The 54,150-nt window shown below is 72.1% G+C and carries 52 protein-coding genes, 1 tRNA gene, 1 other RNA gene and 2 pseudogenes; 33 read left to right on the top strand and 23 right to left on the bottom strand.

What is annotated here, in order from left to right:
- The first annotated feature begins 69 nt into the window (after nt 1-69).
- Nucleotides 70-807, top strand: a complete 738-nt coding sequence (locus ASG32_RS08200; protein WP_056524431.1) for a tRNA (guanine(46)-N(7))-methyltransferase TrmB — start codon at nt 70-72, stop codon at nt 805-807.
- Between the two features lie 172 nt (nt 808-979).
- Entirely contained in the window at nt 980-2,695 is a 1,716-nt protein-coding gene (locus ASG32_RS08195) for an HWE histidine kinase domain-containing protein (protein ID WP_056524428.1), read from the top strand.
- Nucleotides 2,696-2,720: 25 nt separating this feature from the next.
- Here ASG32_RS08195 and ASG32_RS08190 read toward each other — a convergent pair whose 3' ends face one another.
- Nucleotides 2,721-3,569 carry a hypothetical protein gene (locus tag ASG32_RS08190; RefSeq protein WP_056524425.1) on the bottom strand — a complete coding sequence of 283 codons (849 nt, stop codon included), beginning with the start codon at nt 3,567-3,569 and terminating at the stop codon, nt 2,721-2,723.
- 299 nt (nt 3,570-3,868) lie between these two features.
- Between ASG32_RS08190 and ASG32_RS08185 the strand changes: the two genes are divergently transcribed.
- The 4 genes from ASG32_RS08185 to ASG32_RS08170 all read left to right on the top strand — a co-directional run bounded on the left by ASG32_RS08185 (nt 3,869) and on the right by ASG32_RS08170 (nt 7,560).
- Nucleotides 3,869-4,468, top strand: coding sequence for a superoxide dismutase (locus tag ASG32_RS08185; RefSeq protein ID WP_020091320.1), 600 nt, complete (start codon nt 3,869-3,871; stop codon nt 4,466-4,468).
- Nucleotides 4,469-4,668: 200 nt separating this feature from the next.
- The gene (gene murJ / locus ASG32_RS08180; RefSeq protein ID WP_056524422.1) at nt 4,669-6,195 is read left to right on the top strand and encodes a murein biosynthesis integral membrane protein MurJ; all 1,527 of its coding nucleotides are present in this window, start codon (nt 4,669-4,671) and stop codon (nt 6,193-6,195) included.
- Between the two features lie 71 nt (nt 6,196-6,266).
- Nucleotides 6,267-6,944, top strand: a complete 678-nt coding sequence (locus ASG32_RS08175; protein WP_020091318.1) for a haloacid dehalogenase type II — start codon at nt 6,267-6,269, stop codon at nt 6,942-6,944.
- Between the two features lie 268 nt (nt 6,945-7,212).
- Nucleotides 7,213-7,560, top strand: coding sequence for a hypothetical protein (locus ASG32_RS08170; protein ID WP_085986790.1), 348 nt, complete (start codon nt 7,213-7,215; stop codon nt 7,558-7,560).
- 54 nt (nt 7,561-7,614) lie between these two features.
- Here ASG32_RS08170 and ASG32_RS08165 read toward each other — a convergent pair whose 3' ends face one another.
- The 3 genes from ASG32_RS08165 to ASG32_RS08155 form a co-directional block, all read right to left on the bottom strand.
- The gene (locus ASG32_RS08165) at nt 7,615-9,372 is read right to left on the bottom strand and encodes a carbamoyltransferase C-terminal domain-containing protein (protein ID WP_056524419.1); all 1,758 of its coding nucleotides are present in this window, start codon (nt 9,370-9,372) and stop codon (nt 7,615-7,617) included.
- A gap of 177 nt (nt 9,373-9,549) precedes the next feature.
- Nucleotides 9,550-10,752: a Na+/H+ antiporter NhaA gene (gene nhaA, locus ASG32_RS08160; RefSeq protein ID WP_056524415.1), complete on the bottom strand. Its 1,203-nt coding sequence runs from the start codon at nt 10,750-10,752 to the stop codon at nt 9,550-9,552.
- Between the two features lie 54 nt (nt 10,753-10,806).
- Nucleotides 10,807-11,448, bottom strand: a complete 642-nt coding sequence (locus ASG32_RS08155) for a TlpA disulfide reductase family protein (RefSeq protein WP_056524413.1) — start codon at nt 11,446-11,448, stop codon at nt 10,807-10,809.
- A 42-nt stretch (nt 11,449-11,490) separates the two neighbouring features.
- On the opposite strand from ASG32_RS08155, the gene argH reads away from it, so the two are divergent.
- From argH to ASG32_RS08140, 3 genes are all read left to right on the top strand, one after another.
- Nucleotides 11,491-12,870 carry an argininosuccinate lyase gene (gene argH, locus ASG32_RS08150; RefSeq protein ID WP_056524410.1) on the top strand — a complete coding sequence of 460 codons (1,380 nt, stop codon included), beginning with the start codon at nt 11,491-11,493 and terminating at the stop codon, nt 12,868-12,870.
- A 253-nt stretch (nt 12,871-13,123) separates the two neighbouring features.
- Nucleotides 13,124-13,405 (top strand): hypothetical protein, encoded by a 282-nt coding sequence (locus ASG32_RS08145; RefSeq protein ID WP_056524407.1) that lies wholly within the window; start codon nt 13,124-13,126, stop codon nt 13,403-13,405.
- 108 nt (nt 13,406-13,513) lie between these two features.
- Nucleotides 13,514-14,242, top strand: coding sequence for a hypothetical protein (locus ASG32_RS08140; protein ID WP_056524404.1), 729 nt, complete (start codon nt 13,514-13,516; stop codon nt 14,240-14,242).
- Nucleotides 14,243-14,250: 8 nt separating this feature from the next.
- On the opposite strand, the gene ASG32_RS08135 is transcribed toward ASG32_RS08140, so the two are convergent.
- A complete protein-coding gene (locus ASG32_RS08135) occupies nt 14,251-14,532 on the bottom strand; it encodes a hypothetical protein (RefSeq protein ID WP_056524401.1) in 282 nt (93 codons plus the stop codon).
- Between the two features lie 407 nt (nt 14,533-14,939).
- Nucleotides 14,940-15,617 carry an HAD family hydrolase gene (locus tag ASG32_RS08130; RefSeq protein ID WP_056524398.1) on the bottom strand — a complete coding sequence of 226 codons (678 nt, stop codon included), beginning with the start codon at nt 15,615-15,617 and terminating at the stop codon, nt 14,940-14,942.
- A gap of 198 nt (nt 15,618-15,815) precedes the next feature.
- Between ASG32_RS08130 and ASG32_RS08125 the strand changes: the two genes are divergently transcribed.
- Complete coding sequence (locus tag ASG32_RS08125) at nt 15,816-16,136, top strand: hypothetical protein (RefSeq protein WP_056524395.1); 321 nt, start codon at nt 15,816-15,818, stop codon at nt 16,134-16,136.
- Between the two features lie 53 nt (nt 16,137-16,189).
- Here the strand turns inward: ASG32_RS08125 and ASG32_RS08120 are convergent.
- From ASG32_RS08120 to ASG32_RS08115, 3 genes and pseudogenes are all read right to left on the bottom strand, one after another.
- Nucleotides 16,190-16,642, bottom strand: a pseudogene (locus ASG32_RS08120) (PAS domain-containing protein); the annotation flags it as partial.
- 353 nt (nt 16,643-16,995) lie between these two features.
- Complete coding sequence (locus ASG32_RS34400; protein WP_175556360.1) at nt 16,996-17,163, bottom strand: hypothetical protein; 168 nt, start codon at nt 17,161-17,163, stop codon at nt 16,996-16,998.
- A 9-nt stretch (nt 17,164-17,172) separates the two neighbouring features.
- Nucleotides 17,173-18,699: an FAD-dependent monooxygenase gene (locus ASG32_RS08115; RefSeq protein ID WP_056524392.1), complete on the bottom strand. Its 1,527-nt coding sequence runs from the start codon at nt 18,697-18,699 to the stop codon at nt 17,173-17,175.
- Nucleotides 18,700-18,754: 55 nt separating this feature from the next.
- Here ASG32_RS08115 and ASG32_RS08110 point away from each other — a divergent pair, with 55 nt between their 5' ends.
- Complete coding sequence (locus ASG32_RS08110; protein ID WP_056524582.1) at nt 18,755-19,408, top strand: TetR/AcrR family transcriptional regulator; 654 nt, start codon at nt 18,755-18,757, stop codon at nt 19,406-19,408.
- Between the two features lie 25 nt (nt 19,409-19,433).
- Here ASG32_RS08110 and mepA read toward each other — a convergent pair whose 3' ends face one another.
- A complete protein-coding gene (gene mepA, locus ASG32_RS08105; protein ID WP_020091303.1) occupies nt 19,434-20,354 on the bottom strand; it encodes a penicillin-insensitive murein endopeptidase in 921 nt (306 codons plus the stop codon).
- 120 nt (nt 20,355-20,474) lie between these two features.
- On the opposite strand from mepA, the gene ASG32_RS08100 reads away from it, so the two are divergent.
- The gene (locus ASG32_RS08100) at nt 20,475-20,891 is read left to right on the top strand and encodes a PRC-barrel domain-containing protein (protein WP_020091302.1); all 417 of its coding nucleotides are present in this window, start codon (nt 20,475-20,477) and stop codon (nt 20,889-20,891) included.
- 25 nt (nt 20,892-20,916) lie between these two features.
- On the opposite strand, the gene ASG32_RS08095 is transcribed toward ASG32_RS08100, so the two are convergent.
- From ASG32_RS08095 to fumC, 4 genes are all read right to left on the bottom strand, one after another.
- A complete protein-coding gene (locus ASG32_RS08095; RefSeq protein ID WP_056524389.1) occupies nt 20,917-21,543 on the bottom strand; it encodes a ParB-like protein in 627 nt (208 codons plus the stop codon).
- Between the two features lie 82 nt (nt 21,544-21,625).
- On the bottom strand, nt 21,626-21,850 hold the full coding sequence (locus ASG32_RS08090; protein WP_056524386.1) for a ribbon-helix-helix domain-containing protein: 225 nt from the start codon (nt 21,848-21,850) through the stop codon (nt 21,626-21,628).
- Nucleotides 21,851-21,987: 137 nt separating this feature from the next.
- Nucleotides 21,988-22,185 carry a DUF4169 family protein gene (locus tag ASG32_RS08085; RefSeq protein ID WP_056524383.1) on the bottom strand — a complete coding sequence of 66 codons (198 nt, stop codon included), beginning with the start codon at nt 22,183-22,185 and terminating at the stop codon, nt 21,988-21,990.
- A 62-nt stretch (nt 22,186-22,247) separates the two neighbouring features.
- Entirely contained in the window at nt 22,248-23,657 is a 1,410-nt protein-coding gene (gene fumC / locus ASG32_RS08080; protein WP_056524379.1) for a class II fumarate hydratase, read from the bottom strand.
- Between the two features lie 122 nt (nt 23,658-23,779).
- Here fumC and ASG32_RS08075 point away from each other — a divergent pair, with 122 nt between their 5' ends.
- Both ASG32_RS08075 and ASG32_RS08070 read left to right on the top strand, forming a co-directional pair.
- Nucleotides 23,780-25,174, top strand: coding sequence for a cytochrome P450 (locus ASG32_RS08075; protein WP_056524579.1), 1,395 nt, complete (start codon nt 23,780-23,782; stop codon nt 25,172-25,174).
- Nucleotides 25,175-25,259: 85 nt separating this feature from the next.
- Nucleotides 25,260-25,538 (top strand): hypothetical protein, encoded by a 279-nt coding sequence (locus ASG32_RS08070; RefSeq protein WP_056524376.1) that lies wholly within the window; start codon nt 25,260-25,262, stop codon nt 25,536-25,538.
- Nucleotides 25,539-25,760: 222 nt separating this feature from the next.
- Here ASG32_RS08070 and ASG32_RS08065 read toward each other — a convergent pair whose 3' ends face one another.
- Together ASG32_RS08065 and ssrA are read right to left on the bottom strand one after the other, a co-directional pair.
- Nucleotides 25,761-26,387: an SspB family protein gene (locus tag ASG32_RS08065; protein ID WP_056524371.1), complete on the bottom strand. Its 627-nt coding sequence runs from the start codon at nt 26,385-26,387 to the stop codon at nt 25,761-25,763.
- A gap of 64 nt (nt 26,388-26,451) precedes the next feature.
- Nucleotides 26,452-26,833, bottom strand: a transfer-messenger RNA (tmRNA) gene (gene ssrA, locus ASG32_RS32255).
- Between ssrA and ASG32_RS08060 the strand changes: the two genes are divergently transcribed.
- The 7 genes from ASG32_RS08060 to ASG32_RS08030 all read left to right on the top strand — a co-directional run bounded on the left by ASG32_RS08060 (nt 26,825) and on the right by ASG32_RS08030 (nt 33,944).
- Nucleotides 26,825-27,682: a type II CAAX endopeptidase family protein gene (locus ASG32_RS08060; RefSeq protein WP_056524368.1), complete on the top strand. Its 858-nt coding sequence runs from the start codon at nt 26,825-26,827 to the stop codon at nt 27,680-27,682. The two genes, ssrA and ASG32_RS08060, sit on opposite strands and share 9 nt — an antisense overlap.
- Nucleotides 27,683-27,839: 157 nt before the next feature.
- Entirely contained in the window at nt 27,840-28,634 is a 795-nt protein-coding gene (locus ASG32_RS08055) for a thymidylate synthase (RefSeq protein ID WP_056524364.1), read from the top strand.
- The gene (locus ASG32_RS08050) at nt 28,631-29,119 is read left to right on the top strand and encodes a dihydrofolate reductase (RefSeq protein ID WP_020091291.1); all 489 of its coding nucleotides are present in this window, start codon (nt 28,631-28,633) and stop codon (nt 29,117-29,119) included. The genes ASG32_RS08055 and ASG32_RS08050 overlap by 4 nt, the downstream gene beginning before the upstream one ends.
- A 282-nt stretch (nt 29,120-29,401) precedes the next feature.
- Complete coding sequence (gene hflK / locus ASG32_RS08045; protein WP_056524361.1) at nt 29,402-30,595, top strand: FtsH protease activity modulator HflK; 1,194 nt, start codon at nt 29,402-29,404, stop codon at nt 30,593-30,595.
- Nucleotides 30,592-31,569: a protease modulator HflC gene (locus ASG32_RS08040; RefSeq protein ID WP_056524357.1), complete on the top strand. Its 978-nt coding sequence runs from the start codon at nt 30,592-30,594 to the stop codon at nt 31,567-31,569. Before hflK ends, ASG32_RS08040 begins: the two co-directional genes overlap by 4 nt.
- Before the next feature lie 113 nt (nt 31,570-31,682).
- Nucleotides 31,683-33,233: a DegQ family serine endoprotease gene (locus ASG32_RS08035; RefSeq protein WP_056524354.1), complete on the top strand. Its 1,551-nt coding sequence runs from the start codon at nt 31,683-31,685 to the stop codon at nt 33,231-33,233.
- 141 nt (nt 33,234-33,374) lie between these two features.
- On the top strand, nt 33,375-33,944 hold the full coding sequence (locus ASG32_RS08030; RefSeq protein ID WP_056524351.1) for a coiled-coil domain-containing protein: 570 nt from the start codon (nt 33,375-33,377) through the stop codon (nt 33,942-33,944).
- Here ASG32_RS08030 and serB read toward each other — a convergent pair.
- The gene (gene serB / locus ASG32_RS08025; protein ID WP_056524348.1) at nt 33,917-34,810 is read right to left on the bottom strand and encodes a phosphoserine phosphatase SerB; all 894 of its coding nucleotides are present in this window, start codon (nt 34,808-34,810) and stop codon (nt 33,917-33,919) included. The genes ASG32_RS08030 and serB overlap by 28 nt on opposite strands.
- Nucleotides 34,811-34,824: 14 nt before the next feature.
- Here serB and miaA point away from each other — a divergent pair, with 14 nt between their 5' ends.
- On the top strand, nt 34,825-35,751 hold the full coding sequence (gene miaA, locus ASG32_RS08020) for a tRNA (adenosine(37)-N6)-dimethylallyltransferase MiaA (protein ID WP_056524343.1): 927 nt from the start codon (nt 34,825-34,827) through the stop codon (nt 35,749-35,751).
- A gap of 129 nt (nt 35,752-35,880) precedes the next feature.
- Here the strand turns inward: miaA and ASG32_RS08015 are convergent, their stop codons facing one another.
- Nucleotides 35,881-36,750, bottom strand: a complete 870-nt coding sequence (locus ASG32_RS08015) for an NAD(P)-dependent oxidoreductase (protein WP_056524339.1) — start codon at nt 36,748-36,750, stop codon at nt 35,881-35,883.
- Nucleotides 36,751-37,039: 289 nt separating this feature from the next.
- Between ASG32_RS08015 and ASG32_RS08010 the strand changes: the two genes are divergently transcribed.
- The 5 genes from ASG32_RS08010 to ASG32_RS07990 all read left to right on the top strand — a co-directional run bounded on the left by ASG32_RS08010 (nt 37,040) and on the right by ASG32_RS07990 (nt 43,805).
- Nucleotides 37,040-39,100, top strand: coding sequence for a carbon starvation CstA family protein (locus tag ASG32_RS08010; RefSeq protein ID WP_056524336.1), 2,061 nt, complete (start codon nt 37,040-37,042; stop codon nt 39,098-39,100).
- Nucleotides 39,101-39,108: 8 nt separating this feature from the next.
- Complete coding sequence (locus ASG32_RS08005) at nt 39,109-39,330, top strand: YbdD/YjiX family protein (RefSeq protein ID WP_020091282.1); 222 nt, start codon at nt 39,109-39,111, stop codon at nt 39,328-39,330.
- Between the two features lie 164 nt (nt 39,331-39,494).
- Nucleotides 39,495-39,695 carry a DUF3606 domain-containing protein gene (locus ASG32_RS08000; protein WP_020091281.1) on the top strand — a complete coding sequence of 67 codons (201 nt, stop codon included), beginning with the start codon at nt 39,495-39,497 and terminating at the stop codon, nt 39,693-39,695.
- A 106-nt stretch (nt 39,696-39,801) separates the two neighbouring features.
- Entirely contained in the window at nt 39,802-40,236 is a 435-nt protein-coding gene (locus ASG32_RS07995) for a tellurite resistance TerB family protein (RefSeq protein WP_020091280.1), read from the top strand.
- A gap of 272 nt (nt 40,237-40,508) precedes the next feature.
- Nucleotides 40,509-43,805 carry an efflux RND transporter permease subunit gene (locus tag ASG32_RS07990; RefSeq protein ID WP_056524334.1) on the top strand — a complete coding sequence of 1,099 codons (3,297 nt, stop codon included), beginning with the start codon at nt 40,509-40,511 and terminating at the stop codon, nt 43,803-43,805.
- A 97-nt stretch (nt 43,806-43,902) separates the two neighbouring features.
- Here ASG32_RS07990 and cynS read toward each other — a convergent pair whose 3' ends face one another.
- Nucleotides 43,903-44,391 carry a cyanase gene (gene cynS / locus ASG32_RS07985; RefSeq protein WP_056524576.1) on the bottom strand — a complete coding sequence of 163 codons (489 nt, stop codon included), beginning with the start codon at nt 44,389-44,391 and terminating at the stop codon, nt 43,903-43,905.
- 306 nt (nt 44,392-44,697) lie between these two features.
- Here cynS and ASG32_RS07980 point away from each other — a divergent pair, with 306 nt between their 5' ends.
- From ASG32_RS07980 to ASG32_RS07960, 5 genes are all read left to right on the top strand, one after another.
- Entirely contained in the window at nt 44,698-46,590 is a 1,893-nt protein-coding gene (locus ASG32_RS07980; RefSeq protein ID WP_056524331.1) for a sigma 54-interacting transcriptional regulator, read from the top strand.
- Between the two features lie 86 nt (nt 46,591-46,676).
- Nucleotides 46,677-47,957, top strand: a complete 1,281-nt coding sequence (locus ASG32_RS07975) for an EAL domain-containing protein (protein WP_056524327.1) — start codon at nt 46,677-46,679, stop codon at nt 47,955-47,957.
- A gap of 177 nt (nt 47,958-48,134) precedes the next feature.
- Nucleotides 48,135-49,697 (top strand): tRNA (adenosine(37)-N6)-threonylcarbamoyltransferase complex ATPase subunit type 1 TsaE, encoded by a 1,563-nt coding sequence (tsaE, locus tag ASG32_RS07970; RefSeq protein ID WP_056524324.1) that lies wholly within the window; start codon nt 48,135-48,137, stop codon nt 49,695-49,697.
- A 19-nt stretch (nt 49,698-49,716) separates the two neighbouring features.
- Nucleotides 49,717-50,469, top strand: a complete 753-nt coding sequence (locus ASG32_RS07965) for a nucleotidyltransferase family protein (RefSeq protein WP_020091274.1) — start codon at nt 49,717-49,719, stop codon at nt 50,467-50,469.
- A gap of 124 nt (nt 50,470-50,593) precedes the next feature.
- Nucleotides 50,594-50,670: transfer RNA gene (locus ASG32_RS07960), tRNA-Arg, on the top strand.
- Between the two features lie 325 nt (nt 50,671-50,995).
- On the opposite strand, the gene ASG32_RS07955 is transcribed toward ASG32_RS07960, so the two are convergent.
- From ASG32_RS07955 to ASG32_RS07945, 3 genes are read right to left on the bottom strand one after another with little or no spacing between them, the layout of a single operon-like run.
- A complete protein-coding gene (locus ASG32_RS07955) occupies nt 50,996-51,247 on the bottom strand; it encodes a hypothetical protein (RefSeq protein WP_056524321.1) in 252 nt (83 codons plus the stop codon).
- Nucleotides 51,248-51,249: 2 nt separating this feature from the next.
- Complete coding sequence (locus ASG32_RS07950) at nt 51,250-52,224, bottom strand: hypothetical protein (protein WP_056524318.1); 975 nt, start codon at nt 52,222-52,224, stop codon at nt 51,250-51,252.
- An 11-nt stretch (nt 52,225-52,235) separates the two neighbouring features.
- Entirely contained in the window at nt 52,236-52,451 is a 216-nt protein-coding gene (locus ASG32_RS07945; RefSeq protein WP_244491851.1) for a hypothetical protein, read from the bottom strand.
- 805 nt (nt 52,452-53,256) lie between these two features.
- On the opposite strand from ASG32_RS07945, the gene ASG32_RS07940 reads away from it, so the two are divergent.
- Nucleotides 53,257-53,457 (top strand): hypothetical protein, encoded by a 201-nt coding sequence (locus tag ASG32_RS07940; protein ID WP_056524313.1) that lies wholly within the window; start codon nt 53,257-53,259, stop codon nt 53,455-53,457.
- A gap of 223 nt (nt 53,458-53,680) precedes the next feature.
- On the opposite strand, the pseudogene ASG32_RS32250 reads toward ASG32_RS07940, so the two are convergent.
- Nucleotides 53,681-53,998: pseudogene (locus tag ASG32_RS32250) on the bottom strand (IS701 family transposase); the annotation flags it as partial.
- Between the last annotated feature and the right edge of the window lie 152 nt (nt 53,999-54,150).

Genomic DNA, 54,150 nt, shown 5'->3' with positions numbered 1-54,150 from the left:
CTCCCACCGACGCGCCCCGTCTCCGGTCGTGACCCGGGACGCGTCCCATCTCCGAGGTAGACTGAGCCGGTGGACACCGACGCCCCTGGACGCTCCGACCACCCGGTCGAGGAGCCGGAGCGCGCCTTCTTCGGGCGCCGCAAGGGCAAGCGCCTGCGCGGGCAGCAGGAGCGCCGGCTCGCCGAGCTGCTGCCGAGCCTGCGGGTCGACCTGCCGCCGGGCGACGCGATCCTCGATCCGCGCGCGCTGTTCCCGGCCATGCCGGCGCCGCCGGAGGCGCTGTGGCTGGAGATCGGCTTCGGCGGCGGCGAGCACCTCGCCGCCCAGGCGGCCGCGCATCCAGCCGTCGGCATCATCGGCGCCGAGCCCTTCGTCAACGGCGTGGTCAAGCTGCTGGCGGCGATCGAGGCCCGGGCGCTGCGCAACGTCCGCATCCGCGACGAGGACGTGACCGCCCTGCTGGCGCGCCTGCCGGATGCCTGCCTCGACCGGGTCTACCTGCTCTATCCCGATCCCTGGCCCAAGCGGCGGCAGCGCAAGCGCCGGTTCGTCTCCGACGCGTCGCTCGCCGAGATCGGCCGGGTCCTGAAGGACGGCGGCCTGTTCCGCTTCGCCAGCGACATCGACGACTATGCCGGCTGGACGCTCGTCCGGGCCGCGCGGTGCCCGGTCCTCGCCTGGACGGCGCGGGACGCGCGGGACTGGACGCGGCCGTTCCCGGGCTGGCCCGGCACGCGCTACGAGGCCAAGGCGCTGGAAGCGGGCCGCCGGCCCACCTATCTGGAATTCGCCCGCCGCCCCCGCTGAGAGCCCCCGTGGTCGGGTCGCGCGGGTGCCCGGTCGCCGCAGGCGGAGCGGAACGCCTTGCCACAGTCACGCTCGGGCGCCATCCTCAGGGCCCGCCGCGGTCCGGGATCGTGGCGGGAGGGGGCTCATCTCCGGCGGGAGCGCGCCACGGCGCGTTCGAGGATTCTTCCGAGTGAATGAGAGGGTGGGTCAGGACCCGGCGGCGGAGGACCCGTTGCGCGCCGGCTTCGACGAGGCCGCGATCGGCCTCGCCGTGCTGTCGGCGGACGAGGCGGGGATCGTCGCCGCCAACCGGGCCCTGCACGATCTCGCCGGCTGGCCGCCCGGCACCCTGCCCGGGCGCGCGGCCGCCGAACTCCTGGGCGAGGGGCCGGAGGGGCTCCGGGACGGTCTCCAGGTCTGGCGCCGGGCGGACGGCACGCCCCTCGACGTGCGGGTCCGGCGCGCGGGCCGGACCCTGGCGGTCGAGACGGTCGACGTGGACGCGGCGGCCCATTCCGAGGCGAACCGCGAGGCCCTCGCGGCCGCCGGACTCGGGGAATGGCGCTGGGACCGCGCGACCGGCCTCCTCACCCTGTCGCGCCGCGCCGCCCGCATCCTCGAGCGGCCGCCGGGCCGCTCCGTCTCGTGGGAGGAGCTGAAGGCCGGCCTGTCGCCGGCGGAGCTCGCGCGCCTGAGCGCGCTGATCGCCGAGGCCGACGGGACCGACGAGCCCTACCAGTTCGACACGGCCACGACGGTGGCCGGGCGGACCGTGATCCTGCGGGTGCGGGGGCAGGCCGTGCCGGGCCCCGACGGCGCGCCGATCGGCATGGTCGGCGTCCTCCAGGACATCACCACGCGGGTCGAGGCCCGGGACGAGATCCTGTCCCGCGACCAGCGCCTGCGGGTCGCCACCACGGTCGCCCGGCTCGGCATCTTCGAGTGGCACATGCTCGAGGACCAGGCGATCTGGGAGAACGAGCACATGTACGAGATCTTCGGGCACGCGCCCGAGGACGGGACGATCGGCAAGACCGAGTTTCTCAACGACATCCTCCACCCGGACGACCGCCCCGCGGTCCGGCGGGCGATCTCCCAGGCGCTGCGCGAGGACGGGGACCTGCACATCAGCGGCCGGATCCGGCGCAAGTCCGACGGCGTGTGGCGCACGATCGACATGGCCGGCCGGTTCGAGCGCGACGCCCCCGGCCGCCTGCCGCGCCGCCTGATCGGCGTCGTCGCGGACGTGACCGACCGCCGGGTCGCGGAGGAGCGCCAGAGCCTGCTGATCCGCGAGCTGCACCACCGGGTCAAGAACACGCTGGCGACCGTCCAGGCCATCGTGGGCTCCACCGCGCGGACGGCGTCCAGCATCGAGAGCTTCTACGAGGCCTTCGTCGGGCGGATCAAATCCCTGGCGCACACACACTCGGTGCTCACCGAGGACACGTGGCAGACGGCGTCGATCGCCAATCTCCTGCGCAACGAGCTGAAGCCCTACGCGGAGGTGGCCCCGGACGGCGCCGCCGAGGGGCGCATCAGCCTCGACGGGCCGGCGATCGACCTGCCCTCCGAGATCGCGGTGCCGATCGGCATGGCGATCCACGAGCTGACCACCAACGCGGCGAAGTACGGGGCCCTGTCGAACCGCACCGGCCGGGTGGCGGTGGAATGGTCCCTGGAGCCCGGCGGCCCGGCCGGGATCCTGCAGTTCTCCTGGCGCGAGACCGGCGGGCCGCCGGTCTCGCCGCCGAGCCGCCAGGGCTTCGGCTCGCGCCTGCTGCAGAGGGTCCTGATCACCCAGGTCCAGGCCGAGGTGACCACCGACTACGCCCCCGGAGGCTTCTCCCTGACCATGCGGGCCCCGATCCCGCCGCGCAACGACAGCCTCAACCCGCTGGTGTGACGCCGCGGCCGTCCCCGGGGCGGGTTCACGCCGCGCCGCGGGTTCCGGACTCGCCGCCGCCGTCCACGAAGGCCTTCAGCTCGTCGAGGGACGCGAAGGTGAAGCGGCCCTGCGGCGTCTCCGCCTCGATCGAGCCGTCCTCGAACATCACGTAGGTGTTGCCGCCGGAGGCGTAGCGCCCCACGACGGTGCGCGGGGCGGCCGGTGGGGCCGGCTCGGGCTCGGGGGGCGTGTCGAGGCTCGGGCGCAGGGCCGGCGGCTCCTCCGCGGCTGCCTTCTCGGGCTCTTCCCGCGGCGGCGGCTCGGGGGCGGCGAACAGGTCGTCCTCGGGCGCGATCGCGCGCTCGGTCGGCGCGTCCGGCTCGGGGCGGCGGTCCGCCTCCGGGACGCGGACGGGCGGGACCACGGGCGCCGGTTCGGCCGGAACCGACTTCGGGGTCTCGACCGCGCCGGGTTCTGGGAAGCGGGCGCGGGCCTCGTCGGCCCGGAGCTCCAGGCTCGGCTCGATCCGGGGCCGCTCGGGATCGAAGGCCGGCTCGACCACCGACGGCACGATGAAGGCGGGCGCCGCCGGCAGGACCGGCGGCAGCCGGGTCCGGGCCTCGTCGACGGGGGCCAGTGCCGATGCCGGTGCCGCCGCGGGGGCCGGCCGCGCGCCGGTCACCGGGGCGCGCCCGAGCGCGCGCTCCACCCGCCGGAAGCCGAGCGCCACGACGCCGAGGCCGAGCAGCACCGCGCCCGACGAGGCCGCGACCGATCCCGCGATCACCATCGCGAGCCCGCTCTCCAGACGCACGTACGGGAAGCCCTGGATCACGGCGGCGCAGCCCCCGATGATCATGGCGGCGGCGAGCGCGAACAGCGCAGCGATCATGGTACTCTCTGACACGGGCCGGCTGACGGCCGGCGCTCAAGGCGTGCCGCACAGTAAGGCCTAGCCGTCATATTGCAAAACTCGGGGCCGAGATGTCTGGGAAACCGGAATAGTCCGGATCTGCGCCGGCTATCTCCGGGCCGGCCGAGCCGCCGCGTGCCGGCGATCTGCGGAACTTCCCGCGCCGCCGTGGCGGAACGGCGTTGCCGTCCCGCGGCCACCGACTTACCTAGCGGGCTCTCGACTCGGGAGCCCCCGCCGGGGACGAGGCCGCCCCCTGCTAAGCGGAGATAGACGCGATGACCTTCACCCTGCCGGAACTGCCCTACGCCTACGACGCGCTGGGGCCGTACATGTCGAAGGAGACCCTCGAGTTCCACCACGACAAGCACCACAAGGCCTACGTCGACACGGGCAACAAGCTGCTTGAGGGCACGGATCTCCAGGGCAAGAGCGTCGAGGAGATCGTCAAGGCCGCCTACAACACGAATCAGCCGCTCTTCAACAACGCCGGCCAGCACTACAACCACATCCACTTCTGGCAGTGGATGAAGCCGAACGGCGGCGGCGCGATCCCGGGCGCGCTGGCCAAGAAGATCGACGAGGATCTCGGCGGCGCCGAGAAGTTCAAGGCGGACTTCATCCAGGCGGGCGTCGGCCAGTTCGGCTCGGGCTGGGCGTGGCTCGCCGTCAAGGACGGCAAGCTCGCGATCATGAAGACCCCGAACGGCGAGAACCCGCTGGTCCACGGCGCCAAGCCGATCCTCGGCGTCGACGTGTGGGAGCACTCCTACTACATCGACTACCGCAACCGCCGGCCCGACTACCTGAAGGCGTTCATCGAGAACCTCGTGAACTGGGAGCACGTGGAGAAGATGTACGCCGAGGCGACCCGCTGAGGCGTATCGCCGGTGCCGCGGATCCTGTGTCCGCGGCACCCTTGAGGTGGCGCACGAAACCGGCTCTTGATGCGCGCGACGCCGGCTGACCCGGTGCAGATGGGGCCGGCCATTTCCTCTCGATCGACACGCGCGACGCTTCGACCGTGCTCCCGCCCGCCCCCGTTGCGGGGGGAGGTGGTGGGCGAGCGCCCCAACCCATGATCCGCTCGATCCTGTCGGTCGGCGGCTGGACCCTGGTCTCCCGCGTCACCGGCTTCGCCCGCGACGTGGTCATGGCCGCCGTGATGGGCGCCGGGCCGCTGGCGGACGCCTTCGTGGTCGCCTTCCGGCTCCCGAACCATTTCCGCGCGATCTTCGGCGAGGGCGCGTTCAACACCGCCTTCGTGCCGGCCTATGCCGGGCTCGCGGAGGCCGGCGAGCCCGGGGCGGCGCACCGCTTCGCCGACCGCGTCTTCACCCTGATGCTGATCGTGCAGCTCGTGCTGCTCAATCTCGCCCTGCCGGCCATGCCCTGGGTGGTCCACGCCCTGGCGCCGGGCTTCGCCGAGGACGGCGAGCGCTTCCAGCTCGCCGTGGCGCTGACCCGCATCACCTTCCCGTACCTGCTGTTCATGACGCTGGTGACGCTGCTGTCGGGCATCCTGAACGCCCACCGGCACTTCGCCGTGGCGGCGGGCGCCCCGGTCCTGCTCAACCTCGCCATGCTGGCGGCCCTGGGGTTGAGCTTCCTGTTCCCGAACGCGGCCTACGCCGCCGCCTGGGGCGTCGCGGTCTCGGGCGTGCTCCAGTTCGGGCTGCTGTGGTGGGGCTGCCGCCGCGTCCGCGTGATGCCGGACCTCGCGGTGCCGCGCCTCGATCCCGCGCTCAAGCGCTTCTTCGTCGTGCTCGGGCCCGCGGTGATCGGCTCGGCCGGCTTCCAGATCGCGGCCTTCGCCGACACGATCATCGCGAGCTGGCTGCCCACCGGGGCGGTCTCGGCGCTCTACTACGCCGACCGGCTCTACCAGCTGCCCTTCGGCGTCATCGCCATCGCGGCCGGCACCGTGCTGCTGCCCGAGATGAGCCGCCGGATCGCGGCCGGCGACGTCGCCGGCGCCCACGCGGCCCAGAACCGGGCCGCGGGCTTCTCCCTGGCCCTCTCGGCGCCGTTCACCGTGGCGTTCCTGACCATCCCGAGCCTGATCATGGCGGCCCTGTTCCAGCGCGGCGCCTTCAGCGCCGAGGACGCGGCGCGGGCGGCCTCGGTGCTGGCGGCCTACGGCCTCGCGCTGCCGGCCGTCGTGCTGGTGCGCAGCGCCGTGGCGAGCTTCTACGCCCGCCAGGACACGAAGACGCCGCTCTGGGCCTCCCTGACCGCGATCGGCGTCAACGTCATCCTGAAGCTGTGGCTCACCGGCCCCTACGGCGTCACCGGCCTCGCGCTCGCCACCGCGGTCGCCCAGTGGGTGAACCTGCTGCTGCTGCTCGTCCTGGCCAAGCGCCGGGACTGGACGGCGCCGGGGCGCACGCTCGGCCTCACCGTCGCGGGGGTGGCGCTGGCCTGCCTCGGGCTCGCGGCGGTCGCCGTCTACGGCCAGGGGCTCGTCCAGGCGCTGGTGCCGGCGCTGCCGCACGGGCGCGACCTCGTCGTCCTGGCGGTGCTGGGGCTCGCCGGAGCCCTGGTCTACGGCGGCCTGCTGGCGGGCCTGCTGCACCTGTTCGGCCTGCGCCTGCGCCGGGCCTGAGTGACCCGGCCGGGCTCGCCGCCGCGCGGGTCCGGCCCCAGATCGGGCGAGAGCACCCAGTGAGGACCGCCATGACCGACGCACCGAATCCCCTCGCGGGCGTGAAGGCCGCGGTGTTCGACGCCTACGGCACGCTGTTCGACGTGAACGCCGCGGTCCAGCGCTACGCCGAGGCGGTGGGGCCGGACGCCGCCCACCTCTCCGAGGTCTGGCGCAACAAGCAGCTCGAGTACAGCTGGACCCTGTCGCTGATGGGCCAGTACGCCGCCTTCTGGGACCTCACCGTGCGGGCCCTCGACTACGCCCTGGCGGTCCACCCGAACGTCGATCCCGGTCTGCGCGAGCGGCTCCTCGACGCCTACCGGGACCTCGAGGCCTACCCGGAGGTCCCGGGCGTGCTGGCGGCCCTGCGCAAGCGTGGCATCCGCACCGCCGTCCTCACCAACGGCAACGCCGCCATGGTCGACCGGGCGGTCGCCTCCGCGGGGCTGGCCGACCACCTCGACGCGGTCCTCTCGGTGGACGACGCGCAGGTGTTCAAGACCCATCCCGACGCCTACCGGATCGCCCTGACCCGGCTGGCGGTGGGGCAGGGCGACGTGCTGTTCTGCTCGTCGAACCGCTGGGACGTGGCGGGGGCGGGGGCCTTCGGGTTCCGGACCGCCTGGGTCAACCGCAGGGGCCTGCCCGACGAGTACGCGGATCTGGCGCCCACGACGGTGGTGGGATCTCTCGACGGGCTGCTCTGAAGGGGGATCTGCGGCAGCCGCGTCCGGCGCGGGAAGTGCCCATTCCGTCCTTGCGAGCGCAGCGAAGCAATCCAGGGACACGGCTGCATCCGGGCAAAGCGCGCTGCCCTGGGTTGCTTCGCTGCGCTCGCAAGGACGGCAGCGCCTCGCCTCGGGCCGGAGCGACCGCGGGCCGCCTTATCCGGCACACAATTCAATTGGCCCACTTCGCGGATTCTTAATCCTCCCGGTGTTGGATCATCCTCAACACGAACGGGAGATGTTTCGCGTGTCCTTGAACGGTTCCTTCACGACGATCCGCGCTGGGGCCGCAGCCCTCGCGGTCACCCTGGTGCTCGGGGCGGTCGCCCCGGCCACCGCCCGCGACCAGACCGGCGCCATCGTCGGCGGCCTCGCGGCCGGCGTCGTCGGCGGCATGGTCGGCAGCGCCCTCGTCAACGGCGCGAACCCGCCGCCGCCGCCGCCGCCGGAGTACCGCCCGCGCCGGGTCGTGGTCGAGGAGCCCGAGACCATCGTGGTGCGCGAGCGCCGCGGCCCGATCTGCCACTACGAGCGCCGCAAGGAGTGGCTCGGCGACGGCGAGTTCACCTACCGCCGCGTCGAGGTCTGCGAGTAAATTGCGTCCGCGGTTATCGGACCGGCGCCGCGTCCCCCGGGGGCGCGGCGCGTCTCATTTCACGACCAGCCAGTCCTCGACCACGAGGGCGTCGAGGCCGGTGGTGTAGAACATCAGGATCGCGTCCTCCGCGCCGTGGAGGATCGGCTTGCCCATCACGTTGAAGCTCGTGTTGAGCAGGATCGGCACGCCGGTGATCTCCGCGAAGGCGCCGATCAGGGCCGCGTAGGCCGGGTTGCGCGCCGCCGTGACGCTCTGGAGCCGGCCGGTGCCGTCCGCGTGGACCACCGCAGGGACGCGGGCGCGGACCGCCTCGCGCCAGACCAGGGTGCGCTCCATGTAGGGGCTGTCGGCGTAATCCTCGAACCAGTCCGGCCCGGCCTCCGCCAGGATCGACGGCGCGAACGGCCTGAACGCCTCCCGGTACTTCACCTTGGCGTTGAGGGCGTCCTTGGCGCCCTCCGGCCGCGGATCGGCCAGGATCGACCGGTTGCCGAGCGCCCGGGGCCCGAACTCCGCCCGGCCCTGCACCCAGCCGACGAGGCCGCCCTCGGCCAGGATCCGCGCCGCCCCGCGGGTCGCCTCCGCGTGGCCGACGCGCCGAGCGCGGGGCTCCTGCTCGGCGAGCCGCTCCATCGCGCCGGTCGGGACCCGCGAGCCCAGATAGGGCGAGAGCGGGCGCTGCGCCGGCGGCGGCCCGGCCCAGTCCGGATGGTCCTCCGCGTAGGCGAGCCACGCCGCGCCGACCGCGTTGCCGTCGTCCGCCGGGGCCGAGGGCACGTGCAGCCGGGTGAAGCCGGACCGGCCGAGCACCCGGCCGTTGTAGGAGGAGTTCAGCCCGCAGCCGCCCGCGATCACGAGGTTCTCGGACGGCGCCAGCGCGTGGGCCTCCGCCACCAGCGCGTCCATCAGCGTCGCGAACAGGTCCTGGCCGCAGCGGGCGAGGTCGGGCCAGCCGTTCTCCAGGGCATCGGCCGGACGGCGGGCGCGGATCTCCGCGGCGACCGCCCGGATCGTCTCCGCGTCGGCGTAGCGCAGGCGGTGGCCCTCGACCGTGCAGAGCCGGCCGAGCAGGGCGGCGAGGTCCGGGTCGGGCCGGCCGTAGGGGGCGAGCCCCATGATCTTCCACTCCTCGCCCTTCACCTGATCGAAGCCGGCGAGGTCGGTGATCAGCCCGTACAGGAAGCCCAGCGAGCCGCGCCCGCGGTGGCGGCGCAGCTCCGTGATCCGGCCGCCCTCCAGGCGGTAGATCGCCGCCGCACCGGTCTCGCCCATGCCGTCGACCACCAGGGCGGTGGCCGTCTCGAAGGGGCTGCCCCAGAGGCCGTAGGCGGCGTGGCACAGGTGGTGCGGGTAGCGCCGCTGCCCGGCGATCGTCGCCCGGGGCGCCGCGCCGCTGATCCGCGCCTCCTGGTTCAGGGCCAGCAGGGTGCCGTGGCCGGCCCGCTCCTGCGCGCCGTGGAGGTCGGCGATGAACACCCGCTCGGCCTGCTCGGGCACGAAGGAGCGGTTGAGCGCCGTGGTGTGGGCGGCGAGCGCCATCAGGTCGAAGGCCCCGGCGCCGGCCTGACCCCGCAGGAAGTCGGTGAATTGCGGGCCCCAGGTCGAGGCGACGACGAGTTCCGAGCCCGGCGGGACGTGCGCCTTCAGCAGTGCGGCCATCTGCGACGGGGCGTCCGGCTCGCAGTTCGGCGCGCGCTTGTACTGCAGGGCGCGCTCCGCCGCCTCGGCGAAGAGCAGGGTGCCGTCGGGCCCGACCAGGGCGAGGGCCGGGTCGTGGAAGGTGGTGGCGAGGCCGAGATAGAAGCGCATGCCCACGGGGGGTAGCGCATTTTCGCGCCGGACGGAGCCCGGCACGTGCGCGAGGTGCCGTCCTTGCGCCGCCGTCATTGCGAGCGGAGCGAAGCAATCTAGACGGCGCCACGCTTCCCGATGTTCCGCTGCACTGGGTTGCTTCGCTGCGCTTGCAATGACGAAGCGCGCCGCCCCCTAGTGTGGGGCGACGCGGCGCTTCGCGACGAGGAGGATCGCCGCGCCGGCGACTCCCGACAGGGCCGAGCCCGCGAGCACGCCGAGCTTCACGGCGGTCTCGTGCTGCGGGTCCGGGAAGGCGAGGCCGCCGATGAACAGGCTCATGGTGAAGCCGATGCCGCACAGGACCGCGACCCCGTAGACCTGCCCCCAGCCGGCCCCGGCCGGGCGCTTGGCCCATCCCAGCGCCACGGCCAGCCGCAGGCTCGCGAACACGCCGGCCTGCTTGCCGAGGAACAAGCCCGCCGCGATGCCGAGCGTCACCGGCTGGAGCAGGGCCTCGGGGGTGAGGCCGGAGAGGTCCACGCCGGCATTGGCGAAGCCGAAGACCGGGACCACCCCGTAGGTGATCCAGGGGGCGAGGGCGTGCTCCAGCCGGTGCAGGGGCGAGTGCGCGTCCTCCGGCCGGCCCGGGCTGACCCGGATCGGGATCGTGAGCGCGAGCAACACCCCCGCGATCGTCGCGTGGATCCCGGAGCGCAGCACGAGGACCCACAGCACGAGGCCGAGGAGCCCGTAGGCCGGGAGCCACCCGATCCCCGCCCGGTTGAGGCCGTAGAGGGCGGCCAGCACCGCGGCGGCGAGCGCCAGCATGGTGAGGTCGAGGCCGGAGCTGTAGAACAGCGCGATCACCACCACGGCGCCGAGGTCGTCGACGATGGCGACCGCGCTGAGGAAGATCTTGAGGGAGACCGGCACCCGCGACCCGAGGAGCGCGAGGACGCCCAGCGCGAAGGCGATGTCGGTGGCGGCCGGGATCGCCCAGCCCCGCAGGGTGCCGGCCCCGAGATTGGCGAGCGCGTAGAATGCGGCCGGGACCGCCATGCCGCCGAGCGCGGCGAAGCCCGGCAGGACCCGGTCGGGCCAGGTCCGCAGCCGCCCGTCGAGGGCCTCGCGCTTGATCTCCAGCCCGACCAGCAGGAAGAACCCGGCCATCAGGCCGTCGTTGATCCAGTGCTGGACGCTCATCGGGCCGAGTTCGGCGTGGAGGGCGTGCGCGTAGGTGTCCGCGAGCGGCCCGTTGGCGACGACCAGCGCCAGGGCCGCCGCCGCCATCAGGATCAGCCCGCCCGCCGCCTCGCCGGCGAGCAGCGTGCGGATGATCGAGAGGGGGCGGGGCCTCCGCCTCGGAGGGGCGCGGTCAGGGGCGGGCGAGGTCATCGCGACACGCCTTGCCGCGCATCGGAGACGCGCGCAACCGCGCGGCCGCGACCGTTACGACGTCCGCCCCAGCGCCGCGCGGATCAGCGCCAGCCCGTCCGGGCTCGACCACGCGGCCGGCCCCTTCATCACCCCGATCGTGCAGCCCTGCGCGTCGACCAGCATCGTGGTCGGGAGGCCGGGCGACTGCGTGTCGCGCTGGAGGATCGGCAGCACGCGGCCGCCGGGATCGGCGTAGAAGGCGAGGTCGTGGATGCCCGCCTGCTTCAGCCATTCCGACGGCTTCTCGAGGTTGCGCGTGTCGACGTTGATCGCGACGACCTGGAAGTCGGGCCCGCCGAGCTGCGCCTGGAGCCGGTCGAGGGCCGGCATCTCGGCCTTGCAGGGCGCGCACCACGTCGCCCAGAGATTCACGAGGAGCAGCCGGCCCCTGAGGTCGGCGAGGCCGGTCTCGGCGCCGTCCGGCCCCTTGAACCGGATGTCCGGCGCGGGCCGGGCCTGCGGCGGGGCCTGCATGGCGGCGACCTCGCCCTTCGCGGCCGCATCGACCCGGGCGAGCGCCGGCTTGGCGGCGGCGCAGGGCTGAAGGGCGCCGCCCGTGTTGCCGGGCAGGAGACCGCTCCCGTATAGGGCGAGGCCGAGGACGGCGAGCGCGGCGACGCCCGCGCCGGCCAGGATGGGCGTGCGGCCGGGCATCAGGCTCGGGCCTCGGGACGGTCAGGGCGCGGAAGGATCGACATGAGCAACCGGATGTGGGGCGGCCGCTTCGCGAGCGGCCCGGCGGAGATCATGGAGGAGATCAACGCCTCCATCGGATTCGACAAGCGCCTCGCGCCCCAGGATATCCGCGGCTCGCTGGCGCATGTGGCGATGCTGGGCCAAGCCGGCATCCTGCCGGCGGAGGATGTGGCCGCGATCGAGGCCGGGCTCAAGTCCGTGCGCGACGAGATCGAGGGCGGAAGCTTCGTGTACAAGCGCGAGCTCGAGGACATCCACATGTCGGTGGAGAGCCGGCTGACCGAGATCGTCGGCCCGGCCGCCGGGCGCCTGCACACGGCGCGCTCGCGCAATGACCAGGTCGCCACCGACATGAAGCTGTGGGTGCGCGACACCCTCGATTCCCTCGACCAGCAGGCCGCCGACCTGCAGCGCGCCTTCAGCCAGGCGGCGCTGAAGCACGCCGGCACCGTGATGCCGGGCTTCACCCATCTCCAGTCGGCCCAGCCGGTGACCTTCGGCCATCACTGCCTCGCCTATGTCGAGATGCTGGCCCGCGACCGGGGCCGGTTCCGCGACGCCCGGGCGCGGCTCAACGAGTGCCCGCTCGGCGCCGCGGCGCTCGCCGGCACCTCCTTCCCGATCGACCGGCACGCCACCGCGGCGGCCCTCGGCTTCGACCGGCCGACCGCCAACTCCCTCGACTCGGTCGCCGACCGCGACTTCGCCCTGGAGGCGCTGGCGGCGGCCTCGATCTGCGCCGTGCACCTGTCGCGCTTCGCCGAGGAGCTGGTGGTCTGGACCTCGGCCCAGTTCAACTTCGTGCGGCTGTCGGACGGGTTCACCACCGGCTCGTCGATCATGCCGCAGAAGCGCAACCCCGACGCCGCCGAGCTGGTGCGCGCGAAGAGCGGCCGGATCATCGGCGCGCTGACCGGCCTGCTCATCGTCATGAAGGGCCTGCCGCTCGCCTACTCGAAGGACATGCAGGAGGACAAGGAGGGCACCTTCGACGCCCTCCAGGCCCTGTCCCTGTGCCTCGCCGCCATGACCGGCATGGTGAAGGACCTGGAGCCCAACGCCGAAGTGCTCGGCCGCGCCGCCGGCTCCGGCTACGCCACCGCCACCGACCTCGCCGACTGGCTGGTGCGCGAGCTCGGCCTGCCGTTCCGGCAGGCGCACCACGTCACCGGCCGCCTCGTCGGCGCGGCCTCCGCCAAGGGCGTCGGCCTCGAGGCGCTGTCGCTGCCCGAGATGCAGGAGGCGGAGCCGCGGATCACCGAGGCGGTCTACGCGGTGCTGGGCGTCGAGAACTCGGTGGCGAGCCGCACCAGCTACGGCGGCACCGCGCCCGACAACGTCCGGCGCCAGGCGCAGGCCTGGATCGAGCGGCTGGGCTGAGCCGCCGCGGCCGACGGCGACCGGCGCCGGCTGGTGCCTCGCGCCGCTAGCCCCTGAGGGTTGCCGGGGGGCTGCGGCCCGCCGCTCCGCCCGCGGGGCGGCCCCCCGGTCGCCTCGGATCGGGGAACGGGCCCCCGCTCATCCACAGGACCGTTCAAAATTGTGCATTGCAACCCTCGGCCCACCCGCGCGTTCACCGTCTGGCTAAGTCCGCTCAGCTACAAGCTTCGCCGTCTGGATCGGAGTTCGCAGGATGCCTGTCGAGAGTTGGCTGAACACGGAGGAGGTGCCGGATTTCGCGGCGCACGCCACGGCGATGATCGACGCCGCCCTGACCGGTTCGGGCCTGACACGCGAGTCCTACTGGGCCGCCGTCCGCAAGGGCTACAACACCCCCTACAACGATCCGCCCCGCAAGGCCGCTCCGCCGGTCCGGCCGAACGCGATCGCGGTGCCCGCCGGCCCGGCGGTCGAGGCGCTGCCGGTCCCGGCCGTCGTCATCGCGGCCCGGGCGACGGAAGCCCGCGCCGTCTGATTGTCGACGGATCCCGCCTCGCCATCTTGCAGACGTTTTACGCAAGCTTCACTAATCCCGAACCCCGGTCCGGCTCCTGACGGAGCCGCCCGTCGTCAGGAAGTGAAGATGGTCCGCGTCCCCCGCTCGCTCCCGGTCGGAGCTCTCGCCCTGCTCGCCTCCGGGCTGGTTACCGGCCTCGTCGGAGGTGTGCTCGGCGGGACCTGCCTGGTCGCGACGGCGGCCCACGCCCAGGACGCGGCGGCGGCCCCGGACGCCGGCGGTGGCGACGCGGCCCCGTCGCGGCGCGGGCGGCGGCACGGCCGCGAGCGGAGCAAGCGCGCCGAGAAGAAGACCGCGACCCCGCCGGGGATGCAGCAGGCCACCCCGGTGGCGATCTTCGGCGACTGGAACGTGTTCGTGAACGGCGACGGCCGCAACAAGCTCTGCTACGCGATCGCGCAGCCGCAGACGCGCTCGCCCAAGACCCTGAAGCGCGACACCGCCTACCTGTTCGTGAGCGTGCGCAAGGGCGAGAACATCCAGAACGAGGTGGCAGTGATGCTGGGCTTCCCGTCGAAGCCCGCGGCCTCCCAGGTCAAGCCCGGCTCCGCGGCCGCGCCGACCGACCCGAGCCTCAACCTCGGCGCCAGCCGCTACGGCCTCGTGGTCAAGGACGGCAATGCCTGGCTGCAGAACCCCGCCGAGGAGGCGCGGGTCGTCTCCGAGATGAGCGCCCGCAACCCTAAGATCATCATCAAGGCCACGTCGATGCGCGGGAACCCGACGAGCGACGAGTACGCGCTCGGCGGATTCGCGGAGGCCATGAAGCGCACCCGGGACGAGTGCAGCAAGTAGCGGGCGGGTCAGGCCCGCCGCAGCGCGGGCCGGTGCGACCGGTCGGGGGACCGGGCGCTCATGCTCGCGCGGGCCGCGCGGGCGGCCTGCTCGGCCGTGCGGAACACGGCGCCGTCGAGCCCGTCGAAATCGCGCGCGGACGAGAAGAACCGGACGCCGCGCCCCTCGGGGACGGCGATCCCGGCGGTGACCTCACCGATCTCGATCACCCGGGCGGGTTCGCTCGGGCCGAGGGCTGGGTCCGCGAGGTCGGGACGGTCTTCGGGTTTGTACTCTGCGAGGCTGTGCATCGGATCGGGAACTCCCTGGGCCGGCCGGTCGCCGTGCCGGATCGCGTTGGCTGCTGCGGAGGATCGACGGGGCTCAGCGTCGACAGCGCTGGCGGGCGGCGGGGCAGCAGGGGGCGATCGGGAGCGGGTATCGAAGGGACGATGTGCGAGTGACCATCGGACGTCCTCCAGACTGAAGGACCGCGCGGCGCGAGGCCGGCGCAGTGCTTTAGCGTTTGATCACGCGGCGCAAGCTACGCTTCTCAAAGGACCGCGGCCGGTCCTGTCGCGCACCCGAAGTGCGCGGCCGGGCCGGCATCCCTGAAGATGGGCGCGGCACGGCGCACCGTCAACGGAACGGACTTCCGATTTCGAGGGCCGGCCTGGCAGGAAGCCGGTCCCGGGCACGCGTCCGGGAGGCGGATCGTTCAGGCCGCGGCGATCACCGCGGCGAGGTCGGAGAAGTCCGAGAAGATCCGGGCCGCGCCGGCCTCCGCGAGCCCGGCGCCCGCCGGGTCGTGACCCCAGTGGCCGCCGCCGGTGAAGCCCGCGACCCGCATGCCGGCGCTCCGGGCCGCCGTGACCCCGGGAACGCTGTCCTCGATCACGAGGCAGGCCGCCGGAGCGACGCCCATCCGCTCGGCGGCCAACAGGAACAGGTCGGGGAAGGGCTTGCCCCGCGCCACCTGCGCCGAGGAGAAGACGCGGTCGCCGAACAGGGGGAGCAGCCCGGTCAGCGTCAGGGAGTGGCGCAGCCGCACCGGATCGCTGCTCGACGCGACGCAGACCGGCAGGCCCACGGCGGCGACCGCCTCGGCGACGCCGCGCATCGCCCGCAGCTCCGCGTCGAACAGCGCCAGGGTCTCGGCCTTCACCGCCTCGACGAAGCCGTCCGGGGCGGTGACGCCGTAGTCGCGGGCGATATGCGCCATGATCGAGGGCATCGCGGTGCCGGTGAAGCGCGCCCGCACGGTGGCGAAGTCGATGTCCACGCCGATCCGGTTGAGCCCGGCCGTCAGGCAGGCGAGGCTCAGGGGCTCGCTGTCCACCAGGACGCCGTCGCAATCGAAGATCACGAGGCCGAGATTCGTCGCGCGCGCGTCCAAGGTCGACCGTTCCCGCACGGCCCGCCGCCGCCGGGCGACCCTGTGGCACGGGCCCGAGGGCCCCGCAACCGCGCGGATCGACGCTCGCCCCGGGCACTGACCGGGTGCTTGCACCTTGCGGCGCGGCCCCATACTCCCGGGGCGGGCGCGCCGATCCGGCACCCACGGCCCGTAAGGCAAGGCTCAGAAGGCCCCGCGATGTTCCGCTTCCTGGCCCGCGTCCTGGGCTTCCTGCTGATGGCCGGCGGCTTCGTCGCGCTGGTCTACGACGGTGCCCGCTCCATCGCCAACAACGGGCTGCGGGTGACGCCGCTCTCCGACGTGATCGCCACCCTGTTCAAGGACAAGGCCAGCGCCCTGCAGGGCAGCGTGGAGGGGGCGGTGCCCTGGCTCTGGCACATCCTGGGCCTGCCGCTCACCCTGGCGCCGGCCTCCCTGATCGGCCTCGGCCTCGGCGCGGTCCTGCTCTGGCTCGGCCAGCCGGGCCGCGAGCCGATCGGGTTCCTGACGAAGCCCTGATCCGACGAAGCCCTGATCCTCCGGGCGGCCTAGCGGGCGGCCTAGCGAGCGGCGAGCTTGGCCTCGGCCTCGGCCAGGGCGGCCTTCAGCCGCTCGATCTCGGCGGTCAGCGCGTAGTGCTCGCTGACGTCGAGCTGCGAGGCGAAGAAGTAGACCACCCGTCCCGCCTCGTCCCGCACCGGGCCGACGTAGAGGGCGTTCTGGAAGGTCGAGCCGTCCCTGCGGTAGTTGAGGAGGTCGACCCGGATGTCTTCCTCCCGCCGGACGGCCGCGCGGAGGCGGTCGACGGCCGCCGCCTCGGTGTCGGGCCCCTGCAGGAAGCGGCAATTGCGGCCGACCACCTCCATCCGGGTGTAGCCGGTCAGCTTCAGGAAGGCGTCGTTCACGAAGACGATCGGGTTATCGTGCTGGGCCGGATCGGTGATGATCATCGGCATCCGGGTCGCCCGCACGGCGGCCGCGAAGGGATCGCCCCGGTGCGCCTCCGCCTTGAGGTCGTCCGGCACGTGGCTCGTGGCGGGGTCCCGCCCGTCTCCATCCGGATCAGCCCCTCACAGCGCCGCGCAGGGCGGCCGTCCGACCCGCGTCGTCGGGGCACCAAGCCGGAATTTGCCCGCGCGGTCCAGTCTCTCGCGGCGCGGTTCGCGGAGGGCGGGCGCCGAACGTCGTCCGGCGGTCCCCGCCTTCCCGTATCGGGCGGCGCCCGAGACCGGGAGGCGGGCCGCTGGCGCACCGCTTCGCGGGGGCCTGCCACCAGCAGGCCCCTGCCAAGAAGCTGGCCAAGAACCGGGCCAAGAAGCTGGCCAAGAACTCGGCCGGCTGTTGCGGCCCGGTGGGAACCGGCGGCGGCACCCGAGCCTCACGGGCTCCGGCCGTCGGGCCGCGTCTGCGGGCCCGGCGCCGGGGCGCCGGCGGCGCCGCCCCGCAGGGGCGGCGTGCTGTTCGGGCTGCGCAGCACGATCAGGACGCTGCCGAGGACCGAGAGGGCGAGGGCGGTCGCGAGGAGGATGAAGAGCCAGCGGGGCATCCGGGGCGGTTAGCACATCGGAGCCGGCGCGCCGAGCGGCCCGGCCGGTGACGGGCCGAACCAGCGGCCCACCGCCTCCCGCAGGCCGTCGAGGGCGGTTGCCGCGCCCGTCCAGGCGACGCAGCCGTCGGGGCGGACCAGCGTCGAGGGCCCGTCCGGGACCGCCACGCAGGTCACCCGGCCCGTCGCCGCGGCGACCATCCGGGAGGCGGCGCCGTCGGCGCTGCCGTCGACGAGGAGGCCCCGGCCGTCCTGCATCGCGCCGTAGAGCGTCGCGCCGCCGGCGCCGAGCGGCCCGTCGCCGGCCATCCGGCCGACCGCGTCCTCCGGCGAGCCGAGATCGTACCGGGCGCTCAGGCCGCGCATCAGGCCGCCGAGGATCCGGCTGACCTCGTCGCTCTCCAGGAGCCGCGCCATCAGGTCGCGCAGCGCGCCCGATTGCGGATCGGGCCGCAGGATCGCCGCCTGGGCGCGGGTGTTGGCCGTGACGGCCTCGGCCACCGGGCGCCGCTCGGCCGTGTAGGTGTCGAGCAGGGTCTCGGGCATCTCCCCGCGCAGCACGGCGGCGAGCTTCCAGCCGAGATTGGCGGCGTCGCCCAGGCCGAGGCTCAGGCCCTGGCCGCCGAAGGGCGCGTGGACGTGCGCCGCGTCGCCGGCGAGCAGCACGCGGCCCCGGCGGTAGGTGTCGACGAGGCGCGTGTTGTCGGCCCACCGGTTCGCGACCGCGACCCGGGCGACGCGGACGTCCGTGCCGCTGACCCGGCGCAGCGCGGTCTCGATCTCGTCGCGCGTGACGGGCGCCTGCCGGTCGGCCGGCGGGCCGCTGAAATCCAGCATGAACAGGCGGCGCGGGAACGGCCCGTGGCCGTAGACGCCCCCCGGCCCGCGGTGCCAGCCGACCGGCAGCGCGCCGGCGGGATCAACGAGATCGGCGATCGCCTGGTACATGGTGAGCGTCGGCGGCGTGCCGGGGAAGGCGAAGCCGGCCATCTTGCGGACCGCGCTGCGGCCGCCGTCGCAGCCGACGAGATAGGCGCAGCGGACGCGCGCGTCGCCCGTCGGCGCGGTCCAGGCCACCTCGACCCCGTCGGCCGCCTCCGTGAAGCCCGTGAGCGTGCAGCCGCGGCGCAGGTCGATCCCGAGCGCCACGGCGCGGTCGAGCAGCATGGCTTCAAGGCTCTGCTGATCGACCGCGCGCATGCGCCGGTCCGGCTCCGCCTGCGGGCCGCGGCGGATGAACAGGAAGCCGAAATGGCCGCTGAACTGCGCCCCGCGCGGGCCGCCGCCGACCTGACCCGGCAGGCGGTCCATCGCCGCGAGGCTCCGCGCCTCGGCGGCCTCGATCGCCGCGCCCATCCCCCGCCGCTGCAGCGCCTCGACGCCCAGGGGGCCGAGCCCCAGCGCCTTGATGGTGGTGCTCGGCTCGGTGAGGCGCTCCAGCACCCGGACGCGCGCGCCCCCGAGGGTCAGCTCGATGGCGGTGAAGAGCCCCACCGGCCCGGCTCCAACCACGACGACGTCGACAGACCTGTGCATGGACTTAATCCATTTCTATACTAAGTCTACAAATGGATGTGGTATGGAGCGGCGCATGTCAACGCCTCCCGACCGCCGGTCCCGCAAGCGCCTCGCCACCCGGCAGGCCATCTCCGACGCCGCCACGCGGCTGTTCCTGGAGCGCGGCTTCGACGCCGTGACGGTGGATGAGATCGCGGCGGCTGCGGATGTCGGCCGGATGACCGTGTTCAACCATTTCCCCCGCAAGGAGGACATGTTCTACGACCGCGATGAGGAGGGGCGCGCACTCCTGCGCGAGACCCTGCGGCAGCGCGATCCCCGGGTCGCGCCGGTCGAGACGCTCCGCCAGCTGGCGCACCGGCTGGTGACGGGCCGGAACCCGGTCGTGGAATTCTCGGCGCGCAGCGGCGCCTTCGTCGCGACGGCGGCCGGGAGCGAGACGCTCAAGGCCCGGGCCCGGGCGATCCGGGACGAACTCGCGGGCGTGGTGCGGGTCGCGCTCGCCGAATCCGTCGGGCGCGGGCCGGAGGATCCCGACGCCGACCTGGCGGCCGGCCTGCTGCTGGCGACCTGGAGCGTGGCCTTCCTCCGGGCGCACCGGACCTTCCGGGCGACGCGGCGGACGGAGGCGGCGAATGCCGCCTTCCTGGCGGTCATCGACCGGGGGACGGCCGGCCTCGCGGCGGCGCTGGCCGGCACGCCCTACACGGAGGCGGCCGCGCCCTGAGCGGCGACCACCCCGGGGGCCCGGCCTACGGTGCCTTCAGCACCGCCCGGCAGGCGGCGGGCAGCGCCGCCATGGTCATGGCGGGCTTGGCCTTCGGCGGCGTCTTCGGGGGCTTCGGGTGGAGCACCGCGTCCGAGAACCAGTAGCTGAGGTCGTCGCAGCCGTCGCCCGGCGGCGGCGCGCCCTGGGGCTGGCAATCCTCCTGGCCGGCCGGGCAGGAAAGCCGGATATGGTAGTGGTAATTGTGCCCGTACATCGGGCGGACCTTGGACATCCAGCGGCTGCCCGCGGCGTCGCGGCAGAGGGCCTTCTTGATCGCCGCGTTGACGAAGATGCGCTCCACCTCCGGCTGCTCGGCGGTGATCTTGATCAGCTGCAGGTGCGTGGGCGTCCAGACCTGGGGATCGATGTCGAGGCGGTCGCGGCGGACCATGTCGGTGGCCGAGGTCTCCTCGCGCTCCGCCCGGCTCATGCGGTGGTCGGGCATCGGCGTCAGCCAGACGTCGGCGTCGATGCCGATCTGGTGCGAGGCGTGGCCGGTGATCATCGGGCCGCCGCGGGGCTGGGCCATGTCGCCCACGAGGAGGCCGGGCCAGCCGACCCGGGCGGCCTTCTGCGACAGCCGCTCGATGAAGTCGACGAGGTAGGGCGTGCCCCACATCCGGTTGCGGGACGGGCGCATGACCTGCCAGTTCGGCCCGTCGAGCGGCAGCGCCTCGCCGCCGGCGAAGCAGCCCTTGGCGTAGAAGCCGTAGATGTGGGCCGGACCGGAGGACGCCTTGGTGACCCGCCCGAACAGCGCCTTGGCGGGCGTCGAGGGCGCGTCCGGATGCTCCAGGGGCGGCAGCGGCTTCGGATTGACGCTGCCGCGATCCTGGGCCTGCGCGGCGGCGGGCAGGAGCAGGGCGGCGAGCGCGAGGCTCTGGGCGAAACGCGGCATCGGCATGCGGGGGCTGTTCGTCCGGCTGGAGAGGGCGGGCGCGGGCGCCCGCCGGAACGTGGCCCAGGGGCGGGGCGTTTTTCGGGCAGACGGCGCGCGTCGCGCGGAAACGGTCGGGAGGCGGCGATGACGGCCACGGGAACGGGAACGGACACCGGTCAGCCCGGCACGGCGAACCCGGCCGGCCGGGAGCCCCGCCGCCTGATCGCCAGCGATCGGGTCATCGGGACGGATGTCCGCCGGCCCGACGGGACACGGGTCGGACGGATCGAGCGGCTGATGCTCGACAAGGTCTCGGGCCGGGTCGCCTACGCGGTGATGAGCTTCGGCGGGTTCCTGGGCCTCGGCGAGGACTTCTACACGCTGCCCTGGTCGGTGCTGCGGTTCGAGCCGCAGCAGGACGCCTACGTGGTCGACATCACCGAGGCGCAGCTGCGCGCCGCCCCGGCCCGCACCCCCGAGGGCACCGATCCGGCCGCGGACGGCGCCTGGGAGGAGCAGATCCACCGCTACTACGACGCGGCGCCCTACTGGGGCATCTAGGCGGCGCCGCGACCGTCTGCGGGTCTCAGCGGACGTGGCGCGTGACCGGCCCGCACCAGCCGGGCAGGTAGTCGGCGTCCTTGGACTTGGCCAGCGACATCGCCCGCTCCAGGGCCGAGGAGAAGTCGTTCTCGATCCGCTTCTCCTTGATGTTCCGCCGCAGGAAGTCGGCCCAGAGAAACTCGCTGAACGGCGTCGTGTCCTTCGCGAAGCCGCCGGCCCGGCGCAACTCGCCGGCGAGGCTGCGATAGGGGTCGTCCACCAGGCCGTCGACGGATTTCGGGATGTCGTCGAAGTGCTGGCGCACGCCGTCGGCGTCGTAGGGGTGGGTCCAGGACTTGTGGTCGCAGACCGTCCAGAACGCGTCCTTGTCGAGGTAGTGCAGGTCGGCCACCACGGTGACGAGCACGTTCTCGACGCCCTCCTCGTGCAGGGCGCGGGAGAGGTGGTGGTGATCGATGATGTAGTGGCGCTTCTTCGGCCCGAGCAGCGTCGGGATCATGTGGGCGCCGAGGAATTCCTTCTTCTTCTCGCCGTCGTACTCCCGCCAGCGCCGCCGCTTCTCCGCCACTTCCCGGTAGCCCACGGTCATCTGCGTCGGGCGCAGCTCCGCGATCGGGATGGTCTTGAGCAGCGGCTCTCTACTGGCCATGGGGTCTCCTTCGTGCGTGGATTTGTCACGCGATCGTCAGACACCTATTCAGGATCGGGAGAGCGGCCAGGGCGCGCGGCGCTCACGTTTCCGGCATCGCGCGGACGGCCTCCAGCACGTACACGCGGATCGCCGAGGACAGGTTCTGGCCGTCGCGGCCGGCGTCGATGTGCCCGATGAGGGCCTGGACCGACTGGCCCCGCGCCTCCGCGATCGCCCGCAGGGCCGCCCAGAACGGGTCCTCCAGGGACACGCTGGTCCGGTGGCCGGCGATCATCACGGAGCGCTTGGTGATGCCCGGGCTCATGGCGAGGCGGCTGCGCGTCCCGTGCTCGCGAGCGGAGCGAAGCGATCCAGGGCAGCGCGACCCTGGTCGGCGTGGCGCGACTGGATCGCTTCGCTCCGCTCGCAAGGACGGTGGGGCTGCTGCATCCGGATTTGCTCTCAGTCTGCCGGATCGGGCTCGCCCCGCTCCAGGCGGTGGCCCTCGTGCCGCTCGGTCTCCAGGGCCTTGCGGCGCTGCTGGAGGGTCCTGGCCTTCTTCGGCTGCCCGAAGGCGATGCGGTTGGACTCGGCCTTCGTGTCGGCCTCGGCGCGGGCCTTCGCCTTGCGGACCTGCCGCAGGTTGATGATCTCGGCCATGGATCGCCTCCCGGCAATGGCGGCCGGCGCAGGACATCCGCGCCGGCCAAATACCCAAGAAACTAATCGGCGCTGGGGGCCAGCATGGTCTCCGGCCGGACCACGCGCTCGAACTCCGCCTCGGTCACGTAGCCGAGGCGCAGGGCCTCCTCCTTGAGGGTCGTGCCGTTCTTGTGCGCGGTCTTGGCGATCTCGGCGGCCTTGTCGTAGCCGATCGAGGGGGCGAGCGCGGTGACCAGCATGAGCGACCGGCTCATCAGGTCGGCGATCTTGTCCTCGTTGGCCTTGATGCCGACGACGCAATTGTCGGTGAAGCTCACCGCCGCGTCGGCGAGCAGGCGGATCGACTGCAGCACCGCGTTGGCGATCACCGGCTTGAACACGTTGAGCTCGAAATTGCCCTGGGAGCCGGCGAAGCTCACCGTGGTGCCGTTGCCGATCACCTGGGCGCAGACCATCGTCAGGGCCTCGCACTGGGTCGGGTTGACCTTGCCGGGCATGATCGAGGAGCCGGGCTCGTTCTCGGGGAGCGACAGCTCGCCGAGGCCGGAGCGCGGGCCCGAGCCGAGGAAGCGGATATCCTGGGCGATCTTGAACAGGCCGGCGGCGAGCGCCGAGAGGGCACCCTGCGTGAACACCAGGGCGTCGTGGGTCGCGAGCGCCTCGAACTTGTTCTCGGCCGACGTGAAGGGCAGGCCGGTCAGCTCGGCGACCTTGGCGGCGAAGCGCTCGGCGAATTCCGGATGGGCGTTGAGGCCGGTGCCGACCGCCGTGCCCCCCTGGGCGAGCGCCAGCACCCCCGGCAGGGTCGCGGCGACCCGCGAGCCGCCGAGGGCGACCTGCGCGACGTAGCCGGAGAATTCCTGGCCGAGGGAGACCGGCGTCGCGTCCTGCAGGTGGGTGCGCCCGATCTTGACGATCGCGTCGAAGGCCTTGGCCTTGGCGTCGAGGGCGGCGTGGAGGTGGGAGAGCGCCGGCAGCAGGCGGCCCTGGATCTCGCGGGCCACCGCGATGTGCATGGCCGTGGGGAAGGTGTCGTTGGAGGACTGGCCGCGGTTGCAGTGGTCGTTCGGGTGGACCGGCGACTTGCCGCCGCGCTGGCCGCCCAGGCGCTCGTTGGCGAGGCTGGCGATCACCTCGTTGGCGTTCATGTTCGACTGGGTGCCCGAGCCGGTCTGGTAGATGACGAGCGGGAACTCGTCGTCGTAGCGGCCCTCGACCACCTCGGCGGCCGAGGCCGCGATGGCGTCGGCGAGCTTCGGGTCGAGGGCGCCGAGATCCTTGTTCACCAGGGCGGCGGCCTGCTTCACCACCCCGAGGGCGTGGACGAGCGGCGCCGGCATCCGGTCGGTGCCGATCTTGAAGTTCTGGATCGAGCGCTGCGTCTGTGCGCCCCAGTAGCGGTGGGCCGGGACCTCGATCGGACCGAAGGTGTCGGACTCGGTGCGGCTGGCGGTCTCGGTGGGCGACATCGTGGCCTCTACGTCTGGTGCAGTGCGGTGCCTACTTAAATGAGGCGCGGGTGAATCGCGATGCCGGTTTTCCCCGGTGCGCCGACAAGGGCGGGGCTCTGTTCCCGCCGGACAAGGAGCCGATGAGCGCCACGATCGATCTCTCCGAACCGATGGCCGGCACCCGGTTCCGCCCCGTCGTGCCGCCGCCGCTGAAGGAGCCGCTCGGCCTGTTCGAGTTCCTGCGGGCGGCGCGCAAGAACCCGATCACCACCTGGATGGACGCGCATTTCAAGCTGCCGGTCGTGGCGGCCGAGGGCGCGATGGGCCGGATCACCCTGGTGAGCGACCCGGCGCTGATCCGCTACCTGCTGATCGAGAACCCCGACGGCTACCGCAAGGACGACCTCCAGCGCCGCGTGCTGGCCCCGGGGCTCGGCAACGGCCTGCTCAGCGCCGAGGGCGACGAGTGGCGGCTCCAGCGCCGGACGCTGGCGCCGATCTTCAACGCCCGCACGGTCCAGGGCTTCTCCGACGCGATGAACGCCGCCGGGGCGCGGCTCGGCCGCCGCCTCGTCCGCCGCAACGGCAAGCGGGTCGACGTCGCCCTGGAGATGACCCGCGTCACCCTCGACGTGCTGGAGCGGACGATCTTCACGCAAGGGCTGCCGAGCGATCCCGACGCGCTGGGCCGCGCGATCACGCGCTTCCTCGAGGCCGTCGGGCCGATCGACCCCCTCGACGTGTTCGGCGTGCCCGATTTCGTGCCGCGGATCGGCCGGTTGCGGGCGCGGCCCGCGGGGCGCTTCTTCGCCGAGGTGGTCGACGAACTGATCGCCCGGCGCAAGGCGCTGATGACGGGGGGCGAGGCGCCGCGGGACCTGCTGACGCTGCTGCTCGCCGCGCAGGATCCCGAGACCGGCAACGGGCTCTCGGACCTCGCCGTGAAGGCCAACATCGTCACCTTCATCGCCGCCGGCCACGAGACCACGGCCAATTCCCTGACCTGGGCACTCTACTGCCTGTCGCAGGATCCCGCCGCGCAGGCGCGGGTCGAGGCCGAGGTCGACGCGGCCGGGCCGGGGGATTTCGCCGTCGAGCGCCTGCCCTTCACCCGGGCGGTGATCGAGGAGGCGATGCGGCTGTTCCCGCCGGTGCCGTTCCTCAGCCGGCAGGCGGTCCGCGACGACCGGCTCGGCCGGATCAAGGTGCCGCGGGGCTCGCTGGTGATGGTGGCGCCCTGGGTGCTCCACCGCCACCAGCTGCTCTGGGACGACCCGGAGGCCTTCGTGCCGGAGCGGTTCCTGCCCGAGAACCGGGACGCGATCCCGCGCTTCGCCTACCTGCCGTTCGGGGCGGGGCCGCGGGTCTGCATCGGCCAGAGCTTCTCGATCCAGGAGGCGGTGATCGTGCTGGCCCACGTGGTCCGGGCGGTGCGCTTCCGGCTGCCGGTGGATCACCCCGCGGTCACGCCGCTCCACCGGGTGACGCTCCGGCCGGAGCACGGCTTGCGGATGGAGGCCGAGCGGCGAGCGTGAGCGGGTTGCCGGGTTCCCCGTGCGTTCTCACATTGCCGGAACGGGTCAGCAGAGTCGCGCTGGCTGAGATCGGGCACGAACCGCGATGGTCGACACCGTTGCTCCCGTGACGCTGGATTATGCCGAGCAGGTCGCCCGCGTCCTGCGCTCCAATGCGGAAACGGAAAAGTTCGTGGCCGAGCAGCGGAAGCTGATCGACGAGCAGACCAAGCTTCAGGCGGAGGCGGCGAAGCTGCACGCCGAGACGCTCAAGCTCGGTCGAGACCGTGTCCTGGCCCCGCTCTCCATCGGTTTCGCCGGCATGGCAGCCGCGGCCGCATTCTTCGGCGCGGGCGCCGCGTTCGTCAAACTTCTGAGCCCCTGACCGTCGATCTGGGGCACGACCGGCGCCGGCGCGGTCCGAAATGCCTGCCGCGACTGTGTGAAGCTCCCTGGGCTATCGTCTAGGCGACGTTCTGTCGTGGCCGGCTACGGAGCACGCCCCCGAGCTTCGATTTGAGCGCGTTACCATCGCCTCGCCTCGCCGCGCCTGAGCCTGACGGATCTCGCAGCGGAAAGGTCGTGACCGAGTCGGCCAGGGGCGATCTCAGCTCTTCTTGCGGAAGGCGTCCAGGCTCACGACCTCGGCGCTGCCCTCCTCGCCCTCCTTCTTGGCGGCGGGGCGGGGGGGCTTGTCGTCGGTCTTGCCGGCGTCCTTCTCGCCCGGGGCGGCGGGCGCGGGCAGCCCTTTCGGCGCGCCCGCGCCGATCGTCGCGAGACCGGCGCTCTTGGGCCGCACCTCGCCGGGTTCCGAGCCGGCGCCGCGGGGACCGGGCTTGGCCGGGGCGGCGTTGGCCTCCTCGGGGGTCTCGCCGGCCTCGCTGAGGTCGAACTTCAGGCCGAACTGCACGGAGGGGTCGAAGAAGCCCGACAGGGCGTCGAACGGCACCAGCAGGCGCTCCGGCACGCCCGAGAAGGACAGGCCGACCTCGAAGGCGTGCTCGGTGACGTTGAGGTCCCAGAACTGGTGCTGCAGGACGATCGTCATGTCCTGCGGGTACTTCTCGCGCAGGGCCTGCGACATCCGCACGCCGGGGGCCTCCGTCCGGAACGAGACGTAGAAATGGTGCTCGCCCATCAGCCCCTCGCGGGCCGCGTCGGTCAGCACCTTGCGCACCACGCCGCGCAGGGCGTCCTGTACCAGGAGGTCGTAGCGGATCAGGTCGTCTGCCATCTGCGGTCGCGCTCTCGCCCGGTCTGCCCGGCGCCCCGCCGCGGATGGCCGGACCGAGGACTGAAGTGGAGGCTTCTGTTGCCAGGCGCCTCCGAACCCCGCCTACGCGGAGCTACCCGCTAGGACTTCAGGTCGATATTGGGGACCGCTTACGCGGCCACCGCCACCGGAGCAAAGTTGTCGTTGGCAACTATTGCAAAGGCCCGATAACGGCGGAACCATGCCGAGCGAAAGCTCAACCTTTACGCCCTCGTCGATCCTATTTCGCCCCCGCCGAAGCCCCGGTTCCGATCACGCCCCTTGCGGCAGCATGTCCTGGGCTCGGGTGGAGGCGCCGGGTACCGCCCCCGGGTCCGATAGGTTTATTGCGAAGAACGTTTATCGCCATAGCCGGCCTCGCGACCGGCTCCCGAGATATAGAGGGGATCGGTCCGGTTTTGAAGCCCGATCGTGTCGCGCCGCCGCCTCATTTGGAGCCTCCGGGGGAGGCTGTTGCCGGAAGTGCGCAGTCGCGCGCCGCCGTCCCCGACGCGCGGGGCCCGCTCGAGCGCGTCTGGGGCGCGACGTGGCGGCTCGGCGCCCTGGTCGCCCTCGTGGTCGTCTATCTCGGCGCGGCGAGCCTCCTGTCCCTCGGCACGGTGCGCGTCGGCTTCGACCTCTGGAGCGGGATCGACCCGTTCCTGCCCCCCGAGCGGCGCCCGTTCCTGGGCGCCGTGGAACTCGCCCACCGGGCCTTCGCGATCGACGCCCTGCGCCAAGTCTACCTCGCCGCCCTGGTGCTCGGCGGCGCGTGGTGGCACGACCGGACCGGTTGGCGCCGCCGCCTCGCCCTCGACCGCGAGCGGCCGAACGGCATGCGGCCGGTCGCGCTGCTGGGCCTCCTCCTCGTGTGGCCGGTGCTGCACATCGCCTGGGTCACCGGCACGGCGGAGCTGTTCGGCGCGAGCTTCGGCCAGCACGTGCGGCTGTCGCCGTTCATGAGCCAGGCGGCGGTCGCGGCCTGGCTCGCCTATCTGGCGATCCTGGCGCCGGTGGCCGAGGAGCTGCTGCTGCGCGGCGAGGCCTTCGCCCGCGCCCGGGCGGCCGTCGGACCCGCGGGGGCGATCCTGGTCACCGCGCTCGTCTTCGCCGCCGCCCACATCTCGTCCTGGGGGCTCGCCCGGCCGGTCTCGCTGCTGCCCCTCGCCCTGGCGCTGGGCTGGCTGCGCTGGCGCACCGGCCGGCTCTGGCCCGGCATCGCCCTGCACGGCTGGTCGAACCTCGCCCTGGTGACCTACCTGCTCTGGCCGGTCTGAGGGCCGGTCTGAGGGCCGGTCTGGGGCCTGTCCGAGGCCGGCCTGGCCGACAGGGCGCCGCGCGCAGGCCTGCGCCGGAGCGGCTCCCGCGCGACGGCGGTGGACATATGGCGGCGGCGCGCTTGCCGGCCGGCGCGCCGGCGCGCAGGAATGGGCGATGGACGCTTATCACGACCTGCTCCGGCGGATCCTCGACGCGGGCGTCGCCAAGGACGACCGCACCGGCACCGGCACGCTCTCGGTGTTCGGCCACCAGATGCGCTTCGACCTGTCGGCGGGCTTCCCGCTCGTCACCACGAAGCGGCTGCACCTGCGCTCGATCATCCACGAGCTGCTCTGGTTCCTGGCGGGCGACACCAACGTGGCGGCGCTGAAGGTGAACGGCGTGACGATCTGGGACGAGTGGGCGGACGAGCACGGCGATCTCGGCCCGGTCTACGGCAAGCAGTGGCGCTCCTGGGAGAGGCCCGGCGGCGGCACGGTCGACCAGATCGCCTGGGTGCTCGACGAGATCCGGCGCAACCCCGATTCCCGCCGCCTGATCGTGTCGGCCTGGAACCCGGCCGACCTCGACCGGATGGCCCTCGCGCCCTGCCACTGCCTGTTCCAGTTCTACGTCAGCGAGGGGCGGCTCTCCTGCCAGCTCTACCAGCGCTCGGCGGACGCCTTCCTGGGCGTGCCGTTCAACATCGCGAGCTACGCCCTCCTGACCCACATGATCGCCCAGGTGGCCGGCCTCGGGGTCGGCGACTTCGTCCACACCTTCGGCGACGCGCACCTCTACAGGAACCACCTGGAGCAGACCCGCACCCTCCTGGCCCGGGAGCCGCGCCCGCTGCCGCACCTGCGGCTCAACCCGGAGGTGCGCGACCTCTTCGCCTTCCGGTTCGAGGACATCGCCATCGAGAACTACGACCCGCATCCCGCCATCGCGGCCCCGGTGGCGGTATGAGCCCGATCGTTTCCCTGGTCGCCGCCGTCGCCCGCAACGGCGTGATCGGCCGCGACAACGGGCTCGCCTGGCATCTCTCCAGCGATCTCAAGCGCTTCAAGGCCCTGACCATGGGCAAGCCGATGCTGATGGGCCGGCGCACCTGGGATTCGATCGGCCGGCCCCTGCCGGGGCGCCGCACCCTGGTGCTGACCCGGGACACGGGCTTCCGCGCCGAGGGGGTCGAGACCGTCCACGACTGGGACTCCGCGCTGGCCGCCGCCGGGGCGGAGCTGATGGTGGTCGGCGGCGCCGAGATCTACGCGCTCGCGCTCCCGCACGCCGACCGGCTCCACCTCACCGAGGTCGAGGCCGAGCCCGCCGGCGACGTGCGATTCCCCGCCTTCGACCGCGCCCGCTTCCGGGAGACGTTCCGCGAGGCGCACCCGGCGGGCCCGCGGGACGAGCACGCCTTCGCCTTCGTCGACTGGGAGCGCGCACGCTGAGGCGCGCCGCCGCATTTGCGTTCCGCGCCGCGCATGCCCACCTGCCAGCCTTGACAGCACGGGGCGTGCGCCCGCAGGTGCCTGTCGGGTGCGCGCGCTCACGCCGGGCCTGCACATCCTGCGGGAAGATGCGCGTGCGGGCCCTCAAGGCCTCCAGCCGGGAGCGGTCGCGGTGCGATCGGTCCGGATGGTCGGGACTAGGCGGGCGAGCGTGGCCGTTCAGGCAGGGGGCGCCGGTCGGGACGTGGGCCGGGCGCGGACAGGCAGGAGACGACGGCTAGGATGCCTTGGAGCAATCAGAGCGGCGGCGGGGGGCCCTGGGGCCGGCCCGGCGGTAACGGCGGTGGTCCCTGGGGTGGCGGCAGCGGCGGCGGCGGTGGCAAGACGCCGCCGAACCTCGAGGACCTGCTCCGGCGCGGGCAGGACCGCCTGCGCGGTCTGATCCCGGGCGGCGGTGGCGGTTCGGGCGGCGGTTACGGCGGCGGCGGCTCGACCGGCGTCGGCGGCGGTCGCAGCGCGGCGGTGATCGCCGTCCTGGCCGTCGCCATCTGGCTCGCGACCGGCTTCTACACCGTCTACCCCCGTCAGGTCGGCATCGAGACCATCTTCGGCCGCTACGTCGGCACCAAGGGCGAGGGCCTGCGCTACAACTTCCCCTATCCGATCGGCGGGGTGGTGAAGCCGGATGTCGGCTCCCAGAACTCGATCCAGATCGGCTTCCGCGCCGGCCCGAACGGGCAGGGCCGCAACCGCGACGTGCCGGACGAGAGCCTGATGCTCACCGGCGACGAGAACATCGTCGATCTCGACTTCGAGGTGCAGTGGCGGGTCAACCCGCTGAAGGCCTCCGACTTCGTGTTCAACCTCCAGAATCCGGAGGGCACCATCAAGGCGATCTCCGAGAGCGCGATGCGCGAGGTGATCGGCCGCCGCAACATCCAGGCGATCCTCACCAACGAGCAGTCGAGCATCGCCCAGGAGGTCAAGGAGATGGTCCAGAAGGCGCTCGACGAGTACGGCGCCGGCGTGCGCATCGAGGTGGTGCAGCTCGTCTCGGTCAACCCGCCGCCGGAAGTGCGCCCCGCCTTCATCGACGTGAACGCGGCCCAGCAGGACGCCGACACGGCGCAGAACGAGGCCAAGACCTACGCCAGCCGCGAGGTGCCTCAGGCCCGCGGTAAGGCGTCCCAGATCGTCCAGCAGGCCGAGGCCTACCGGACGAAGGCGACCGCCGACGCCACCGGCCAGGCCGCGCGCTTCAGCGAGGTCTACGCCTCCTACAAGGCCGCCCCGGCGATCAGCCGCGAGCGGATCTTCCTGGAGACGATGGAGAAGGTCCTGGGCTCCGTGAACAAGGTGATCATCGACCAGAACGGGCCGCAGTCCGGCGGTGCCACCGCGGCCGGCGTGCTGCCGGTGCTGCCGCTCTCCGAGTTCGGCGCCCGCGCCCAGACCCAGACGGGAGCTGCCCGATGAAACAGGCTCTCCGCACCGGCCTGATCGTGGTCGCGGCCATCGTCGCGATCGGCCTCTACGCCTCGATCTTCACCGTCGGCCAGATGCAGCAGGCGCTCGTCCTGCAGTTCGGCCGCGTCCGGGCCGTCCTCAACGCCACCGGCGAGGACAAGCCCGGCCTGTACTTCAAGATCCCGTTCATGGAGAACGTGGTCGTCTTCGACAAGCGCGTGCTCGACCTCGACCTGCCGGTCCAGACGGTGCTCACCGCCGACCGGCAGAACCTGGAGGTGGACGCCTTCGCCCGCTACCGGATCGTCGATCCGCTGCGCTTCTACCAGGCGGTGGGCAATGTCGGGCTGGCCAACCAGCGGCTCGCGAGCTTCGCCAATTCCGGGCTGCGCAACGTGCTCGCCCGCTCGACCCGCGACGCGATCGTGAAGACCGATCGCGGGCAGCTGATGCACCAGATCCAGGAGGACGTGAACCGTCAGGCCAAGGCGCTCGGCATCGAGATCGTCGACCTGCGCCTGACCCGCGTCGACCTGCCCGCGCAGAACTCGGCCGCCGTCTACCGGCGGATGAAGACCGAGCGCGAGCGCGAGGCCGCCGACATCCGCGCCAACGGCGACCAGATCGCCGCCACGATCCGCGCCAAGGCCGACCGCGAGGTCACGGTGATCCTCGCCGAGGCGACGCAGAAATCCGAGCAGCTGCGCGGACAGGGTGACGCGGACAAGAACCGCATCCTCGCCGAAGCGTTCGGCAAGGACGCGGACTTCTTCAGCTTCTACCGCTCGATGCAGGCCTACGAGAGCGGGCTGAAGGGATCCGACACCCGCTTGGTGATCAGCCCGAACACGGACTTCTTCCGCTTCTTCAGCGATCCGCAGGGCCGGGCACCCGCCCCGGCTGCCCGCGGACCGCGCGGGCCGGCCGATCCGAGCGCCACCACCGGGTCGACGACCGGCTCCACGGCGGGGACGGCGCGCTGAGGGAGCCCGTTGGCGCCCCGGCGCCCGGGGATTACCGTGCAGGACAACCCGCGGGCGGTCGGCCATCGGTCGAGGCCCGCGGGACCGGAAACGCGTTCTTGAAGAGGTCGACCATGCACCCCGTCGCGAGCGCCCCCGAGGCGCCGTTCGGCCGCGCCCCGGCGCAGCCCCGCTCCCGCGCCCGCGCGCTGATGGCCTCGATCCTGATCGGCGCCTCCGTCAGCGTCTCCGTGGCCGCGGCCGCCCTGCCGGTCCCGGCCTTCGCCAAGGGGCCGGCCTCCCTCGCCGACCTCGCCGAGCAGGTCACCGACGCGGTGGTGAACATCTCCGCGTCGACCACGGTCGAGGCCCGGGCCGGCCGCGCTGGGCCGCAGGTGCCCCCGGGCACGCCGTTCGAGGACCTGTTCGAGGAGTTCTTCAACCGGCGCGGCGGCCGTGGCGGCGGCGGCGGTGACGGCGACGGGCCGCGCCAGCAGCGCAAGTCGAACTCGCTGGGCTCCGGCTTCATCATCGATTCCGCCGGCCTCGTGGTGACGAACAACCACGTCATCGGGGACGCCAACGACATCCAGGTCATCCTGCACGACGGCACCAAGCTGAAGGCGGAGATCGTCGGCAAAGATTCGAAGATCGACCTCGCGGTCCTGCGGGTGAAGCCCCCGGCCGACCGCACGCTGAAGGCGGTGCCGTTCGGCGATTCCGACAAGATGCGGCCGGGTGACTGGGTCATCGCCATCGGCAACCCGTTCGGGCTCGGCGGCTCGGTCTCGGCCGGCATCGTCTCGGCGCGGGGCCGGAACATCGAGTCCGGACCCTACGACAACTACATCCAGACCGACGCGGCCATCAACAAGGGCAATTCCGGCGGCCCGCTGTTCAACATGGACGGCGAGGTGATCGGCATCAACACGGCGATCCTGTCGCCGACCGGCGGCTCGGTGGGCATCGGCTTCGCGGTCCCGTCGGGCACGGCCAAGCCCGTGATCGACCAGCTCCGCGACTTCGGCGAGGTCCGCCGCGGCTGGCTCGGCGTGCGCATCCAGAACGTCGACGACACCACCGCCGAGGCGCTCAACCTCAAGGGCGGCGCGCGGGGCGCCCTGGTGGCCGGCGTCGACGAGAAGGGACCGGCCAAGACCGCCGGGATCGAGGTCGGCGACGTGATCCTGAAGTTCAACGGCGCGCCGGTGAAGGCCTCGGGCGACCTCCCGCGCATCGTCGCCTCGACCCCGGTCGGCCAGAAGGTCGACGTGGTCGTCATGCGCAAGGGCGAGGAGGTGACGAAGCCCGTCACCCTCGGCCGCCTGGAGGACGGCGACAAGCCGCAGCTCGCCAACCTGCGCCAGCCGGAGCCCGAGAGCGCGACCCGGCAGGCGCTGGGCCTCAACCTCTCCGGCATGACCGACGAGCTGCGCAAGAAGTACTCCATCAAGGACACCGTGAAGGGCGTGGTCGTCACCCGGGTCGACCCCAACTCGACCGCCGCCGACAAGCGGATCCAGCCCGGCGAGGTGATCGTCGAGGTCGGCCAGGAGTCGGTCAGCACCCCCGCGGAGGTGACCAAGCGGATCGACGCCCTCAAGAAGGACGGGCGCAAGTCGGTGCTGCTGCTGGTGGCGGGCGCCACCGGCGACGTGCGCTTCGTGGCCGTCGGCCTCGACTGAGCGGCCTCACCTGCATCGCCGAGGGCCGTCGCTCCGCGGGGAGCGGCGGCCCTCGCGCGTTCAGGGGTCCCACATTGACGCTGCGCCGCGGCACGGCACACTGGGGCCGCGAGTCGGTGCGGCTCGGGCGGGTTCGGACCCATGGCGGCCGTTGCGTTCGACACCCTGAAGTTCGCCCGCGCCCTGCGGGAGACGGCGAAGCTGTCGCCCGAGCAGGCGGAAGGCCTGGCCGACGCGCTGGTGGACGTCTTCGACAGCAATCTGGCGACGAAGGCCGATATCTACGAGCTGCGAGCCGATATTCAGATGGTCCGTGGTGACATCGAGGCCCTGAAAATCCAGAGCCGTGCCGACACCGAAGCGCTTCGGCTCGCGACCCAGGGGGATATCGAAAGCCTTCGCGTGACGACCAAGGCCGACAGCGACAATCTCCGGCTCTCGACCACCTCCGATATCGAGACGCTTCGCCTCTCCACGACGGCTGGCCTCGAAGGCCTACGGATGGAGATCAAAGCAGGCCTGGACAGTCTGCGCCTCAAGACCAAGGCCGACATCGAGGCCGTGAAGGGCGCGATCGCCTCCGCGAAGGTCGAGACGGTGCGCTGGCTCGTCGGCGCGATCGGCTTTCAGACGCTCGCCGTGCTCGGCGCGGTTATCGCCCTGACCCGCACCCTCCACGAGCCTCACCCCACGAACTCTGCCGCCGCGTAGCCCTGCAGGTACAGGAGCGCGGTGAGGTCGCCGTGCTCGACCCGGACCCGCGCCGCGGCCGCGACCGCGGGCTTGGCCCGGAACGCCACCCCGAGGCCGGCCTCGCCCAGCATGTCGAGGTCATTGGCCCCGTCGCCGACCGCGAGGGTCTCGGCGGCGCCGAGGCCCAGGTGCGCGCGGAGCGCGATCAGCGTCGCGCGCTTCTCGGCCTTCCCGACGATCGGGTCCTCCACCAGGCCGGTGAGCCGCCCGTCCGCCACGCCCAGCACGTTGGACCGGTGCTCGTCGAAGCCGATCATCGCGGCGATCGGGCCGGTGAACAGCGTGAAGCCTCCGGAGACCAGGCAGGTATGGGCGCCGTGCGCCCGCATCGTCCGCACCAGCGTGCCGCCGCCCGGGGTCAGGGTCAGGTGCTCGGCGATCAGCCCGTCGACCGCGCCGACCGGGATGTCCTTCAGGAGCGCGACGCGCTCGCGCAGGGCCGGCTCGAAGGCGATCTCGCCCCGCATTGCCCGCTCGGTGATCGCCGCCACGTGGTCCTTGAGGCCGAGCGTCCCGGCGAGCTCGTCGATGCATTCCTGCTCGATCATGGTGGAATCCATGTCGGCCAGGAACAGGCGCTTGCGCCTGTGCGCGTCGGCGGGCAGCACCGCGAGGTCGATCGGCTCGCCGGCCAGCGCCGTGCGAAGCCTGTCGGTGAGGGCCGCCGCGGCCGCGGGCTCGCCCGGCACCAGCAGCTCGGCCGCCACCTCGCCGTGCAGGATCCGGGGCTGGTGCTCCGTCCGCAGCACGGCGCGCGTCTCGGCCAGCACCGCGTCGGTGATGGACGGCCGATCCGGGTTTGCTATCAGGACCGCGACCAGCATCGTGGAGTTTCGCCTTGCCGCCAGACCGGGGGGAAGCCGGGGGGCGCCCGGCCGCGGTCCTCATCGCAGGGCCCACCGCGTCGGGCAAGTCGGCGCTGGCCGCCCGGCTGGCGGAGCGTCACGGCGGCGTGGTGATCAACACCGATTCCATGCAGGTCTACGCGGACCTGCGCCGCCTGACCGCCCGGCCCGACCCGGACGAGGAGGCGCGGGTCCCTCACCGGCTCTACGGCCACGTCGACGGCGCCGTGAACTACTCCGCGGGGCACTTCTCGCGGGACGCGGCGGCGCTGCTGGCGACGCTCGGCGGGCGCCTGCCGGTCTTCGTCGGCGGCACCGGCCTGTACTTCCGGGCGCTGGAGCAGGGGTTTTCGGAACTGCCGCCGGTGCCCGACGTCGTGCGGCGGCAGGTGCGGGACGCGGCCGAGGGCCGCCCGACCGAGGCGCTGCACGCCGAGCTCGGCCGGCACGATCCCGAGGGGGCCGCCCGCCTGCGGCCGAGCGACCGGATGCGGGTGATGCGCGCCCTGGAGATTTTTCTCGCGACGGGCCGGCCGATCGCCAGCTTCTACGGCGATCCCGTTCCCGGCCCGCTCGCCGGCCGGAACCTCCAGAGAATCTTCCTGGCACCCGACCGGGCGGTGCTGCGCGCCCGGATCGACGCCCGCTTCCGGACCATGATCGCCGAGGGGGCGCTGGACGAGGTCGCCCGCCTGCGCGCGCGCGATCTCGACCCGATGCTGCCGGTGATGCGCGCCCACGGGGTGCCGGGCCTGATCGCCCACCTCGACGGGGCGATGAGCCTCGAAGCGGCGATCGTCCGGGGGCAGGCGGATACGCGCGCCTACGCCAAGCGCCAGGTCACGTGGTTCCGCCACCAGATGGGGGAGGCGTGGCGCTGGGTGGATCCGGAATCCGCGGGGGTCGAGGAACTGTTCTGAGACGAGCGTCCGACCCGCCGGGGGAGACCGGCGCGCGCGGCGCCGCGATCCAGGCGGCCCCCTCTCGCGCGTGAGAGGGAGCCTGTCGCGTCTTGCCCGGTCCTCGGCTCCGGGCGAAGGCCGGAGGCGTCAGCGCTCCAGCCGCGCCACGAGGCTCGACGTGTCCCAGCGGTTGCCGCCCATGGCCTGCACCTCGGCGTAGAACTGGTCGACGAGGGCCGAGACCGGGAGCTTGGCGCCGTTGCGGCGGGCCTCGTCGAGCAGGATGCCGAGATCCTTGCGCATCCAGTCGACCGCGAAGCCGAAGTCGAACTTGCCCGCGTTCATGGTCTTGCCGCGGTTCTCCATCTGCCAGGAGCCGGCGGCGCCCTTGGAGATCACGTCGAGCACCGCCTCGACGTCGAGGCCGGCGCGCTTGGCGAAGTGGACGCCCTCCGACAGGCCCTGGACGAGGCCGGCGATGCAGATCTGGTTGACCATCTTGGTGAGCTGGCCGGCGCCCACCGGGCCCATCAGCCGGCAGGCGCGGGCGAAGGACCCGATCGCGCCCTCGACCTTGGCGTAGGTCGCCGCGTCGCCGCCGCACATCACGGTGAGCACGCCGTTCTCGGCGCCCGCCTGGCCGCCGGAGACCGGCGCGTCGATGAAGCCGAGCCCCTTGGCCTCGGCCGCCGCGGCGAGCTCCCGCGCGACCTCGGCGGAAGCCGTGGTGTGATCGACGAACACCGCGCCGGGCTTCATGCCGGCGAGCGCCCCGTCGTCGCCCAGCACGACGCTGCGCAGGTCGTCGTCGTTGCCCACGCAGGCGAACACGATCTCGGCGCCCTCGGCGGCCTGCCGGGGCGTGGGCGCGTGGGCGCCGCCGTAGGTCTTCACCCAGGCCTCGGCCTTCGGGGTGGTGCGGTTGTAGACGGTGACGTCGTGGCCACCCTTCTTGGCGAGGTGTCCGGCCATCGGGCCGCCCATCACGCCGAGACCCAGGAATGCGACCTTCGCCATTGTCGTGCGCTCCTCGCGGGCCCGACCGCGCCGGCGCCCTTCCATCTCCGACGGCGGGCGGCGACGGAGCTCGGCAGCCGGGCCGTGAAGGGGGTCGGGGCCGTGCCGGGGGACCCGATGTGACAGATTGGGCGTCGTGCCGCCGCCGACGCTGCATCACAGCTCGGATCGCTTGCGTCAACGGCGGACCAATAGGATAACCCGCCCGTGTAGCCCGGGACCACGAAGTCCCAGCCGGAGCCTCCCGCGCGTGGCCCCGCGCGCGAGGCGTTCGGTCAGGGAGTGGGACATGGGTTCGGCGATCGGCAGGCACGGGCCCTGGGCCCTCGTGGGGGCGCTCGGCGCCGCGGCGCTGGCGATCGTGGCGAGCCAGCGCGGCGAGACGATCAACGCCCTCTGGATCGTGGTCGCGGCGGTCTGCGTCTACCTCATCGCCTACCGCTACTATTCCCAGTTCATCGCCGACAAGGTGATGCGGCTCGACCCGAAGCGCGCGACCCCCGCGGTGCGCCACAACGACGGGCTCGACTACGTGCCCACCAACCGCGGCGTCCTGTTCGGCCACCACTTCGCGGCGATCGCGGGCGCGGGCCCGCTGGTCGGCCCGGTGCTCGCCGCCCAGATGGGCTACCTGCCCGGCATGCTGTGGATCCTGGCCGGCGTGGTCCTCGCGGGCGCCGTGCAGGACTTCATGGTCCTGTTCGTGTCGATGCGCCGGGACGGCCGCTCGCTCGGCGAGCTGATCCGGGCCGAGCTCGGCACGATTCCCGGCATCATCGCCCTGTTCGGCACCTTCCTGATCATGGTGATCCTGCTCGCCGTGCTGGCGCTGATCGTCGTCAAGGCGCTGGCCGAGAGCCCCTGGGGCACCTTCACGGTGATGTCGACGATCCCGATCGCCATGCTGATGGGCGTCTATTCCCGCTACATCCGCCCGGGCAAGATCGGCGAGGTCTCGATCCTCGGCTTCGTCCTGCTGATGCTGGCCATCGTCGCCGGCGGCTCGGTGGCGGCGAGCCCGGTCTGGGGGCCGGCCTTCACCTTCACGGGCCCGCAGCTCTGCTGGATGCTGATCGGCTACGGCTTCGTGGCGTCGATCCTGCCGGTCTGGCTGCTGCTGGCCCCGCGCGACTACCTGTCGACCTTCCTCAAGATCGGCACCATCGTCGGACTGGCGCTGGGCATCGCCTTCGTCGCCCCGCACATGCAGATGCCGGCGGTCACCAAGTTCGTGGACGGCACCGGCCCGGTCTGGGCGGGCAGCCTGTTCCCGTTCCTGTTCATCACCATCGCGTGCGGCGCGGTCTCGGGCTTCCACGCCCTGATCTCGTCGGGCACCACCCCGAAGCTGATCGCCAGCGAGTCCGACGCCCGCTTCATCGGCTACGGCGGAATGCTGATGGAATCCTTCGTGGCGATCATGGCGCTGGTCTCGGCCTGCGTGATCGACCCGGGCGTCTACTTCACCATGAACTCGCCCGCGGCCCTCGTCGGCACGACGCCCGAGACCGCCGCCGCCGCGGTGACCAAGCTCGGCTTCGCCACGACGCCGGAGGTCATCACCCAGACCGCCGCCGACGTCGGCGAGCACACGATCATCTCGCGGGCGGGCGGCGCGCCGACCCTCGCGGTCGGCATGGCCCACATCATCTCGTCCGCCATCGGCGGCAAGGCGATGATGGCCTTCTGGTACCACTTCGCGATCCTGTTCGAGGCGCTGTTCATCCTCACGGCGGTGGACGCGGGCACCCGCGCCTGCCGGTTCATGGTGCAGGACCTCGTGGCGCTCGCGGTGCCGTCGTTCAAGAACACCACGTCGTGGGGTCCGAGCATCGCGGCGACCGCCATCTCGGTGGGGGCCTGGGGCTACTTCCTCTATCAGGGCGTGACCGACCCGCTCGGCGGCATCAACACCCTGTGGCCGCTCTTCGGCATCTCGAACCAGATGCTGGCCGCGGTGGCGCTGACGCTCTGCACGGTGGTGATCTTCAAGATGAAGCGCGAGCGCTACGCGTTCGTGACCATCATCCCCACCGCGTGGCTGTGCATCTGCACCCTCACGGCCGGCTGGCAGAAGATCTTCTCGGCCGACCCGAAGATCGGCTTCCTGGCCCACGCCGAGCGCTACGCGGCCGCCGCCGCGGAGGGCAAGATCCTGGCGCCTGCCAAGAACGCCGACCAGATGAGCCAGATCATCCTCAACGACCGGATCGACGCGGTGCTGGCGGCCCTGTTCATCGGCCTCGTCGTCGCCATCGCGGGCTTCGGCATCGCCGCCTGCCTGAAGGCGTGGCGCGCCGATCGCTGGACCGCGCTGGAGACCGAGCCGCACATGGTCCCGGCCGAGTAGGAGGTCCCATGCTGCCGTCGTCGAACCTGCGGGACCGGATCCGGACGCTGTCCAAGTGCGTCTGCGACGGCGCCCGCCTGATGGTCGGGCAGGGGGACTATGCGGCCTATGCCGAGCATGTCCGCCGCACCCATCCCGACCAGGCGCCGATGAGCGAGGTGGAGTTCTTCCGCAACCGGGAGAACGCCCGCTTCGGGGTCGGCAACACCGCGGGCTTCCGCTGCTGCTGACAGGCGGCCGGTGAGCCTGGTCGTCCTTGCTTCGCTGCGCGCGCGATGACGGCGGCGTGTCCTCGCCGCGGACCGGGCCCCGCTCGCTGCGCGGACCCGATCGGGCCCGGCCGGCGTTCTCCACGCCGGAGGGCCGCCCGGCCCTCGCCAGATGCGGAAGGCCGATGACCGACCAGAGCGTGCAGGACCCGATCGAGCCCCGGGCCGTCAACATCGCCCATGCCTGGGAGCGGGCCTACTGGGCGCGCCGGTTCATGGTCCCGGTGGAGCAGGTCGAGGCCGCCGTGGCGGCGGTCGGCGACGATCCGGCCCGCGTCGCCGCCCATCTCGGGCGGGACTGGCCGGGCCACGAGCCCGCCACTTGATCCCGCCGCGCCAGGACTAGTCCTCCGGGATCCCGGGCTTAAGCTCGGCCGCATCTTGACTCCGCCGCCACAATATCCGCCATCTCAGGCCCGACGGGAGGTCGGCATGAGCATTTTCCAGGACGCCATCCTTCGGTTCGGCCGCACGATCATGTCGTACGCGGGCGACGCGGTCTTCCTGCAGGCCGCGGTCTCGTCCGCCGCCAACGTCATCGTGGCCGATGGCGACGTGGGCGAGGAGGAGATCGAGTCGGCGATCACCGGCATCCGCGCCAACCCGATCCTCGAGAAATCCTACGACACGCTGCGCGTCGAGCAGGAGCTCTACGAGGCGATCACCCGGGCCAAGACCCGGGCCGGGCGGCTGGAGAACCTGCGCCATGTCGGCGCCATCGCGGATCGTCCGATCGAGCAGCGCCAGGACGTGTTCCTGATCGGCGCGGACGTGGCCGATATCGACGGCATCAGCGAGGTCGAGCACAAGGCGCTCGACGAGATCGCCGGGGCGCTGCAGGTCGACAAGTCCGCCCTGCTGCGCTGATCCGGCCGGCCCGTCGCCCGGCAGACCCCGGGACGGCGCGCCGGGAACGCTCTCCCCGTCCGGCACCCGCATCCCGAGGTGACGCGGCCCGGCCCGCCGTGCCGGGTCTTCGCGGACGCCGGCGCGGGCGCGAGGCCGCCGCCATCCCGAACCTGCGGCGACGCGGCCCGTCCCTTGCCTGACCGGACGTGATAGCGAAACAGTCCGGGTTTAGCCGGTGAGCCGGTATACAACGCGGAGTTGCCGGCCCGGGGCCGGACGGCGGAGACCGCATGGGCCTCGTCCTCTACGCGCTCAAGTTCCGGATCACGACCTACGTGCTCGCGGTCCTGATGATGCTCGGCGGCGTCGGGGCGATCGTCGTCGCGCCGAAGGACGTGCTGCCGGTCGTCGACATCCCGGTCGTCGTGGTGGTCTGGACCTATACCGGCCTCTCGGCGCCGGAGATGGAACAGCGCATCACGACCTACGCCGAGTACGGCATCTCCAACAACGTCAACAACATCCGCCGCATGGAGTCGACGACGCTCCAGGGCACGGCGGTGCAGCGGATCTACTTCGAGCCCACCGTCAGCCTCAATCTCGCCATTGCCCAGGTGGTGTCCTCGACCAACTCGATCCGTGCCGTGATGCCCCCCGGCACGCAGCCGCCGGTGATCGTGCGCTACTCCGCCTCCTCGGTGCCGGTGATCCAGCTCGCCCTGACCTCGGCCAAGGAGAGCCTCAACCAAGTCTACGACTACGCCCAGTACCGGATCCGCCAGACCCTGGCGCAGGTCCCGGGCTCGACCCTGCCGTCGCCCTTCGGCGGCGCGCCCCGGCAGATCATGGTCGACCTCGACCTCAACGCCCTCCAGGCGCTCGGCCTGACGCCGCTCGACGTCACCAACGCCATGACGGCCCAGAATCTGACCGTGCCGTCCGGCCTCGCCAAGATCGGCGAGCAGCAGTACCCCGTCCAGCTCAACGGCACCCCGCCGTCGATCGAGACCCTGAACCTCGCGCCGATCAAGGTGGTGGCCGGCCAGCCCGTGCTGGTGCGCGACGTCGCCTATGTCCGCGACGGCGGCCCGCCGCAGGTCAACGTGGTCAGCGCCGACGGCCAGCAGGCGGTGCTGATGCAGATCATCAAGAACGGCAACGCCTCGACCCTGAGCGTGGTCAACAACGTCAAGGCGGCGATGCCGACGATCCGCGCCGCCGCGCCCGAGGGGCTGGCGATCAAGCCGCTCTTCGACCAGTCGGTCTACGTCTCGAACGCCATCGAGGGGGTGCTCCACGAGGCGCTGACCGCGGCGGCCCTGACCGGCCTCGCCATCCTGCTGTTCCTCGGCTCCTGGCGCTCGACGATCATCGTGCTGATCTCGATCCCGCTCTGCGTCATGACCTCGCTCGCCGTGCTGGCGGCGCTCGGCGAGACCATCAACGTGATGACGCTGGGCGGCCTGGCGCTCGCGGTCGGCATCCTGGTGGACGACGCCACGGTGGCGATCGAGAACACCTACCGGCTGTTCGAGGAGGGCGAGGAGTTCCGCGAGAGCGTGGTCCACGGCGCCGCCGGCATCGCCAAGCCGGCGCTGATCTCGACGCTCGCGATCTGCGCGGCCTTCACGGCCGTGTTCGCGCTCACCGACACGCCGAAATACCTGTTCACCCCGCAGGCGCTCGCGGTCGTGTTCGCGATGCTGACCTCCTACCTGCTGTCGCGGACCCTGGTGCCCCTCCTGATCGACGTGATCGTGGCGCCGGAATACCGCCAGAAGCACGCCAAGGACCGGGACGCGCACCGGGACGCGCACCCGGCGCAGCACGCGGCGCCCCGGCGGGGCCGGATCGCCCGGGCCGTCGGCCTCGTGGGCGCCCCCGCGCTGCGGCTCGCCGGCCGGATCCACGGCGCGTTCGAGCGCGGCTTCGCGCGGTTCCACCGGGGCTATGTCGGGCTGCTCCACGCGGTGCTGCGCCACCGCATGGTCACCGTGGGCGCCGTCGGCGGCGTGCTCGGCATGACCGGCGTGCTGTTCGTCTTCGTCGGCCAGGACTACTTCCCGCAGATCGAGGCGAGCCAGATGACCATGCATCTGCGCACCCGCGTCGGCATGCGCATCGAGACCGCCCGGCAGGTCTTCGCCGAGGTCGAGGACACCGTCCGCGAGGTGATCCCGGCGGGTGAGGTCGACCAGATCCTCCAGAACATCGGCCTGCCGTCGAACAACTACAACTTCGCGTTCTCGGACGGCTCGTTCGTCTCCTACAATGACGGGCAGATGCTGATCAGCCTGAAGGAGGGGCACGGCCCGGTGGCGGGCTACACGAAGCGCCTGCGGGAGGTGCTCATGAAGCGCTTCCCCGACGTGGTCGTCTACTTCCAGCCCGCCGACATGATCACCCAGATCCTGAACTTCGGCGTCCTCACGCCGATCGACGTGCAGGTCTCCGGCCGGCACAAGGAGAAGGACCTGGAGGTCGCCCAGCGCATCGTGCAGCGGCTGAAGCACACGAAGGGCCTCGTCGACGTCCACCTGCAGCAGATCGTCAACGAGCCGCAATTCTACGTCGACGTCGACCGGCGCCTCGCCTCCGAACTCGGGCTGACCGAGCAGCAGGTGGCGCAGAACATGAACATCTCGCTGTCCGGCAGCTACCAGGTCACGCCGAACTTCTGGCCGGACCCGAAGACCGGCATCCCCTACCAGCTCTGGGTGCAGACGCCCGAGTACCGCAACAGCTCGCTCACCGATCTGCGCAACACGCCGATGTTCGTGCGCGCCGCCGCGACCTCCGGCTCCGGTCCCGGGGTGCTGACCCTGCTGTCGAGCCTCGCGGACATCCGCCGGACGCCGACGCAGACCATGATCAGCCACGTCAACATCCAGCCGACCTTCGACATCTTCGCCTCGGTGCAGGACCGGGACCTCGGCTCGGTCGCGCGCGAGATCGACAGGATCGTCGAGGACGAGCAGAAGAACCTCGAGGCGCCGGACAAGATCGTCGTCCGCGGCCAGATCGAGAACATGCGCTCGGCCTTCTTCCGCCTGGAGATCGGCCTCGGCATCGCGCTGATCGCCGTCTACCTGCTGATGGCGGTGAACTACCAGAGCTGGGGCGACCCGTTCGTGGTGATCGCCGCCCTGCCGATGGCCTTCTGCGGCATCACCTTCGCGCTGTTCGTGACCGGCACGCCGTTCTCGATCCCGTCGATCTTCGGGGCGATCATGTCGGTGGGCATCGCCTCGGCGAACTCGATCCTGCTCGTCACCTTCGCCAAGGAGCACCGGGAGGAGACCGGGTGCAGCGCCCTGGAGGCGGCGATCACGGCCGGCGAGACCCGGCTGCGGCCGGTGCTGATGACCGCCTCGGCGATGTTTTTGGGACTCATCCCGATGGCGCTCGGGACCGGCGAGGGCGGCGAGCAGAACGCCGCGCTCGCCCGCGCGGTCATGGGCGGCATCGCCTTCGCGACGCCCGCGACGTTGCTGCTGGTGCCGTTCCTCTACGTGCTGATGCGCGGCGGCCCGGCGCGGCCGGTGCAGGATTACCTGGAGCCGGAGGGCCGCCCGGCGGCGGCGTGAGGGACGGCGGCGCGTCGCGCGCCGCGGCCGGTGTCGCTGGCCCGATCCGGATGCCTGACCGTCGGATCCCGGTCGGGGGGATGCCCTTGCGGGTCGCTCACCCCTCCTTGAAGCCGTATTCCGGCGTGTCGTCGTCGTTGCCGTAGTACTTGTACGGCAGGAACTTGCCCGACATGGTGAGCTTCACGCGGTCGCCCTTGTTGTTGGCCTCCCGGGCCATGTCCATGTTGAAGTCGATCGCCGACATGATGCCGTCGCCGAACTCTTCCTGGATCAGCTCCTTGAAGGTCGTTCCGTAGACCATCACCAGCTCGTAGAACCGGTAGATCAGTGGGTCGGTGGGCGGCATGGACGGGATCGAGCCGCGATAGGGCGGCTCGTTGAGCATCCGCTCCTCGGCGGCGGTGAGGCCGAAGAGCTCGGCCGCCCGCTTGGCCTGGGCCTTCGGGAGCTTCATCTGGCCCGTGCAGGCCGCGGTGATCAGGAACGGCGACAGGCCGCCGATCTCCGCGTGGATGTGCTTCCAGCTCCACCCCTTCTCGCGCTTGATGTCGAGAAGCTTCTCGGTGAGGTCTTCGCGCTTCATCGTCGGCTCCCGGATCTCGATCTGCGATGGGTCCGGTGAGGCCGCGCGCTCCGCGGCCCCACCCACCCGGTGCGGGTGCGCGTCCGGACCGCGACCGGTGAGGGGGGACGGTCGCGTCCGGACGCGGACATCCGCCGGGCGTCGTCGCGGCGCGCCTTCAGGAGCGGTGCCGGCCGACGGGCGGACAGCCTCACTCGGCAAAGGGTGTGCCAGAAGGGATGCCGGAGAAATCGCTCGGTCTGCCAGAGGTTTGGGTCGCCGGATGTCGCTCACGACATCTCGTTGGAAACGAGATATCGTGAGCCAATGACGATATCTCGTGAGTCCGGTGCCGCCGGAAGCTTCGGGCCGGTCTTCGAGGCGAGCCCGGATCCCATGCTGGTGCTCGCGCCGGAGGAGGACCGGGTCGCGGACGCCAACCCGGCGGCGGCGCGCCTCCTCGGCTACGGCCGCCCGGCGCTGCGCGGCGCACGGGCGAGCGCCCTGTTCCCGGGCCAGCTCCCGGCGCTCACGGTCTTCACCGAGGCCGCGCTGGCCAGGGGGCACTGGTGGACGCGCACATTGGCGCCGCGCGACGCGGCCGGGCGCGACCTGCGGGTCGAGACCGCGGCCTTCCCGCTCCCGGGCGACGCGATGCGCCTCCTCGTCACCCTGGCGGACCCGGACACGCTCCACCGCCGCCAGGTCGACGGCGAGGCCGAGGCCCACATGCGCGCCGGCCTCTCGGAGTGGCAGCGCGTGGAGCGCATCTTCCGCGACATCGAGCGGGGCAACCAGCTGATCCTGCGCGCGGCCGGGGAGGGGATCTACGGCGTCAACGCGGAGGGCGTGACCACCTTCGTCAACCCGGCCGCCGCGCGCATGCTCGGCTGCGAGGCCGCCGACCTCGTCGGCCGGGACATGCACGCCGCCGTGCACCACACCCGCCCGGACGGGAGCCACTACCCCCACCGCGACTGCCCGATCTACGCGGCGTTCCGGGACGGGACCGTGCATCAGGTCGATCACGAGGTCTTCTGGCGCGCCGACGGCACCGCCTTCCCGGTCGAGTACACCTCGACGCCGATCCGCGACCGGGGGCGCCTGCTCGGCGCCGTCATCGTGTTCCGCGACATCAGCCAGCGCCGTGAGGCCGAGGCCCGCCTGACGAGCGCACTCGCCGAGGTCGATTCCCTCCGGGAGCGCCTGGAGCTGGAGAACGCCTACCTGAAGGAGGAGATCCGGGCCGAGCGCCAGCACCAGGGCATCATCGGCCGCTCGCCCGCCATCGCGGCGACGCTCCGGCAGGTCGACCGCGTCGCCGCCACCGACGCCACCGTGCTGATCACCGGCGAATCCGGCACCGGCAAGGAGCTGATCGCCCGGGCGATCCACGAGGGCAGCCGCCGCAGTGCCCGCCCGATGATCCGCGTCAACTGCGCGGCGATCCCCCGCGAGCTGTTCGAGAGCGAGTTCTTCGGCCACGCCAAGGGCAGCTTCACTGGGGCGCTGCGCGACCGGATCGGCCGGTTCGAACTCGCCGACGGCGGCACGCTGTTCCTCGACGAGGTCGGCGAGATCCCCCTCGACCTCCAGGGCAAGCTGCTGCGCGTCCTGCAGGAGCGCTCGTTCGAGCGGGTCGGCGAGGCGCGCACGCGGGCGGTGGACGTGCGCGTGGTCGCGGCCACCAACCGGGACCTGCGCGCCGAGATCCGGGCGAGCCGCTTCCGGGAGGACCTCTACTTCCGCCTCAACGTCTTCCCGATCCAGGCGCGGCCCCTGCGCGAGCGGCCCGAGGACATCCCGCCGATCGCCCAGCACCTGCTCCGGGTCGCCGCGCGCCGCCTCACCGTCCCGGAGCCGCGCCTCACGGAGGGCGATGTCCGCCGCCTCTGCCGCTATTCCTGGCCCGGCAACGTCCGGGAACTGGAGAACGTGATCGAGCGGGCGGTGATCCTCTCTGCCCGGGGGCGCCTCCGCCTCGACCTGCCCGACGGTGAGGCGACCGGACCTGCGGACGCGGCCAGCCCGGCCGCGCCGCCCGGGGGGCGGCCCGCCAGCGAGGCCGAGCGCCGGGCGCGCGACCGCGCCGAGATCGTCGCGGCCCTGGCGCTGGCGGGCGGCCGGATCTCCGGGCCGGGCGGCGCGGCCGCGCTCCTGGGCCTTCGGCCGACGACGCTGGCCTCGCGGATCAAGGCACACGGGATCCCGCGCGGCTGATCCGGCGGGCCCTTGATCCGATCTTAAGGCCGCTGTGCCAAAGCTCGCGCCGGGCTTTCCCCGCGAAGGCGCAGCGTCCCCGACCGATGCAAGACCTCTCCGATCCCGTCACTCTCCCGGCCGGCACCGTCCTGTTCGAGGAGGGGGCGATCGGGCACTGCGCCTACCTGATCCTGAGCGGGCGCATCGCGATCTTCCGGCGGCGCGACGGCGCTGAGGCCGTGCTCGCCCGGCGTGGCCCCGGCGAGATCTTCGGCGAGATGGCCATCCTCGACGCCCTCCCGCGCTCCGCCGGCGCGCGCGCCGAGGCGGATTGCGTGCTCGTCCCGGTGGACGTGGCGCAGATCCGCCAGCGGCTCGCCGGCGCCGATCCGATCCTGCGCCTCTGCCTCGAGGGGCTCATCGCCCGGCTCCGCGAGACCCTGCCCCGCCTCGGGCCGGCTTCCGCCGAGGGGCTTCAGGCGCCGCCGTCGCCCTCCGCCTGCGCCGATTTCGACGCGACGGTCGCGTCGCTCGCGCAGGAGCGCGCCCTGCGGCGCGCCCTGGCCCGGGACGAGTTCGCGCTGTTCCTGCAGCCGATCGTGCGGCTCGCCACCGGGCGCCTCGCCGGCTTCGAGGCCCTGATCCGCTGGCACGATCCCGAGCGCGGGCTCGTGCCCCCCGCCGCCTTCATTCCGGCCGCCGAGGCGAACGGCCTGATCCTGGCGATCACCGCCTGGGTGATCGACGCGATCGGCCGGATCGTGCCCCGCATCCTGCGGGCCGGCCTGCGCGCGCCCGCCTCCGTCGAGCCCTCCCTGTTCGTGAGCTTCAACGTCACGGCCCAGGATCTCGCCCGCGCGGACATACCGGGCCTCGTCGACGCGATGCTGCGCCGGACCAGCCTCGCGCCCGGCGCCCTCAAGATCGAGGTCACCGAGAGCGCACTGATGCAGGATCCGGCCGGGGCCGCGGCCGCCCTCGCGCGCTGTCGCGCCGCCGGCCTCGGCATCGCGGTGGACGATTTCGGCACCGGCTACTCCTCGCTCAGCCATCTCAGCACCCTGCCGATCACCACGCTCAAGGTGGACCGGGCCTTCGTCCGGGCGATGCTGGCGGAACCGCGCGATCGCCGGATCGTCCAGACCATCCTGCGGCTCGCCGAGGAGATCGGGGTGGTGGCGGTCGCGGAGGGCATCGAGGGCCGCGCCGAGGCGGAGGCCCTCGCGGCGATGGGCTGCGCCCTGGGCCAGGGCTACCATTTCGGCCGCCCGATGCCGGAGGCCGACGCCCTCGCGGCGGCGGCGGCCTGGAACGCCGAGGCGTGGCGCGTCGGGCTCTCCGGGGAGGCTGATCCGGGGCGGCACGGGTTCCACGCCCGGGCCTGACGGATTCCCGGCCCCGGCGCGGTTTTTCGCCACCCCCGCGAGCGTGGTTTCGATGCACCGGGCGGGCGGGAAGCGCGCGGCTCCGGGCGGAAACGCTTGCATCCGGTGCGTGTTTTCGGACCATGCGTCTTCGGGTCTCGGAGGCGGGCTTTGGGCGGAGACGAGCGGGACGGGCAGATGGCCGAAGGGGCTGCGGGGGCATCCGCGCATCCGGCGCCCTGGGAATTCGTGCTGCCGGAGGAGACGGCCACCGAGGATCTCGGCCTGTTCCTGTCCGAGTTCCTGATGCCCGGGGACGTCGTGGCTCTGTCCGGCGGCCTGGGTGGTGGCAAGACCACGCTCGCCCGCGCGGTCATCCGCGAGCTCGCCGGCGACCCGCGCCTGGAGGTGCCGAGCCCGACCTTCACGCTGATCCAGCCCTACGCGGCCCGCGACGGCCGGCCGATCGTCCACGCCGACCTGTACCGGCTGCGCGACCCCGACGAGTTGGTGGAACTCGGCTTCGACGAGATGGCCGAGGGCGCGATCACCCTGGTGGAGTGGCCCGACCGGATGCCGCCCCGCGCCGGCCCGGTGCTGAACGTGGACCTGTCCCTGCGGGCGGAGTTCGGCCCCGAGGCGCGGCTCGCGCGGATCGACGGCACCGGCGGCATGCGCGCCCGCCTCGACCGGGCCCGCGCGGTGCGCCGCCTCCTCGACCGCAGCGGCTGGGACATCGCCGAGCGGACCTTGATGCAGGGGGACGCCTCCTCCCGCGCCTACGAGCGCCTGACCAAGCCTGACGGCACCAGCGCCGTGCTGATGATCGCGCCGCCGCGACCCGACGGGCCGCCGGTGCGGGACGGCAAGCCCTACAGCGCGATCGTGCACCTCGCCGAGAGCGTCCACGCCTTCGTGGCCCTCGACCGCGGCCTGCGGGCACTCGGCTTCTCGGCCCCGAAGATCTACGGCGAGGACCTGACCGAGGGCCTGCTCATCCTGGAGGATCTCGGCAGCGAGCCGGTGATCGAGGGCGGCGCCCCGCGGCCCGAGCGCTACGCCGAGGCCGTGCGCGTGCTGGCCAAGCTCCACGCCAACCCGCTGCCCCCGGTCCTGCCCGTGGCCGAGGGGATCGAGCACAGGCTGCCGCCCTACGACATGGAGGCGCTGCTGTTCGAGGCGGAGCTGATGCCCGAATGGTACGCCCCGGCGATCCGGAACGTCAGCCTGTCGGCGGAGGCGCGGGCGGCCTTCGTCGACCTGTGGCGGGCGGCGCTCCAGGGGGCGATTCCCGATCGGCCGACCTGGACCCTGCGCGACTACCATTCCCCGAACCTGATCTGGCTGCCCGAGCGCGACGGGCTGGAGCGGGTCGGTCTGATCGATTTCCAGGACGCCGTCATGGGCCACCCGGCCTACGACGTCGCCTCGCTGCTGCAGGATGCCCGGGTCGATTCCAGCGCGGAGTTCGAGCTGCGGCTCCTCGGCCTCTACGCCCGCGAGCGCCGCGGCCGGGACCCGACCTTCGACGTCGGGGCCTTCGCCACCGCCTACGCGCTGCTGGCGGCCCAGCGGGCCACCAAGATCCTCGGCATCTTCGCGCGCCTCGACCGGCGCGACGGCAAGCCCGGCTACCTCGCCCACCTGCCGCGGATCGAGGGCTACCTCGCCCGCAACCTCGCCCATCCGGCGCTCGCCGGTCTGCGGGCCTGGCACGCGGACCATCTGCCGGGCCTCGTCGCCCCGGCGCCCGACCCCTGACCTCCGGATTCCCGACCGCATGAGCGATCCCAGCCCCGCCGTCAGCCGCGCCTTCGTCCTGGCCGCGGGCCTGGGCAAGCGCATGCGGCCGGTGACCGCCACCGTGCCGAAACCCCTGGTGGAGGTGTCCGGCAAGGCCCTGCTCGACCACGCCCTCGACCGGGTCGCCGAGGCCGGGATCGGGAGCGCAATCGTCAACGTCCACTACCTCGCCGACCTGATCGAGGGGCACCTTGCGCGCCGGGCCGAGGGGGCGGCCCCGGGACCGGCCACGACCGTCTCCGACGAGCGCGCGGCGCTGCTGGAGACGGGCGGCGGCATCCGCAAGGCGCTGCCGCTCCTGGGCGACGCGCCGTTCGTGGTGCTGAACTCGGATTCGTTCTGGCTCGAGGGGCCGGCCTCCAACCTGCGCCGGCTGATCGAGACCTGGGACGGGGACCGCATGGACGGCCTGCTGCTGGTGGCGCCGACCGCCACCAGCCTCGGCTACGAGGGCGCCGGGGATTTCGTGATGGATCCGGACGGCCGCCTAGAGCGCCGCGGCGAGCGCGCAGTGGCGCCGTTCATCTACGCGGGGGTGGCGATCCTCACGCCGGGCCTCTTCGCCGACACGCCGGAGGGCGCGTTCTCGCTCAACCTGCTGTTCGACCGGGCGATCGCGGCGGGGCGGCTGTTCGGGATGCGGCTCGACGGCCAGTGGCTGCATGTCGGTACGCCGGAGGCGATCCGGGCCGCGGAGGAGCGCGTCCGCGCGAGTGCCCGGGCCCCGTAGAGAGCGGGATCCGGGGTACGATGCGCGGGGCGCGAAGTCCTTGTCCGAAGTGTCTTGCCAAGCCGGATCTGAGCCTCTAGAAGCCCCTTCACACCGGCGGGCCGAGAGCCCGCCGCCGTGTCAGGCGCCCGTAGCTCAGCTGGATAGAGCACCAGACTACGAATCTGGGGGTCAGAGGTTCGAATCCTTTCGGGCGCGCCATCACTTAGCTTAGTTTCAGAACATCGCTGAACCGACCGGGGTAACGCTGCGGGTAACAGCGCGACCACTCTGGTTCTGCTGCCGCGCGCACCGGATGCGCGAGCGGCGTTCGTGAGGATCAGCCCATTGGCTGACTCGCTGCCAGCTTCCGACAGCCTGAGGATCGCCGTGCCGGCTTCGGCTGGCCGTCCACGCTCGTCTCAGGCTCGTCCCCAGGGGTAGGGGCGGGCGTGGATGCCGAAAAGGGGTGAGTCCCTGCAAGCACGATTCGCACCCTAAGACACTGAGATAATTGCCCTTTATGGTGAGTCCCTTCGAGGTCGATTCACACCCCCTCAAGGTCGCCGTCTCCACCCCGCAGCCAAACAATCTGCGACGCCTGCCCCTCGGGTGCCCCCAGGCTCGGCTCCGCGTCGCCGCCGTCCTCGAGGTCCGGGTCACCTTCAATTTCGTCCAGGGCGGCCACGAGGTGGTCGACCGCGTCGAGAGCCAGGGCCAGGGCGCCTTCGATGCGAGCGCGGGTGTCGGGCACGGCGACCGCTTTCCGCCGCGGCCGGAAGGGAATGACGTTGGCCATGGTCAATGCTCAGCTTGCTCGGCCGCGAAGGCCGTGAGGTCCTGGATAAGAGAGGCGGTCTCAGCGTCGTCGCCGTTCAGGATGACGCGCTCGGCCACGTTCGCGAGGCGTGTCCTGCGGTCCCAGAAGTCCGTGGGCCGTCGGCGCTGCAGCTCGGCGCCGGCCCGATCCTCGACGGTCGTGAACTCGTCGGCCAGCCAGTGCATCAGCGAGCCAGCGGCATTATAGGAACTGACGCGGGGGTCGCCGCTGCCTGCCTTGCAGCAGTCCTGAGATGCCAAGCCGTAGGCCACATCCGATAGGAGGGCCATCTTCTCCCGGATCGCCCGCAACTCGAGCAGGCTGGCGCTGGCCACGTCGACCTGGCCAGGGATGCTGTCGTCGAGGTGCGCAGCGTTGGCCAGCACGTCGAGCCGCAGCTCAAGGCTGATGCGTGCGATGTCGCCGGCGGAGGTCTCAGGCCCAACGCGCCGATTGAACTCAGCCATGGCGATGCCGCGCAGGCGCTCCAACTCGATCGCGATCACCTCGGCAATCGAGGTATGACCGACCGGCTGCCCCGGCTCGCACACGGCCGCCCCAGCGATCAGCGAGTCCGCGGCGTGATCGCTGGCAGCCATGCCCGGCTCGTCGCCACGATGGCCCTTGAGTACGATGGCCCAGCACTCGGCCAGGGCTCGATAGCCTGCGGGTGTGGTCGGCCGCACGGACTTCAGGCGATCGTAGGCAGCCCCCTGCGCGTCCTCCAGCTCGGCGACCAGGTCGTCGGGCGCCTCGGCGTCCAGCACCTTGCCCAGCGCGTCCCAGCTGGCGCGGAACACGGTCGTGACGGCGAGGGCGGGGTCCGGCTCGGCGGACGGCGCATCCGCGGGCGCGCGGCGCCTGTTGAACCGGCCAGCGGCATCGCGTGCCTGGGCAGCACGCTGGCGGAGATCCTGCGCCTCCGGAGCGGCCTTCGCGGTGTTCGGCTTCCTCATGGCGGCCTCCCTCACGCGACCGGCAGGTAGCCGTAGGCGAACACGCCCCCGGCGATGAGGAGGGCGGCGGTGGCGAGCTCGCCGGCAAGGTCGAGGAAGCGCGGGGCCCGGACGTGGGCGGTGTCCGGCCGGATCGGTGCGACGGCCTCCCAGGCCTCGACGGTGCCGGGGGCTTCCTCGTCGGCCTCCAGCGGCGGCTTGGCGCGATTGTAGAGGGCGGAGGGCAAGCGAGGGCGTTCACCGGCGCGCGCCGGTGCTGTAGAATGACGGGTAGCCATGATCGTCTCCAGAGGACGGGCGTGGTCAGGGCCGATCAAGAGGGTGCAAGCTCTTGGTCGGCTCGTTCATTTCTGCTATCATCAAAGAACGATGTCAATAGCCGATAGCAGAAAACCTCGGGGCCGCCCTCCTACGGGGATCGGCAAGGCCATCGGTCTCCGGCTGTACCCGGAGCTCGAAGCGTCTCTTGACGCCTGGATTGAGGCTCAGCCCGATCCGAAGCCCTCCCGCCCCGAGGCGATCCGCGAGGCCCTGGCTGAGCACCTGAAGGCGAAGGGCTATCTGAAGGTACCTTTCACACACGAGGATAAGTGCTAAGCTTGAGTGTCAAATTTGAGCGATAGGGTGTGAGTAATGTCCCGAGGGCTCGGCACAGAGCAGCGTGGAGTACTCGCTGCAATAGTTCGAGATACGACTCGTTATTGGCGACGTGCCGATATTCAGCGCTCTGCTTGGTTGGAAACCATACCTGGGTCCGATCGGCAGGTGCTACTCAACGCTGAGGACTTCACAGAAGGAGCTTTGACCCGAGTCCTAAGTTCCCTCGTCAAACGCGGTCTTCTCGAGCGTGGCCAGCATCCAAGCGGCCATCTGACATGGAAGGTGACGCAGGCCGGCATTGATGAAGCTTCCGGTTTCGTGCCGGCGACGGCCATCAATGAGCTTGCGAAAGGTGCGGCATAACCCGCTGCTCCCAGGCCATCCGGCGCCTCGTCGAGGAAGCCCTAAAGGCCAAGCGATCATAGGTGACGCATGAGCGAGCCCGAGCCTGACGCAGACTTCCGCGAGCGCCTGCTGCGCGAGGTTCCGGACGGCGATCGGGACCTCGTCATCGGAGCGTCGGGTAAGCAACTGGACGCGCTGGGGCGCAAGTACGACGTGTACCGGACCGGCGTGCCCTTGGAAGGGTTCGATGGGTTTGAGGACGGCGGCACCAAGGATGACGATGCCTAACATTACAGTTGCGTTTTAGAGCGTTTTCGCTTGCTGTTTGTCGCGCTGGGCTTACGCCGTCGACGTCCCCTTTCAGCTGAAGCACGGCGTTTGAGATGTGCGTTTCGGGCGGCCGCCTGATGCGCCCTTCGCCAGAGCGACCATGCGATGACGTGAGCGGGCTGGATGCGCCGCTGTGCCAGCCGCATGGCGATCCGGCGGATCTCCTGGACCGACCAACGGATCAGCGCGCGCGCGGTCTCGGCCGCGCCCGTCTTTTTGGGGGCGGTGCGTTGGCGTGATGGCGGATCACCGCCAGCAGGGCAAACGCCATCATCACCAAGCTGACGTGCCGGTGCCAGCCGTGCCAGGAACGGGTCTCGTTGTGAGCGAGCCCGAGTTCGGTCTTGGCCGTCTCGAACGCGTCCTCGATCGCCCAACGCTGGCCCTCGACCGCCGCCAGGGTCGCGATCGACGTGCCGGCCGGGCACCATGTCGTGAAGTACGCTAAGCTGCCATCAGTCAGGCTACGGCGGATCAGCAGGCCGCGCGTCCACAGGCCTGGCCTGCCCCCTGAAAAGTGGTCCTCCCTAAGGTATGGCTTTGAGCCATGTGGAGGATGTCATCATGGGACGGAAGAAGCATACGGCTGAAGAGATTGTTGCCAAGCTTCGCCAAGTGGACGTTCTGGTCTCCCCCTGGCCCTCGGCCATC

The sequence above is a fragment of the Methylobacterium sp. Leaf361 genome (assembly GCF_001424445.1).
In the GTDB taxonomy this organism is placed as follows: domain Bacteria; phylum Pseudomonadota; class Alphaproteobacteria; order Rhizobiales; family Beijerinckiaceae; genus Methylobacterium.
The sequence above is the reverse complement of the archived record's forward strand: the minus strand, read 5'-3'. Positions and strand labels throughout refer to the sequence as shown.

What these genes read in the sequence shown, in the direction of transcription:
- ASG32_RS08035 (WP_056524354.1), top strand. Translation starts at nt 31,683, where the DNA reads ATGCACCCCGTCGCGAGCGCCCCCGAGGCGCCGTTCGGCCGCGCCCCG.
- ASG32_RS08030 (WP_056524351.1), top strand. Translation starts at nt 33,375, where the DNA reads ATGGCGGCCGTTGCGTTCGACACCCTGAAGTTCGCCCGCGCCCTGCGG.
- ASG32_RS08110 (WP_056524582.1), top strand. Translation starts at nt 18,755, where the DNA reads ATGTCAACGCCTCCCGACCGCCGGTCCCGCAAGCGCCTCGCCACCCGG.
- ASG32_RS08050 (WP_020091291.1), top strand. Translation starts at nt 28,631, where the DNA reads ATGAGCCCGATCGTTTCCCTGGTCGCCGCCGTCGCCCGCAACGGCGTG.
- ASG32_RS08005 (WP_020091282.1), top strand. Translation starts at nt 39,109, where the DNA reads ATGCTGCCGTCGTCGAACCTGCGGGACCGGATCCGGACGCTGTCCAAG.
- ASG32_RS08100 (WP_020091302.1), top strand. Translation starts at nt 20,475, where the DNA reads ATGACGGCCACGGGAACGGGAACGGACACCGGTCAGCCCGGCACGGCG.
- ASG32_RS08055 (WP_056524364.1), top strand. Translation starts at nt 27,840, where the DNA reads ATGGACGCTTATCACGACCTGCTCCGGCGGATCCTCGACGCGGGCGTC.
- ASG32_RS08040 (WP_056524357.1), top strand. Translation starts at nt 30,592, where the DNA reads ATGAAACAGGCTCTCCGCACCGGCCTGATCGTGGTCGCGGCCATCGTC.
- ASG32_RS08125 (WP_056524395.1), top strand. Translation starts at nt 15,816, where the DNA reads ATGTTCCGCTTCCTGGCCCGCGTCCTGGGCTTCCTGCTGATGGCCGGC.
- argH (WP_056524410.1), top strand. Translation starts at nt 11,491, where the DNA reads ATGAGCAACCGGATGTGGGGCGGCCGCTTCGCGAGCGGCCCGGCGGAG.
- murJ (WP_056524422.1), top strand. Translation starts at nt 4,669, where the DNA reads ATGATCCGCTCGATCCTGTCGGTCGGCGGCTGGACCCTGGTCTCCCGC.
- ASG32_RS07940 (WP_056524313.1), top strand. Translation starts at nt 53,257, where the DNA reads ATGAGCGAGCCCGAGCCTGACGCAGACTTCCGCGAGCGCCTGCTGCGC.
- ASG32_RS08075 (WP_056524579.1), top strand. Translation starts at nt 23,780, where the DNA reads ATGAGCGCCACGATCGATCTCTCCGAACCGATGGCCGGCACCCGGTTC.
- ASG32_RS08165 (WP_056524419.1), bottom strand. Translation starts at nt 9,372, where the DNA reads ATGCGCTTCTATCTCGGCCTCGCCACCACCTTCCACGACCCGGCCCTC.
- fumC (WP_056524379.1), bottom strand. Translation starts at nt 23,657, where the DNA reads ATGTCGCCCACCGAGACCGCCAGCCGCACCGAGTCCGACACCTTCGGT.
- tsaE (WP_056524324.1), top strand. Translation starts at nt 48,135, where the DNA reads ATGGCCGAAGGGGCTGCGGGGGCATCCGCGCATCCGGCGCCCTGGGAA.
- ASG32_RS08140 (WP_056524404.1), top strand. Translation starts at nt 13,514, where the DNA reads ATGGTCCGCGTCCCCCGCTCGCTCCCGGTCGGAGCTCTCGCCCTGCTC.
- ASG32_RS08175 (WP_020091318.1), top strand. Translation starts at nt 6,267, where the DNA reads ATGACCGACGCACCGAATCCCCTCGCGGGCGTGAAGGCCGCGGTGTTC.
- ASG32_RS07955 (WP_056524321.1), bottom strand. Translation starts at nt 51,247, where the DNA reads ATGGCCAACGTCATTCCCTTCCGGCCGCGGCGGAAAGCGGTCGCCGTG.
- mepA (WP_020091303.1), bottom strand. Translation starts at nt 20,354, where the DNA reads ATGCCGATGCCGCGTTTCGCCCAGAGCCTCGCGCTCGCCGCCCTGCTC.
- ASG32_RS07995 (WP_020091280.1), top strand. Translation starts at nt 39,802, where the DNA reads ATGAGCATTTTCCAGGACGCCATCCTTCGGTTCGGCCGCACGATCATG.
- serB (WP_056524348.1), bottom strand. Translation starts at nt 34,810, where the DNA reads ATGCTGGTCGCGGTCCTGATAGCAAACCCGGATCGGCCGTCCATCACC.
- ASG32_RS34400 (WP_175556360.1), bottom strand. Translation starts at nt 17,163, where the DNA reads ATGCCCCGCTGGCTCTTCATCCTCCTCGCGACCGCCCTCGCCCTCTCG.
- ASG32_RS08015 (WP_056524339.1), bottom strand. Translation starts at nt 36,750, where the DNA reads ATGGCGAAGGTCGCATTCCTGGGTCTCGGCGTGATGGGCGGCCCGATG.
- ASG32_RS07950 (WP_056524318.1), bottom strand. Translation starts at nt 52,224, where the DNA reads ATGAGGAAGCCGAACACCGCGAAGGCCGCTCCGGAGGCGCAGGATCTC.
- ASG32_RS08145 (WP_056524407.1), top strand. Translation starts at nt 13,124, where the DNA reads ATGCCTGTCGAGAGTTGGCTGAACACGGAGGAGGTGCCGGATTTCGCG.
- ASG32_RS08155 (WP_056524413.1), bottom strand. Translation starts at nt 11,448, where the DNA reads ATGCCCGGCCGCACGCCCATCCTGGCCGGCGCGGGCGTCGCCGCGCTC.
- ASG32_RS08095 (WP_056524389.1), bottom strand. Translation starts at nt 21,543, where the DNA reads ATGGCCAGTAGAGAGCCGCTGCTCAAGACCATCCCGATCGCGGAGCTG.
- ASG32_RS07990 (WP_056524334.1), top strand. Translation starts at nt 40,509, where the DNA reads ATGGGCCTCGTCCTCTACGCGCTCAAGTTCCGGATCACGACCTACGTG.
- ASG32_RS08185 (WP_020091320.1), top strand. Translation starts at nt 3,869, where the DNA reads ATGACCTTCACCCTGCCGGAACTGCCCTACGCCTACGACGCGCTGGGG.
- ASG32_RS08090 (WP_056524386.1), bottom strand. Translation starts at nt 21,850, where the DNA reads ATGAGCCCGGGCATCACCAAGCGCTCCGTGATGATCGCCGGCCACCGG.
- ASG32_RS07965 (WP_020091274.1), top strand. Translation starts at nt 49,717, where the DNA reads ATGAGCGATCCCAGCCCCGCCGTCAGCCGCGCCTTCGTCCTGGCCGCG.
- ASG32_RS07975 (WP_056524327.1), top strand. Translation starts at nt 46,677, where the DNA reads ATGCAAGACCTCTCCGATCCCGTCACTCTCCCGGCCGGCACCGTCCTG.
- cynS (WP_056524576.1), bottom strand. Translation starts at nt 44,391, where the DNA reads ATGAAGCGCGAAGACCTCACCGAGAAGCTTCTCGACATCAAGCGCGAG.
- ASG32_RS07980 (WP_056524331.1), top strand. Translation starts at nt 44,698, where the DNA reads ATGACGATATCTCGTGAGTCCGGTGCCGCCGGAAGCTTCGGGCCGGTC.
- nhaA (WP_056524415.1), bottom strand. Translation starts at nt 10,752, where the DNA reads ATGACCTCGCCCGCCCCTGACCGCGCCCCTCCGAGGCGGAGGCCCCGC.
- ASG32_RS08000 (WP_020091281.1), top strand. Translation starts at nt 39,495, where the DNA reads ATGACCGACCAGAGCGTGCAGGACCCGATCGAGCCCCGGGCCGTCAAC.
- ASG32_RS08135 (WP_056524401.1), bottom strand. Translation starts at nt 14,532, where the DNA reads ATGCACAGCCTCGCAGAGTACAAACCCGAAGACCGTCCCGACCTCGCG.
- ASG32_RS08085 (WP_056524383.1), bottom strand. Translation starts at nt 22,185, where the DNA reads ATGGCCGAGATCATCAACCTGCGGCAGGTCCGCAAGGCGAAGGCCCGC.
- ASG32_RS08115 (WP_056524392.1), bottom strand. Translation starts at nt 18,699, where the DNA reads ATGCACAGGTCTGTCGACGTCGTCGTGGTTGGAGCCGGGCCGGTGGGG.
- ASG32_RS08070 (WP_056524376.1), top strand. Translation starts at nt 25,260, where the DNA reads ATGGTCGACACCGTTGCTCCCGTGACGCTGGATTATGCCGAGCAGGTC.
- ASG32_RS08190 (WP_056524425.1), bottom strand. Translation starts at nt 3,569, where the DNA reads ATGATCGCTGCGCTGTTCGCGCTCGCCGCCGCCATGATCATCGGGGGC.
- hflK (WP_056524361.1), top strand. Translation starts at nt 29,402, where the DNA reads ATGCCTTGGAGCAATCAGAGCGGCGGCGGGGGGCCCTGGGGCCGGCCC.
- ASG32_RS08010 (WP_056524336.1), top strand. Translation starts at nt 37,040, where the DNA reads ATGGGTTCGGCGATCGGCAGGCACGGGCCCTGGGCCCTCGTGGGGGCG.
- ASG32_RS08065 (WP_056524371.1), bottom strand. Translation starts at nt 26,387, where the DNA reads ATGGCAGACGACCTGATCCGCTACGACCTCCTGGTACAGGACGCCCTG.